Genomic DNA, 57,671 nt, shown 5'->3' with positions numbered 1-57,671 from the left:
GCGCAGCAGGGCAACGCCCCGGACGTGATGCTCGTGGACAACCCGGTCGTCTCCACGCTGGTGGAGGCGGGGATCCTCAACAAGACCAGTGACCTCGGCCTGGACACGTCCGCGATCCAGAAGAACGTCATCGGCGCGGGCACCATCGACGGCTCCCCCTATGGGGTTCCGATCGGCGCCAACACGCTCGCTCTCTACTACAACAAGAAGGTCCTGTCCGCCGCGCACGTCGACCCCGCCTCCATCAAGGACTGGGCGTCCCTTACGGCGGCCCTGGAGAAGGTGAAGGCGGCCGGCAAGAAGGGCATCACCTTCTCCGCGATCAACACGGAGGAGGGCAGCTTCCAGTTCCTGCCGTGGTTCTGGGGCGCCGGCGGCGACCTCACCAAGCTGAACTCGCCCAAGGGTGTCGCCGCCCTGTCGCTGTGGAAGCAGTGGGTCGACGAGGGCTACGCGCCCAAGGACGTCCTGCAGAACACCCAGACCACCAGCTGGCAGGAGTTCGCCACGGGCGACTACGCGTTCGGTGAGAACGGCACCTGGCAGCTCGGCAACGCGGCGAAGGCCGGTTTCCCGTACGGGGTCATCAGCATCCCGGGGCAGAACGGCGGTTCGGCACCCGTTCCGACCGGCGGCGAGTTCGTCACCGTCCCGGTTCAGAAGGACAGCTCCCGCTACGACGTCAGCAAGAAGATCGTCACGTGTCTGACCAGCTCCGCCAATCTGCTGTCGACCGACAACACCCTGATGTACGTCGCCCCCACCCAGGAGGTCCAGGCCCAGCAGGTGAAGGCGAACCCCCAGCTGAAGCCGTGGGTGGACGCGGTGGCCGCGGCGCGCGGCCGCACGAGCGGCGGTCTGGGCACCAAGTACCCGACGATCTCCCAGCCGATGTGGACCGCCGTGCAGTCCGCCCTGTCCGGCAGCAAGAGCCCCAAGGACGCCCTCGACACCGCGCAGACGGCCGCCGCCAAGGGCAAGAGCTGACACCCGGCACCGCCGCCCCGGACCCGCCACCCGCATCCAGGAGTTCGCATGACCATCGCCCGCGTCGACCGCCGCTCCCAGCGGTCCCCGGCCAGGTCCGGGGCGACCGGCGCCACCCACGGGAAGGACTCGTCGGCACTGCGGCGCCGTCAGCGCCGCAGGAGCAGGCTCACCGCGCTGGCCTTCCTCGCTCCGCTGGTCGTCTACCTCGCGGCTTTCTACCTCTACCCGCTCTACCGCAACCTGGACCTGAGCCTGCGCGACTACACGGTCCGGTCGTTCGTGGCGGGCGACGCGCCCTTCTCCGGGCTGGACAACTTCAGAACCGTCCTCGGTGATCCGACGTTCGGCCCGGCCATGCGCCACACCATGATCTTCACCTTCGTGTCGATCGCCTTCCAGTACGTCGCCGGACTCGCCCTCGCGGTCTTCTTCAACCGGCACTTCCGGCTGGCGGGCACGCTCAGGGCCCTGTTCCTGATCCCGTGGCTGCTGCCGCTGATCGTGTCGGCGTCGACCTGGTCGTGGATGTTCAACAGCGAGTCCGGCGTCATCAACTACGCCCTGCACCTGGTCGGCGTGTCACCGGTCGACTGGCTCAACTCCCCCGACTGGGCGCTGACGTCGGTCGTCATCGCCAACATCTGGATCGGCATCCCGTTCAACCTGGTCATCCTCTACAGCGGTCTGCAGAACATCCCGGCCGAGCTGTACGAGGCCGCGGCCCTGGACGGGGCGAGCGCCTGGCAGCAGTTCCGGCGCGTCACCTTCCCCCTGCTGCGTCCGGTGTCGGCGATCACGCTGCTGCTGGGTCTCGTCTACACCCTGAAGGTGTTCGACCTGATCTGGATCATGACCAAGGGTGGTCCCGGCGACGCCTCGTCCACCCTGGCGACCTGGTCCTACCAACTCGGCTTCGGCACGCTGCTGCCGAAGTTCGGCCCCGGGGCCGCCGTCGGCAACATCCTCATCCTCATCGCCCTGGTCTTCGGGCTGCTGTACATCCGCGTCCAGAGGAGGCAGGAAGCATGACCGTCCACCGCGGCTCCGCCCGGCGCTCGCGCCTCCACACCGTCATCGGCGTCCTGCTCACCGCCGTGATGCTGTTCCCGGTGTACTGGATGCTGAACGTGTCCCTCACCCCGCAGCAGGACATGCGCAAGAGCCCGCCCGACCTCCTTCCACTGCACCCCACCTTCGAGGGCTACCGGGCCGTTCTGAACGACCAGATGCCGTACCTCGGCACCAGCCTGCTGATCGGCCTGGGCACGGTCGTCCTCACCCTGGTCCTCGCCGCCCCGGCCGGCTTCGCGCTGGCCAGGCTTCGGCCCTGGGGCGGCGGCTTCCTCGGTCTCGCCCTGCTGGTGGCACAGATGATCCCGGGCATCGTCATGGCGATGGGCTTCTACGGGATCTTCCTCGACCTCGGGCTGCTCAACTCCTGGTGGGGGCTCATCATCGCGGACTCCACCATCGCGGTGCCCTTCGGCGTCATGATCTTCACGGCGTTCATGTCGGGCATCCCCGGTGAGCTCATCGCCGCGGCCCGCATCGACGGCGCCGGCACCTGGCGCACCTTCCTGTCCGTCGTGCTCCCGGTGAGCCGCAACGCCGTGGTCACCGTCTCGCTCTTCAGCTTCCTGTGGGCCTGGTCCGACTTCGTCTTCGCCAACACCCTCGACGGCGGCGGCGATCTGCGCCCGATCACCCTCGGCATCTACCACTACATCGGCAACAACAACCAGGAATGGAACGCGATCATGGCCACCGCCGTCGTCGCGTCGATCCCCGCAGCCGTCCTGCTGGTCCTCGCACAGCGCTACGTGGCCGCGGGTGTGACCGCGGGCGCGGTGAAGGACTGAGTCCGTACAGGACGGACCAGGACGGACATCCCCCCGATTCCCTCTCCTCAGGAGACAGAATTTCATGAGCCGCACTCGCAGACGCGTCGGCCTGACCGCCGCCGTCGGCACAGCCGTCCTCGCCGCCGGCCTCGCCACCGCCGCCCCCGTCCAGGCGTCCCCGACGTCCTCGACCACCCTGGTGGTGAACGCCAACCAGACCCTTCGCCCGGTCACCCACGTCGCCACCGGCAGCCTTTACGGCCTCGCCGACGACACCACCCCCGCCGACAGCCTGGTCACCCCGCTGAAGCCGAACACGTTCGTGCAGATGGCGCCGGGCGGATCCCAGCTCCCCAACGGTGAGCCGAAGCCCGCCGGGGACGCGCTGGTCGTGGCGGCCAAGGCCGCCCGGGCCGGCGCCAAGGTCGTCGTCCGCATGCCGGACTGGTACCCCAACTTCCCGTACAAGTGGGTGAGTTGGAGCGACTGGCTGTCGGCCGTGGACAAGCAGGTCGCCTCCGTGCAGGCGTCGGGTGCCACCGACATCGCCGCGTACGAGTTGTGGAACGAGCCCGACTGGACCTGGGACACCACCAACGCGGGGGCGTTCGACGCAGGCTGGGCCCGCACGTACAAGGAGGTCCGCAGCAAGGACACCAAAACCCCCATCCAAGGCCCGAGTTACTCGGCGTGGAACCAGAGCTGGATGAGCCAGTTCCTCACCGACGCCAAGGCGTCCGGAACCGTGCCCGACATCATCTCCTGGCACGAGTTGCAGGGGTCGAGCAACATCGCCGCACACGTGTCGGCGTACCGCGCCCTGGAGTCCAGCCTCGGCATCAGCCCGCGCCCGATAGCCATCGAGGAGTACGGCACCACGAGCGAGGTCGGCGTGCCCGGGCCGCTGATCGGGTACGTCGCCAAGTTCGAACGGGCAGGTGTGCACGACGCCGAGCTCGCCTTCTGGAACCACTACGGCACCCTCGGCGACACCCTCACCGACACCGGTGGCTCCCCCAACGGCGCGTACTGGGCGTACAAGTGGTACGGAGACATGTCCGGCAACATGCTCGTGACCACACCCCCGGCCCAGACGGGCATCGACGGCATCGCCTCCCTCAACGGCTCCGGCAATCAGATCAGCGTCGTCGCCGGCGGCTGCACAGGCTCCTGTGCGGTGACGATCAACGGCCTGAACTCCCTGTCGGCCTTCGGCAGCACGGTCCACGTGAAGCTGGAGTACACGCCGTCGAAGGGCCGCACGACGGCGGTGTCCGGCCCGATCACCATCTCCGACACCGACTACACGGTCTCGAACGGCTCGATCACGGTGCCGGTGACGATGAACGCGTCCGACGGCTACCACATCGTCGTCACCCCCACCGGCACCTCCACCTCGCTGGCCGGGCGCTACCAGATCACCAACAGGAACAGCGGCCTGGCCCTGGACACCCAGAGCGCGGGCACCGCACAGGGCACGTCCGTGGTCCAGGCGACCTCCACCACCGGCACCGACCAGAACTGGACCCTGGTATCCGCGGGCCGGGGCCTCTACAAGATCGTCCAGCAGTCCAGCGGTCTGCTGCTCGGCATCCAGAGCATGAGCACCAGTAACGGCGGCACGGCCCTGATCTGGGGCGACAACGGCACGGACGACCACCTCTGGCAGCTCATCCCGTCCGGCGACGGCTACTACAAGATCGCCAACTACAACAGCGGTCTCCTGCTCGGCGTGAACAACATGAGCACGTCCTCCGGCGCGCAGGTACTGCAGTGGTCCGACAACGGCACCGCCGACCACCTGTGGAAGCTGACCTCGCGCTGAGGTCCGGGCAGTCGCTGCTCACCGTGCCGGACGGCATGGTGAGCAGCGGCGCGTGCGGCCTCACCCCTCGTTCGCATCCGGGTGGTTCGGGCGCCGGTGCGGCGGCTGGTCCGGTGCGGGGCGGGGCTTGAGCGGCGGGATGTCCAGGGTCTGCGGCTTGTCCGCGTCGACCGTGAGCGGCTCGCCGTGGTGGTGGATGGTCAGCGGGTCGCCGTTCTGCAGCGTGTAGGTGGCCGCGCCGCGGCCGATCTCCACCCGCAGTCGGCGGCCCCGCAGTTGCAGCGTGAAGGCGAGGCGGCCGAACCTCTCCGGCAGGCGCGGGGCGAACGCGATCCGCTGCCCGTGGTGGCGCATGCCGCCGAAGCCCGCGACGAGCCCCATCCAGGTGCCGGCGAGGGAGGCGATGTGCAGGCCGTCGCGTGTGTTGTGCTCAAGGTCGTGCAGGTCCATCAGCGCGGCCTCGTGCAGATAGTCGTAGGCGAGCCGCATATGGCCCGTCTCGGCCGCCATGACCGCCTGGCAGCAGGCGGACAGCGACGAGTCGCGGACGGTGAGGGGTTCGTAGTAGGCGAAGTTGCGCGCCTTGTGCTCCGCGTCGAAGAAGGAACTGCACGTGTACATCGCCAGCACCAGGTCGGCCTGCTTGATGACCTGCTTGCGGTACAGGTCGAAGTACGGGAAGTGCAGCATCAGCGGATACTGGTCGGCGCCGGTGGAGGCGAAGTCCCAGCGCTGGTAGCGGGTGAACCCGGCGTGCTGCTCGTGGACCCCGAGCTCCTGGTTGTACGGGATGTGCATGGCCTCGGCGGCGTCCCGCCAGGTCGCTGCCTCCTCGTCGTCGACGCCCAGTTCCCCGGCGCGGCGCGGGTGGCGCTCGACCACGTCGGCGGCGGCCAGCAGATTCGCGCGGGCCATCAGGTTGGTGTACGTGTTGTCGTCGGCGATGGCGCTGTACTCGTCGGGGCCGGTCACCCCGTCGAGGTGGAAGGTGCCGTGGTGGTCGTGGTGGCCGAGCGACCGCCACAGCCGGGCCGTCTCCACAAGGAGTTCGAGTCCGGTGTCGCGTTCGAAGCGTTCGTCGCCGGTGGCGGCGACGTAACGGACGACGGCGTCGGCGATGTCCGCGTTGACGTGGAACGCGGCGGTACCGGCCGGCCAGTACGCCGAACCCTCGGAGCCGTCGATCGTCCGCCACGGGAACGCCGCGCCCCGCAGGCCCAGTTGGACGGCACGTTCGCGGGCGGCGGGCAGGGTGTTCTGCCGCCAGCGCAGCGCTTCGGCGACGGCTCCGGGTGAGGTGTAGGTGAGCGGGGGCAGCACGAACATCTCGGTGTCCCAGAACGCGTGCCCGTCGTAACCGGAACCGGTCAGTCCCTTGGCGGGGATCGCGCGCTGCTCGGCGCGGGCCCCGGCCTGAAGGACGTGGAAGAGGGCGAAGCGGACCGCCTGCTGGATCTGCTCGTCCCCGTCGATCTCGACGTCGGAGCGCGCCCAGAACTCGTCCAGGTAATCCCGCTGTTCGGCGACGAGCCCCGACCAGCCGACGCCGGCGGCGGCGGCGAGCGCCGCGTCCACCTGGTCGCTGATCGCGGGCAGGGACCGGGTGCCGGACCAGCCGTAGGAGACGAACTTCTCCACCCGCAGCGTCTGACCCGGGGCGAGTGCGGAGGCGATGGTGAGGCGGGCGAGGTCGTCGGTCGCCTCGCTCTCGGTCGTGGTGGGGTCGGGGCCGGTGACGACGTGGTCGGCGGCGGCGCCGACCCTCAGGCCGCTGCGCCGAGTGCGGTGCACCAGCCGCAGCCGGGTGCTCTTCGCGAAGTTCTCCTCGGCCTCCAGCGGCGACTCGAGCACGATCGCGGCGCGCGGGTCGCGGTCACGGCCGGGCAGTTGCTCGTTGGCGACCAGCTCGGACTGGACGACGATCCGGGCGGGTTTGCCGACCGGTTCCACCTCGTAGGCGACGGCGGCTATCGCGCGCTGGGTGAACGAGACCAGGCGGGTGGAGCGTACGCGGACCGTGGAGCCGGCCGGTGAGGTCCACTCGCAGGTCCGGGTGAGCAGTCCGGTGCGCAGGTCGAGGACGCGTTCGTGGGAGCGCAGCCGGCCGTAGCGCAGGTCGAAGGGCTCGTCGTCCACGAGCAGCCGGATGATCTTGCCGTTGGTGACGTTGATGACGGTCTGCCCGGACTCGGGATAGCCGTAGCCCGCCTCGGCGTAGGGCAGCGGGTGGGTCTCGTGGACGCCGTTGAGATAGCTGCCCGGCAGTCCGTGCGGTTCGCCCTCGTCCAGGTTGCCGCGCCAGCCGACATGCCCGTTGGACAGCGCGAACACCGATTCGCTCTGGGGCAGGACGTCCAGGTTCAAGCCGCGTTCGCGCAGGGTCCAGGGCTCGACGGTGTACGAGTTGTGCGTGATCACGACCACTCCCCAAGGTTCACCAGGTCCGGTACGACGACGTCGGCGCCGTGGGCACGCAGCGCGTCCGCCTGGCCGACGCGGTCCAGGCCGACGACGTATCCGAAGTGGCCGGAGCGTCCGGCGTCCATGCCCGCGAGCGCGTCCTCGAAGACGGCGGCGGCCTTGGGCTCCACGCCGAGGTCGTGTGCGGCGGCGAGGAAGGTGTCCGGTTGCGGTTTGCCCGGCAGGTGCCGTTCGGCGGCCACGACCCCGTCGATGCGTACGTCGAAGAGGTGCTCGGCGTTGATCGACCGCAGCACGTCACGGCAGTTGGCACTGGAGGAGACCACGGCCGTGCGCAGGCCCTCGGCCCGTGCGGCGCCGATGTAACGGATGGTGCCGTCGTACGCCTCGACCCCGCGGGTGCGGATCAGCTCCAGCAACAGCTCGTTCTTGCGGTTGCCGAGGCCGTGCACGGTCTGCCGGTCGGGCGGGTCGTCGGGGGCGCCCTCCGGTAGCCGGATGCCGCGGGAGGCCAGGAAGGTGCGGACGCCGTCGGCGCGGGGGCGTCCGTCGACGTACTCGTCATAGTCGCTGTCGTCGAAGGGGCGGAAGTCGGCCCCGTCCCGCGCACGCAGGAAGTCGTCGAACGTCTGTTTCCACGCGGCCGCGTGGACGACGGCGGTCTTGGTGATGACCCCGTCGAGATCGAAGAGGCAGGCCTGGATACCGTCCGGAAGACCGAGCTTCGTCATAGGAGCCACCTTCCCTCATGAACGCCGGACAGAGGGTGGCGAGTGCCACATTGCGCCCCGTCGACACTCCGTCGGCGGGCGTGGAGCGGGGGCGCCGTCACCGGACTCGGCGTCAGGTCCGGGTGCACCGCCCACCGGTGCGGGGGCGGCCGAGCGCGTGCGGGTACTCCAGGGCGTCCACGACCGGTACGCGCCTTCCCGGCGGTCCTTCACGTACACCGGTGACTCGACGGTGGTCGGTCCCCGCGACCGGTAGGTCGGTCCCCGTGACCGGTACACCGGTCTCGCGATCCTGCGCGACCTCTGGTGCAATGACGGGACGATGAACTTCGACGACCTCCTGAAGCGGGCCGCGGCCCTGACCCGCCCCGGCCACCGAGCTGTCCTCGGCATCTCCGGCAGCCCGGGGGCCGGCAAGTCCACGCTCGCCGAGCACCTGGTCCGTGAGCTGAACGGGGACGGGCCGCCGTGGGTGGCGCACGTCCCCATGGACGGGTTCCACCTGGCCGATGCGGAACTCGACCGGCTGGGCCGCCGCGACCGCAAGGGCGCGCCCGACACGTTCGACGCGGCCGGGTACGCGGCGCTGCTGCGGCGACTGCACGAGGAGCGCGAGGGCGAGATCGTGTACGCGCCGGGCTTCGAGCGCGTGCTGGAGCAGCCGATCGCGGGGGCGATTCCCGTGCCGCCGTCGGCGCGGCTGGTCGTGACCGAGGGCAACTACCTGTTGCTGGGTACGGGGGCGTGGGCACGCGTACGGGCGTACCTGGACGAGGTGTGGTTCTGCGAGATCGACGAGCAGGAGCGCATCCGGCGGCTGGTGGCCCGCCACGAGGAGTTCGGCAAGGAGCACGACGCGGCGGTGGCCTGGGTGCTGGGCACCGACCAGCACAACGCGGATCTGATCGCGGCGACCCGGGACCGAGCCGACCTGGTCGTGCCGGGGACGGCCCTGCCGGCACCGTACGGGGCGCCCCGGCAGGGTCGGGAGCCGTCGACCCGTCCGTGACACAAGCGTGAGCGGCCGGCCCTCCGGGTGGGTCAGCCGTGCCGGGCCGGTCCGCGCGCGGACCGGCCCGGAGGTCGTACGACAGGTCAAGGTCGGCGAGCACGCAGTGAGACGCTCAGTGTGTGCGGGGCGAATCCACCTACGTAGACATGTTCCCCGTTCATCGCATCGGTTCCGCCCAGCAAGGTGTAGTCCTGACCCGGGTCGTACCGCAGGAAGTCGGTCTGGTCCGGCCCTGCGAGCGGCTCCCCGGCGTGGACACCGACCTCGACGTGGATCTCGTCCTCGCCCACCCGGTACGTCATCGCCCCGGAGCCGAGACACCAGCGTCCTTCACCCAGCGGTTCGGCGCCGTGCACGACGCCTCCCGGCCGGAAGGTCAGTTCGAGCGCCCACGGCACCCGCGGGCCGGCCATGTCGAACCGGATGTCGGCACCGTCGTCCCGGAGTTCCACATCTACGCGGGTCGTCAGCGTGACCTCGTCCCGCGGCCGCTGCGCGAACGACATCGCGGCCGAGAAGCGTCCCTCATCCGCCATCTCGTAGGCGCCGTCCGCCCGTCGCTCGGTCGGCGGGAGCGGCTGGTAGTAGGCGGCCGTGAGGGTTTCGGTGAGCCGGTACCGGCCGTCCCCGAGAGATGTCATGTCCATGGCGCGGAAGGGGCCCAGGTCGAAGAAGCCCCGCGACAGCCGCACGGCTTCGAGGACCGCGTCGCCCGCGAAGAGCCGCAGGAAGGTCGGATCGCAGGCGAGGCCCGAGCGGATGTGCCGGTGCTCGGGCACGTCCGAGCCGCCGTAGACGACGGTGTGCGCGGTGGCGGAGGCTCGTGAGGCAAGGCGCGCCGTGGTGATGTACCGGTCGCGGGGAAGCGTTACCGGCGCCGGTGCCGGCAGCTCGCGGCACAGGTCGGGGGTCAGGATGGTCTCGGCGAGCAGATTGGGGTCGTCGACGCCGCAGGTTGCCGCCAGCCGCGCCGCCCGGCTGAAGTCGCCCCGGCCGGTACGGATCGCGAGCAGCCGGTAGTGCGGCAGGTAGGGCGCCAGGGGGAACGTATGGCTCTGGTCCTGCCGCCGCGAGTGGACGGTTTCCACCGTGCCGTCCGGCCTGATGAGGTCCAGGGTCGCTGTGAGGTTGCGCTCGACGGCATCCAGCAGGTCGTTGCGGCCGAGGACGTCGGCCAACAGCAGCAACGACGGGTTGGACACGTGGGCGGCGTAGTTGGCGCTCCGTTCTGAGTACAGGCCCTCCGCATCGATGTCGACGCCCTCGGCGAGCCATGCGTCGATTCGGTCGAGCAGCCGGCCGTCGGGGAACGACCGGTGCAGCCGGGCCAGTGCCGCGCATAGTTCCCATCGGTGGTTCGGGGTGTGTACCCCGCCTGTCCGGAGGCTCTCGGAAGCCGCGCCGGCGATCTCGGCGAGAGCGGCGGCGACCTCGCGCAGTTCCGAGCCCGCGCCCGTGGCAAGGATGTGCGCGTCGCACACGTCGTTGATGGTGAATGCGGAGTCCGGCGGTGACTGCACGTTGTCTCCGCCGGCGAAGAGGCCGGAGGAAGTCTGCAGGGCCCGGAGAGCGGCGAGGTGGGTCATCATGGCGGCGATGGCCCGCCCGCTGCCGTGCAGCGTGGAGTCCGGTGAACGGTACGCCGCGAGCAGTGTCTTCACCCGGTGCGCCAGACCGCGGTGGGAGACTCCGGCAGGTTCTTCGTCCGGGCGGGCCGCCAGCGGGACGGCCAGCCGGTCGGCGGCGCGGGCCACCTCGCGGACGAACTCGCGGTCGAGTGTCATCTGCACGGTCAGTCCTTCAGTCCGGCATTGATGTCGGCGCTCATGACGTAGCGCTGGAAGACCAGGAAGATGGCGATCAGAGGGATCATGGAGATGACCGATGCGCCGAGCAGGACCGACCAGTTGATGTTCTGCGCGCCGACGATGCTCTGGATGCCGATCTGCACGGTGAACTTGTTGGGGTCGTTGAGCATCAGCAGCGGCCAGATGTAGTCGTTCCACCGCCACTGGAAGGACAGGATGGCGAGGGTCAGCATGATGGGCCGCGAGAGCGGCACCATGATCCGCGCGAAGATCGCCAGTTCGCGAGCGCCGTCGATGCGTGCGGCTTCCACGAGTTCGTCGGGCACCGTCAGGAAGAACTGGCGGAACATGAAGCATCCGGTCGCGGTGAGCACGGCCGGGAGGATGATGCCGGCGAACGAGTTGTAGAGGCCGAGGTTGCGGACCACCAGGAACTCCGGGGCGAGCATGACCTCGGACGGCAGCATCGTGGTGGCCAGGATGCAGACGAAGAAGACCTTGAGCCATTTGTTGTCGTACTTGGCCAGCGCGTACCCGGTGCAGCAGCTGACACCCACCGTGAGGATCGTGGTGATCACGCACACGATGGCCGTGTTGATGAAGTACTGGGAGAAGTTGGCACTGCGCCACGCCGTCAGGTAACCCGACAGGGTGGGGTGGTGCGGGACCAGCGTCAGCGGATAGGAGAACAGGTCGCTGGCCGGCTTGAGGGAGCTGAGGATGAACCACAGCACCGGCAGCCCGTACAGGCACGCCAGGATCCACAGCAGTGTCGTCGCGGGCACCGCCCGCCGGAACCCACCGCCGGCCGCGTTCTGGGGGCGCTTCCTGGAAACGGCCTGTTTGGCGTCGGCGTCGAGCGGGCGTGGCATGTCTGTGGTTGTCATCGGTTCTCCACCCGCCGGTTGACGATCAGCTGGATGATCGCGACGGCCATCAGGATGAGCATGAGCACGAATGACGCGGCGCTCGCGTAGCCGATCTGGCCCCGTTTGAAGCCGGTCTCATAGATGTACTGGACGAGCAGGTTGTTCGACGATCCGGGTCCGCCGTTGTTGAGGGCGACGAACACCGGGTATTCCTTCATCGCGTTGATCGTGTTGAGCAGGATGACGATGAACGAGGTGGGCGCGATGCTCGGCAGTGTGATGCTGATGAACTGGCGCCACGGGCCGGCGCCGTCGAGCGAGGCCGCCTCGTAGTACGACACCGGTACGTTCTTGATCGCTGCGATGAACAGCAGCATCGTGAAACCCGTCCACATCCAGGATGCCGCCATCACCACCACCAGCAGCGACAGGTCCGCGTTCGACTGCCACGGAACGGCTCCTCCGCCGAGCTTCTCGATGACGTAGTTGACCAGTCCGAAGTTCTCACCGAACAGCCACCGCCACAGGACGCCCACGACGATGGGCGACAGCAGCCACGGGATGAAGAAGATGACGCGGGCGACCGACGCGCCCTTGGCGTGCTTGCTCACCACCAGGTTGGCGGCGAGCAGCGAGAGCGCGAAGTTCAGCGGGACGAAGAGGACGGTGTACAGCAGCGTCCGGCTCAGCGCGTCGTAGAACGTGGAGTCCCCGAACAGGTTGCGGTAGTTGTCCAGTCCGACCCACTGGAACACCCCCACGCCCGTGTAGTTCGTGAAGGAGTAGACGAGACCGATCACCGCCGGCCAGACGAAGAACAACGCGAAGAGCACGACGTTGGCCGCGATGAGGACGAGCGGCGCAAGGGTGTACTTACTGCGTCTCCTGGGCGGGCTCGCGGACACGTCCGAGGCGCTTATGGTCATCTTCCTGACTCCGTGCTGGTGGAATGGATTGCTGTGGGCTCACGCATGAGCCCGGCATCACACGGGCGTCAGGGCCGGGCGGCGGTGTCTCGACTCCGCCGCCCGGCCCCGCGGCCTACGATCCGCCGCCGACCTGCTGGTTGTAGCCGGCCACGATGTTCTCCAGGGCCTTGTCGGACGACTGCTGGCCGTTGATCGCCTTGCCGAGCTCCGTCTTGGTCGGGTCCTCGGTGAGGCTCTTGCCCTTCAGCACCCACTGCGTCTGCGCGTTGTTGAAGTAGCCGGAGATCGGGGCGTAGAGCGGGATCTCCTCGTTGTACAGCTTGAACGCCGCCTGCGCCGCCTCGGAGGTGAAGGGGTACTTCGGGTTCAGGCCGTTCTCGACCGGCAGGAACCCGGAGGCCTCGCACAGCTCACGGTAGTGGTCCGGCTCGTAGACCCAGGACAGGAACTTCTGCGCGGCGGTGGCCGCGGCACCGTTGTTGTTGAAGCCGACCATCATGCCGCCGCTGTTGACGTCGCTGGCCTGCACCGGCTGGGCGGGAGTCGGGACGCTGGCCCAGTCGAACTTCTTGATGCTGTCGGCGAAGGCGGCGACCTGCCACACGCCGGACCAGTAGGCGACCACGTCACCGCTCTGGAACATGGCGGACGGGTCGGCGCCGCTGGTCCACACCGACTTCGGCATGGTCTTGTTGTCGTTCCATCCGACGAAGGTGTTCACGGCCTTCTTGGTCGCGTCGTCCACCGAGAACTTGCCGGAGGAGTCCGCGTGGACGTACTTGCCGCCCATCTCGTACACCATGGCGCGGAGCCGGGACGGCGACTGGTCGAAGGTCAGGGAGTACTTGGCGCCGGTCTTCTCGCGGACCTTGTTCGCCGCGGCGATGAAGTCGGTCCAGGTCCAGGTCTTCTGGGGCGAGGTCGGGAAGGAGACGCCGGCCTTCTTGAACAGCGTCTTGTTGATGTACAGGCCGGACGCGGTGATGTCCGAAGGGATGGACAGCACCTTTCCGGACGAGTCCGTTGCGAGGAAGTTGGCGTTGATGTTGTAGCTCTTGTTGTCGGCAATGGACTTGAGGTCGATCAGCTTGCTCGACCAGATCGGGTCCAGCGCCGGCACGGCCGCCACGTCGGGCAGGGAGTTCGCCTGCGCGGCGTTGTGCAGCTTCGTCGTGTAGCCGTCGTAGGGGATGTTGACGAGCTTGACGTCGACGCCGGCTTCCTTCTTGTACTGCGCCACCAGCTTCTTCCAACCCGCGTCCTGCCCCGGAACCGTGGAGATCCAGAACGTCAGCGACTTGGAGTTCCCGCCCGAGCCGGACCCGGACCCGCAGGCGGAGAGCAGTAGGGCACCGGCCGTGGCCACGGCAGCGAGGGGAATCACGCGGCGTATGCCGCCGCGGCCGAGTCTGCGGGAGCGCCGCACACCCACACTGGTCATCTTGGATCCCTTTCCGTCGTAGCGGACGGAGCACGGCGCCGGCCGCTAGTAGCAGGTCCCCGTTTCCTATCACTGTGATTGAATACCCACAAGGGTTCGCGACATCTCTTTTGCGCACCTGAAGCCCTTGTTTGCGCCCCTGAGGCCCTTGGCACACAGCAGAGGGCTGGTACTCTCCAGGTCAGCCAGGCAACGATCGGACGAGACTTATCCTCAGTCCGATGGCTATTGGGGAGGGTTGTGAAACGACGGGCGCCGCGCACCGCGACAACTCGGCACGTCACCGAGATCAACCGGACCGCGATCCTAGACGTACTCCGCGAGCACGGACCACTGTCTCGACGTGACATCCAGGAGCGCACCGGGCTCGGCTCGGCCACCATCGAACGCCTGTGCTCGGCGCTCATAGAGGAAGGCTCGGTCGAACTCGCGGGACAGGTGCGCTCCTCGGTCGGCCGGCCCTCGACGCTGCTGCGATTCGCGTCGTCGGCCCGCGCGATCGTCGCTGTCGACGTCACCGAGTACACGGCACGGGGACGCGTGGTCAACCTGGGCGGAACCACGCTGTACGAGGAGAGCCACACCTTCGATCTCGACGGCCGGGACGCAGGCGCCGCCCGCATCAACGGGCTGCTGCACCTCGTCGACCGGCTGACCTCCCCGGAGACGGGGGTGACATCGCCGATCGTCGCCGTCGGCATCACGGTTCCCGGCATCGTGCACTCAGGAGTGGTGTCGAAAGCGGTCGAACTCGACTGGCAGGAGGTGCCGCTCGCCGACATCGTCTCGGCGCGGTGCGGTCTGCCGATCCACATCGAGAACGACGCCAATGCGACGGCCTACGGCGAGTGGACCGGCGGAGCCCTCGCGAACGCGCAGAGTGCCGTCGCGCTCGTGCTGGGCGCCAGACTGAGCGCCGGGATAATCAACGAGGGGCATCTCTACCGCGGGCACCGGTCGGCCGCGGGTGAGATCGGCTTCCTGCTGACCTCCAGCGCATCGTTCGCCCGCTACTTCACGGAACAGGGCGACGTCGAGTCGACCCTGGCGGCGCAGGTCCTTCCGTTCGCCGCCCGCGAGGGCCTGCACGGCAAGCGCATCGGTCCCGCGTTCCGCGCGATGATGGCCTGCTGCCGGGATGGCGACGGCGGGGCCGCGCGGGCCCGCGACGAGTTCTTCGACTCGATCGCCCTCGCCCTCGTCGCCACCTCGGTCGTGCTCTCGCCCCAGGTCATCGTGCTCGCCGGCGCGTTCGCACAGTACAGCGAGGAGTCCGCGGAGCAGCTGACCAAGCGCCTCGTCGGCCGGATCCCCTGGGTGCCGCGGATAGCGGTGAGCGAGCTCGGCTTCGACGCGGCGATCACCGGCGTGAGCGCGCTGACGATCGAACACGCCCGTTCCGCGACGTACCTCGCATGATGCCGCCGGCCTGGGGCGCCCGGACGTCACCGGGCGGGCGCGCCGACGGCAGCGGGACAGCCCTACTTCCTACCACCAGCCGAACCAGGATGGAGCGTGAGTGATGGACGAAATGATACGAATTGCGGTGGTAGGTACCGGCGACGTCGCCATGGACCACGCGGCCGCGCTCACGTCCTCCGGTCCGGTCGCCGCGAAGATCGTGGCTGCGGCGGACACCGACCGGACCCGGCTGGACGCCTTCCTGGCCAAGCACGGGGCACCGGCCGGCTACGACGACATCGACGAGTTGCTCGCCCGGTCCCGCCCCGACCTGGTGTATCTGTGCACACCCCCCGGACTCCACCGCGACCAGGCACTGGCCTGCCTGCGCTCCGGGGCCAGCGTGCTCGTGGAGAAGCCACCCGCGCTGTCGTTGCGGGAACTGGACGAGATCGCCGCCGCCGTGGGCGAACCCCCGTGGTTCGCGACCGTGTTCCAGCACCGTTTCGGCCGGGGCCAGGCCCGGCTCAAGGCCTTGGTGGACTCGGGACTGCTGGGCCGCCCGCTGCTGGCGGTCTGCCACACCACCTGGTTTCGCGACCAGGCGTACTTCGACGTGCCCTGGCGCGGCCGGTGGGACACCGAGGGCGGCGGACCCACGATGGGGCTCGGCATCCACCAGATGGACATGATGCTGGACCTGCTCGGCGACTGGACCGAGGTGCGGGCCGTCACCAGGACGCAGGCGCGCCGTACGGAGACCGAGGACGTCTCGCTGGCGCATGTGACGTTCGCCAACGGCGCCGTGGCCTCCGTGGTGAACAGCGCGCTCTCGCCGCGGCAGGAGTCGTACCTGCGTTACGACTTCGAGCACGCCACCGTGGAGGTGACGCACCTGTACGGGTACCGGGACGAGGACTGGCGTGTGACGCCGGCGCCCGGGCGTGACGACGTGCTCGCCGCGTGGCAGGCCGGCCTGTCCGGCGCCGGGGACGTGGCGGCCGCGCAGAACTCCCGTAGCGGGCATTGGGCCCAGTTCGCGAAGGTGCTGTCCTCCCTGCGCGACGGCACCCCACCGCCCGTGCCGCTCGAAGAGTCCCGGCGAACTCTCGCACTGGTGGCCGGTATCTACGCGTCCGCCGCGACCGACCGCCCGGTGAAACCCTCGGACGTCTCTCCCGGTGCGCCCTTCTACGACAGCATGGCCGGCAGCCGTGCCGGCTCTGGCTGACGGATCGATCTCGTTCACGTACAGGACACGTCCCGGTCGGCGAACTCTCGCCGACGGGACACGACTCGGCCGTAGATCTTCGCTCGTACGCATCGGTTGACTCGGGTGCCTTCACGAGCCGTCACGAGTCGCACGCGATCGCACGCCACTTCCCACCCCGGCCGCACGGCCGAAGAACTGAAGAGAGGCTCACGCATGCCGTCACCCGCCGGGCACCACACCACCTCGTCCGTCAACCGCCGAGGCTTCCTCAAGACCTCGCTGGGTGCCTCGGCGGGGATCCTGGCCGCGCCCACCTTCGCCGGCTGGCTCGCCGCGGCGGACGCCAAGGCCGCCACGAGCCCCGCCGCGTTCGTCGACGACTACAGGACGAACGTGCTCGCCAACCTCACCCCCGAGACCAACGCGGTCGTCCGCGTTCTCGGCGGCATGAGCACGGTGTGGAAGACGGGCGGCGCCTGGAACACCGGCACTCCCCTGATGCCCGAGGTGCTGCGGGCCAACATGCGCTACTGCGCCCGGATCACCTCCGCTCGCACCGACGCGCAGGCGAAGGAGGCGTTCCTCTTCGACCGGCAGCACCAGAGCTACGCGATGATCGCCGGCCTGGGCCCGCTGGCCGACCTCTACAAGGCGGGCGCCAAGGCGGTCACGTCGATCACGAGCGCGCCGGACGGCACGCCGCCGACCAAGATCGACGACGCCGTGCCCGCCGACGCCCCTGCAGGCTCCGCGCTCGGCGCCGGCTCCCACGACTCCGCGCTCGGCAAGGTGGCCGAGCTGGTCGACACCCTGCGCGGCCCCTACGCGTCCGGCAACCCGGCCAAGTACGCCTACCAGTACCCGCGTCCATGGCGCATGAACGAGGACAGTGAGGTCGTCGACACCGGGAGGACCGACGCGCTCGGCTACCCGGTCTACGAGTCCGACGTCGTCGTCGCCCCTCAGCTGCTGCGCCAGCGCAGCACGTCCCCGACCGACGACGGCGGGTTCCCGAGCGGCCACACCAACGCCTTCCACCTGGCGGGGCTGGCCTACGCGTACGCGGTCCCGGAGCGCTTCCAGGAGCTGGTGACCCGCGCCCTGGAACTGAGCCACACCCGGATCGTGGCAGGCATGCACTCCACCGTCGACGTGATCGGCGGGCGCATCATGGCCACCGCCCTGGCCGCCGCCACGCTCGCCGACCCCGCCAACGCCGGCCTCAAGGCCGCGGCACGCGCCCAGGCCCTCGCCTACTTCCAGGAGAAGACCGGCGCGACGGCCGACACGCTCTACGCCTACGCGCACTCGGCGGGCACGGACAGCGACCCGTACGCCGACCGGGGCACCAACGTCCGTGTGGTCGGGCCCCGGTTGACCTATGTGCTGACCCGCCACGGACGCCACAGCGACCTGACCGTGCCCAAGGGCGCCGAGGTGCTGCTGGAGACGCGGCTGCCGTACCTGGACGCGGCGCAGCGGCGCGAGGTGCTGCGGACGACCGCGCTGCCCTCCGGCTATGTGCTGCTGGACGGCTTCGAGCAGTGGGGGCGGCTCGACCTGTTCGCGGCGGCGGACGGTTACGGCTCCTTCGACACGGACGTGCGTGTGACGATGAACGCGGCCGACGGCGGGTTCGGCGCGCACGACAGCTGGCGCAACGACATCGACGGACAGGGCGGCCTGACCAAGCGCGGCACCGGGACCCTGGCCCTGACCGGGGACAACCGGTACACGGGCGGCACCGTGGTCGAGGACGGCACCCTGGTCGCCGCCTCGCGGAGCGCGCTGGGTCACGGTGATGTGCGGGTGACGGGCGGAACGCTGGAGGTGGCCGGCGCCGCACGGGTACGCGGCTCCTACACGCAGGCGGCCGGTGCGGCCCTGGACGTCACGCTGCGGGCGGGACACAAGGCGGCGCTGACGGTCGAGCGGCGCGTGGTGCTCGACCGCGACAGCGTGCTGACGCTGCGCCTGGACGAGGACCGGCCTCCGGCGGCGGGCGCCACCGTCCCGGTGATCGCGACAGGGTCGCTGCGCGGGCAGTTCGGGCGCGTCACCGTGGCGTCGGACGCCTACCGGGCGGTCCCCGTGTACGCGGCGGACGGGCTGGCTGTACGGCTGCTGAAGCGGTAGCCGGTGGCCGGTCACTGAACGGTGACGGGCGTGTCGCGCCAGGGGAATGCGCGACACGCCCGTACCGCTGGGCGGGCACGGGAGCGTACGGATCGAGGGTGAGCGGCCGCCGTACGCGGACCCGTGCCCGCTGCCGCACCTCGCTAGAGCGTGGTGCGGGACTCGAGGTCGCGGCGGGTGTCGTTGCCGTAGACGCCGGTCTCGTCGCCGCGGATGCCGTACCAGAGCTGGAAGCGGGCCACGGCGGCGGCAAGCGTGGCGTCGTAGCGGCCGTCGGTGGACCCGTGCTCGTAGACGTCGGGGATGCGCAGCAGGCGTTGTTGCAGCTCCGTCACCTGCGGGCCGCTGTCGCCCTCGCGCAGTGTCCCGGGGCCGTCGGGGTCGGTGCCGGTCCGCTGGACGGGGGCGCTGGTGGCGGGTGACCGGGGCGGCGGAGCCGCGGCGTGCTGCTCGGTGCCGTCGCCCTGCGGGCCGGGCAGGAGGAGGGCGGCGCCGAAGCCGATGAGGGCGGCCGCGGTCACCCCGACCGTGATCGCCGCGCGGCGCAGGGTGAGTCCGTCGTCGACGGGCCGCTCGCGCCGGTCCCGGGTGGACGGTACGGGAGGCAGTTCCTCCGTCGCGTCCTCGGCGGTCGCCGGCGCCACGTGGACGACGATCGGCTCGTAGACGGGTTGCGGCGGGCGTCTCTCCCCTTCTTGCAGCTCTTTGACCAGTTCGGCCAGGGCCTCGGTGCGGCGGCGGCGCACGACGTAGGTGGGTTCCAGCACCCGGCGCCGCAGCCGCTGACCCTGCCCGGTCGGTGTCGACACACTGCTCTCCTTCCGTGCCCGCGGTCTCCCGCCGTCCCCGGGAAGAGATACGTGCGGGCATGCCGACCGGTTCACCGGGACTCCACAGTCACCGCGGCGACGGGGTTCACCCGACGTCCGGGGAGGCACGATGCCCTGAGGGGCCATTGCCGCACAGGAATCGGCAAGCACCGCCTTCACCATTGACGCTCGCTCACCTCGCCTCTACCTTCTGACCAATTCACCGAACCGCGTTCGAAATCCCGTCGCCCGCAACGCTTTGGAGAGCGCATGAGCGTCCACCCCCGCCCCGGTTCACGGCCGTCACGCCGGCTGATCCTCGGTATGGCCGCGACCGTGCCACTGGCCCTGTCCGCCGACCTGACCACCGGCGCCCGGACCGCGCGCGCCGCGGACTCGGCCCATGTGATGGGCTACTTCACCGAGTCGCCGAACGGCACCGGCACCGACTACGGCCTGCACCTGGCGGTCAGCACGGACTCCCGCCACTGGATGCCGCTCAATCAGAACGACCCCGTGGTCACGCCCACCGCGGGCGCCGGCGGCCTGCGCGACCCGTTCATCCTGCGCAAACAGGACGGCACCTTCGTCGTCCTCGCCACCGACCTCAAGGGCACCGACTGGAGCTACGTCAGCCAGTACATCCACGTCTGGGACTCCGCCGACCTGCGCACCTTCACCGGCTACCGCAGGCTGAAGCTGCACGACATGAACACCCACAGCTGGGCGCCCGAGGCGTTCTGGGACGCGGGGCGCGGCCGGTACGCGATCATCTACTCCGCCGTCAACGGCAGCGGCCACAACGTGATCATGGTCAACTACACCGCCGACTTCCTGACGGTGTCGTCCCCGCAGGTCTTCTTCGACCCGGGCTACGACGTCATCGACGGTGACATGGCGGTAGGGGTCGGCGGCGTGAACTACCTCTACTTCAAGGACAGTTCCAAGCAGGCTCTGGTGGGCGCGCGGTCCCCATCGCTGGATCCCGGCAGCTTCACCGCCTTCAGCACCCCGGTCGCGCACGGCGGCACCGAGGCACCGATCCTGGTGAAGTCGCAGACGTCCAGCGCCTGGTACCTGTGGGGCGACACCTACACGCCCAACGGCGTCTTCTACGCCTGGCAGAGCACCGACCTGGCCTCCGGCACCTGGACGGCCCTGAACCAGCGCGACTACACCCAGCCGGTCAACTCCAAGCACGGCACGATCCAGCCGATCACCACGACCGAGTACACGAACCTCGTGGCCAAGTGGGGCGCTCCGGCCTGGCGCCGGCTGAAGTCGTACAACTACCCGGCGCGTTACGTCCGGCACTCCGACTACGTCGGCCGTATCGACGAGTACCCCTTCGACCCGTACACGGACGCGCAGTGGAAGCTCGTGCCCGGTCTCGCGGACAGTTCGGGAGTGTCCTTCCAATCGGTCAACTACCCGACCCGATATCTGCGGCACTACGACTACCAGCTGCGGCTGGACGTGAACGACGGCACGTCGACGTTCGCACAGGACGCCACTTTCTACTCCACCGCGGGGCTCGCCGACTCCTCGTGGACGTCCTTCCGCTCGTACAACTACCCGACCCGCTACATCCGGCACTCCGACTACGTGCTGCGCATCGACCCGATCTCGACGGCCGCCGACCGGGCCGACGCCACGTTCTCCGTCGGTTATTAGGGCCTGAAGGGGCCGTCGGCCGTGAAGGCCAGCTTGGCGAAGCGTTCGCCGATGCGGCGGTGTGTGGCGGCGTCCGGGTGGAGTTCGTCGGGCAGTGGCAGTTCGGCGGCGTCCGCCTCGCCGTAGAGGTCGCGGCCGTCGAGATGGTGCAGGTGCGGGTCGTCGGCCGCCCGCTGCCGTACGATCCGGGCCAGCTCGTCACGGATGACGGCGAGGGTCAGCTTGCCCTGCGCCACCTCCGCCGGATCCCCGGCGGCCCGGAAGCTCAGTCGCCCTGCGGCGAGGGCGGTGAAGTCCGGGACGCTGGGGCCGGGGGTGTCCTCGTGGATGGGGCACAGCAGGGGCGAGACGACCAGCAGCGGTGTGGTGGGGTGGCCTTCGCGGATGGTGTCGAGGAAGCCGTGCACGGCGGAGGTGAAGGCACGCAGACGCATCAGATCGGTGTTGACAACATTGATGCCGATCTTGATGCTGATCAGGTCGGCGGGGGTGTCGCGCAGGGTGCGGGCGGTGAACGGGTCGAGCAGGGCGCTGCCGCCCAGACCCAGGTTGATCAGTTCCACGCCGGCGAGGGCGGCGGCGAGCGCGGGCCAGGTGGTGGTGGGGCTCGCGGCGTCGGAGCCGTGACTGATCGAACTGCCGTGGTGCAGCCACACCTTGCGGCCCCGGTCCGGTACGGGCTCCACAGGCGCGTCGGTGCGCAGGGCGACGAGCTCGGTGGTCTCGTTGTGCGGGAGCCAGATCTCCACCTCCTTGAGCCGGTCGGGCAGGTCGGTGAAGCGGAGGGTGCCGGCCTGTCCGGGCCGGTGTTCGGCGGCTCCGGTGGCCATGTCGATCGTGAGGGTGTGGCCGCCCGGCACACTGGCCCGGCCCGCCAGGTGGCCGTCGACGAGCAGGTCGTAGACGCCGTCCGGGCGGGGCGGGGCGCCCGCGTAGACGCGCTTGGTCGGCAGCGCGTCCAGTTCCACGGCGGTGGCCCGGGTGCGGAAGGCCAGCCGGACACCGGAGGGCTGGGACTCGGCCAGGGCGAGTTGCGGGTCGGCGCACTGGGCGCGGGCCCGGGCGGGCAGCCGGTGCGGCAGGACGCCGTGCGCGGTGCGCTCCAGGTCGAGGGCGCCGCGCAGGAGGTCCGCGGTGACGGGTGTGGTGATCCAGTGGGTGCTCATCGCTTCAACCTGTTGATCAAGATGTTCAAGTGCCCGCGTTCGCGGGCCAGTTGCGCAGCAGGGCATCGAGGCGGTCCAGGATCCATGTCCAGGACTCCTGCGAGTCGGGAGCACTGTGACTGAAGCCTCCGGCCGCCTCCAGGCTGACGTAGCCGTGGAAGACGCTGCCCAGCAGCCGGACCGCGTGCGTCTGGTCCGGTTCCGTCAGGTCGTAGCCGCGCAGGATCGCACGCGTCATCTGCGCGTGCCTGCCCCCGGCGCTGGCGGCCGCCGTCTCCGGGTCGAGCCGGAACCGCGCCGCCGCGTAGCGGCCCGGGTGCTCGCGGGCGTAGTCGCGGTAGACGTTCGCGAAGGCCGTCAGGGCGTCCCTGCCGGCCCGCCCGGCCAGCGCCTCGGCGGCCCGGTCGGCGAGTTCCTCAAGGGCCAGCAGGGCGATCCGGGTCTTGAGGTCGTGGGAGCTCTTCAGGTGCGAGTACAGGCTTGCGACCTTGACATCGAACCGCCTGGCGAGCGCGGAAACGGTGACCTGGTCGAAGCCGACCTCGTCGGCCAGTTCCGCCCCTGCCCGGACCAGGCGTTCGGTGGTCAGCCCTGCGCGCGCCATCGCCTGCCCCTTCGTACGTGAACCTGAAGGGATTATGCACTTTCCTAAATCTATTAGGCAAGTGCCGTATGCGCATGGCCGGCGCTCGGCAGCATCAGTCGCGCACCGTGCAGGGCCGCTTGGCGTCGAACGTCCAGTCCTCGATGAGGTACCGCATTCCGGCGGCGTCGTCGCGGTCCGACAGGGCCTTGCTCAGGTAGAGCTCGTGGGCGGCGAGGAGCCGGTCGCGGTCGAGCCGGACGCCGAGGCCGGGGGTGTCCGGTACGGCGACCTCCCCGCCGGTGATCCGCGGCGGCTCGACGGTCAGACGCTCCAGTCCCTCCCGCCAGATCCAGTGGGTGTCCAGGTCTCCATCCCGATCACGTTGATGGTGATGGCGCCCAGCACGCGCTTGTAGTCGCCGACGCGGGCACCGACCACGAGCGGCTCGGCCTCGCGCAGGCTCCGTGTGATCCGCTCAGCGCCGGGCACCTCACCAAGCCCGGTGCGCCCCTGGGAGTCCTCGACGACGACCGCGTTGCGGGTGAAGTAAGGGCCGTACGCGCCGGAGAGGTTGAGCGCCATGGAGGCCCGGCCGGCTACCGAGAACTGGACGTCGTCCGCCTGGTCGCCCTCGACCGCACCAACGCGGAGATGTGCCTCTCTTCCCCCCCCCGTCAAGGCCCACCTCTCCAGCATCCAGCTCAAGCTCTCGGCACGGAAGCGGGTGGAGACGGCGGCCTGGCCCTGACAGACCGGGAACGCGGTGACGCCTTCCCGGGGTCTCCTCCGGCCCTCGAGCCGGCGCGGGCCGCCCCAGCCGTCTGGGCGGCCCGGGCGGTCGGGGCGTCGCGGGGCTGGAGCACATGCCAGTCGAGAGTCACCCCGTTGGTGTCGGACGGCTTCGCGTCCCCGGTGAAGAGGTAGAGGGGTGAGCCGTTGTACGTGACCTGGTCGCCGCCGTCGGGGCGGGAGACCGTGCCGAGCGTTCCCGCGATGCCGGGCGGCAGTCGCAGTTCGGTGCCGAGCCGGGTGAGCAGCGGCTTGCGGGTGGCCGTACAGGACGCGACACAGACGACGGTGCCGTCGTGCTCGAGGTCGTAGCGGTAGAGCGTGCGTCCCTCCGAGTCCGTGAGGATGCGTCCCAGTGTGTCGGTGTCGCCGACCATGACGGTCAGCGGCGGCGGCGCCGGTGCTGCGGTGTGCTGCTGTGGGGCTGGGGCCGCGGCGGTGCAACACGCGGCGGCGAGCGCCACCAGAAGGGGGGTGATGCGTCTGCGCATGGTGATCTCCTAGCCCGCCGATACCTCAGTAGGCGATCTTGACGCCGCCGAGGACCGTGTGATTGTCCGTCGCTCCACCGGTGGCTCCGCTGAACCCGACCCGCACGTTCTGCGGCAGGGTCACCGGGGTGTCGATGATCTGCTTGCCGTCCAGGCTGACGAGCAGATGCCCGGCGGTCGTCACGGTCACGTCGACCGTGTGGGTGCCGCTCCGCAGGGAGGGGATGGCGGTCGAGGTGGCTGCGTACTGCAGTCGGTCGCCGTTGCCGCCGGTGGCCACTCCGACGAAGTTGGACGAGGGGTCGCCTGCGTTGGCATAGGTGTCCAGGGTTACGGCGACACCCGGCAGTCCCGCGTAACCGAGGCCGCCGCCGTCCGCGCCGAGGGACGTGGGGGTCGTCTTGGCGGGGTCGAGCAGGAGGAAGGCCAAGCCGTCGGCGCCGCTGCCGCCGCCGATCGAGGCGGTGAAGTGGGCCCGCAGTCGCGCCGCCGGTACGGGGGTGGCCTGGAGGGCGGATCCCTTGGCGTTCGAGACGGCCTTGGTGAGGACCAGGTCGGTGCCGGACAGCTGGGCCGAGCCGTTGAACGACCAGCCGTTGGGCCCGGGCGGCGGCACCGCGTACGCGGCGGCGGTGATGCCCACGTTCCTCACCGTGTGGATGTCGGTCTGCCCGCCGGTGCCGCCGGTGAAGGCCAGCAGGGCCGTGGGGCTGAGCGAGGGCACCGCGGTCTTCAGCAGCGTGGTGCCGTCCATGGTGACCGTGAGGGTGGTCCCGGTGACGGACACGGAGACGGCGTGGGTGCCGGAGCGCAGGTTGGGGACGGCGGTGGTGGTCGCCGCGTAGGTGAGTTTGTCACCGGTTCCCGCGGTGGCGATGCCGACGAAGTTCGACGACGGGTCGCCCGAGTTGCTGTACGTGTCGAAGGTGACCGCCACGCCGGGTTGTCCCGACCAGCCCAGGCCCCCGCCCTTGGCGCCGAGTGCGCTCGGGGTGGTCCTGGCCGGGTCCAGCAGACTGAAGGTCAGGCCGTCGGCGCCGCTGCCGCCGCCGATGACAGTGGTGAACGTCGCCTTGAGGCCGTCGGTCACCACGGGGACGGGGAAGACCGCCGAGCCCGCCTGCTCGCCGGTTGCCTGTGTGAGCTGGAGGTCGCCGCCGGACAACTGCGCGGATCCGTTGAGCTTCCAGCCGCCGGCTCCGGGCGCCGGAACGTTGATCCCGTTGCCGGCCGGGGTTCCGCTACCGGTGAGCGTCTCGTTCTGCGGGCCCCGGCCGTCGTCCGAGGTGAGCTGGTAGGTGCCGGTGACCGAGCCGATGGACGTCGGGGAGAAGGTGACGGCCTGGTGCACCACGTCCTCCGGGCCGATGACCTGGCCTTCGCTCACCGGGTTGCTGACGTGGAACGGAGCTGCGGGCGGTGCCGCCTTGGTGATGGTCAGCGGGACGTTACCGGTGTTCTTGATGTCGAAGGTCCTGGTGACGGACTGTCCGACGGGGACCTGGCCGAAATCGGTGGAGGTGGGCGTCACCGTCAGCCGTGCCTGGCCGACCACCGCCGTACCGGTGAGGGTGACCTTCGCGGTGCCGTTCTGCCCGGTGACCGACAGCGTCCCGGTGTTGTCACCGGCGGCGGTCGGTGCGTACTTCACCTGGACGGTGACCGACTGCTGAGGCTGGACGACGGTGCCGTTCGCGGGCAGGCCGGTGGCACTGAAGGGGGCGTTCGGCGGGCTCGTGCCCGTGATCGTCTCGGGCTGGGTCCCGGTGTTGGTGAAGGTCACCCCCAGGGTCTTGGACGTTCCGGTGGCTACGGTGTCGAAGTTGAGTGTGGCCGGGGTGGGCGTGAGGCCTGATTGGGTGCCGTATCCGGTCAGGCCGATGCCGATCGTGCCCAGATTGGTGGTGAAGTTCAGGACCGAACTGTCCGCTCCGGTCGACGTCGGTGAGAACGTGACCGGGACCGAGTAGGTGTCGCCCGCGTGCAGCGTGCGCGGCAGACCGGTGGGCGCGGCGGAGAACCTGCTGCCCGAGGGCGTGGACACCGCGGTGATGGTCACGTCGCGGGTCGCGGTGACGGTCGCCGTGGCCTTGGCGGTGCTGCCCACGGGCACCTTTCCGAAGTCCACCGGGTTGCCCGTCAGCGCGGCGCTGGACGGACGGCCGAAGGCGAGCACGTGGCCGTCGCGGGTGCCGACGTAGACGCGTCCGCCGTCGGTGGCGGGCACGGAGAACTTCGATGCGGTGCCGATCGGGGCGGACCAGCGCAGTTTCATTGTTCCGTTCACCGGCACGGCGTCGTACGCGCGCAGCTGGGCGTTCGCTCCGTTGGAACCGTCCGTGTAGACCGCCCACACGAGCGCGGAGCCTGCGGTCGTCCCGGTGGAGGTCACCACCGGCGAGCCCGAGGTGTAGCCGAACGTGCCGCTGCTCGCACCCGCGCTGGACAGGGCGGGCAGGCCCGAGCCAGTGACACCGTAGGCGAAGGCCCGCAACGGCCCGCGGCTGCCGATCGTGTACACATAGCCGCCCTCGCCCCCGTACACGCCCGGGTGTCCCCAGACGCCCTCGTACGGACCGAAGTTGCCGAGCACCGCGTCGCTGCCGCCCGGCCCCTGGCTACGGCCGCCGAGGTTGTCCCGGTCGAGGAGGAAGAGCCGGCCGTCCTTGCCGATCTGGACCAGGAGATGAGGATGCTGGCCGGTGCCGAAGGGCGAACCGGGCAGCGCCACGGGGCCGCCGGAGCCGAGATCGGTGTCGTTCTGGTCCAGTTGCGGAGCGTTGCTCGGACTGAAGAAGTCCTGGGCCGACATCGTGCCGTCGCTGTTGACGCCCAGTCGGACCACCGACTCGGCGAGTTGGCCCGGAGGCTTGGAGCCGGGGCCGGGCGCCGGGGAGACTCCGTTGCCGGTGGAGAGGAGGATCCTGCCCGGCCCGTCCGAGACCAGGCCCCCGCCGCTCATCCAGATGCCGGCCTTGCCGTTGGCGTTGGCGTCCTCGGTGGCCCACAAGGTGGTCGAGCGGGTCGAGGTGTTGACGCCGAGCACATAGCCGACGTAGGGGCCGATGTCGCAGTGCGAGGCGAACGCCGCGTACACCGATCCGCCCATCAGGAGCAGGCCGGGGCGCTGGCCTGCGGTGAACGCGTTGAAGGGGTGGCTGGGGTCGTTGACCGGAGCGCCCTGCACCTTCACCGGCCAGCCGCCGCGTTCGACGCCGCTGGCCGCGTCGAGGGCATGGATGTACCAGTTGGGGTGCTGGGTGTCAGGGCCGTCATTGACCTTCGCGGTGAGGTAGACGGTCTTGGTGGCCGCGTCGTACACGGGGGTCGACGTCACGCCGAGATTGGGTTGGAGGTCACCGCAGCCGATGGCCGAAGCCGGCCACGGCGCACCGAGGTTGACCGTCCAGTTGATCTTTCCGGTGGCCGAGTCCAGTCCGTAGACCTTGTTGTTCTCGGTGGCAGCCACGACCGTCTTTCCGACCACCAGCGGCTGGGCGTAGACCTGGCCGTCCACGGCGGTGGAGAACTGCTGGCCGAAGTCCGAGCTGGACACCTGGGAGGGCGCCAGGCCGGGCTCATTCGGGTCCCAGCCGGTACGGAGATTGTCAACCGAGACCGTCGTCTGGTCGGCGTGGGCCTCCGTGGCCGCAATCAGCGGCAACGCTCCGGCTGCACCGGGCAGCAGACAGGCCGTCAGCATGGTCGCCAGAAAACCCGGCAGCCGACGGCCCTTCGATCGGAGGCCACTTACTCGTCTGCCCGTGCGGGACATCTCTCCACCTCGGTACGCGATGCGCGAGGGCGGAGACCGGCTGTCCCGCCGGGCCTCATGATCGACGGTGACGATCACCTTCCGCTCGATCCCGGTCCGCAGGACCGTCGTTGTCCACCCGGTCGGGCCATGTGGGTCTACTGTCGTACAGGCAGGGCCGCTTGGCGTCGAACGTCCAGTCCTCGATGAGGTACCGCATTCCGGCGGCGTCGTCGCGGTCCGACAGGGCCTTGCTCAGGTAGAGCTCGTGGGCGGCGAGGAGCCGGTCGCGGTCGAGCCGGACGCCGAGGCCGGGGGTGTCCGGTACGGCGACCTCCCCGCCGGTGATCCGCGGCGGCTCGACGGTCAGACGCTCCAGTCCCTCCTGCCAGATCCAGTGGGTGTCCAGCGCGTTGTACTCACCGGGGGCGGCGGCTCCGCAGTGGGCCATCATGGCCAGGGAGATGTCGAAGTGGTTGTTGGAGTGGCAGCCCCAGGTCAGCCCCAGGTCGTGGCACAACTGGGCGACACGGACCGACCCCTGCATGGTCCAGAAGTGCGGGTCCGCGAGCGGAATGGAGACGGACTGCAGCGCCAGCGCGTGGGTGAGCTGACGCCAGTCGGTGGCGATCATGTTGGTCGCGGTGGGCAGCCCGGTGGCCCGGCGGAACTCGGCGAGGATCTCCCGCCCGGAGTAGCCGCCCTCGGCTCCGCAGGGGTCCTCGGCGTAGGCGAGGGTGCCGACGAGGGGCCGGCACAGTTCGACGGCTTCGCGCAGCGACCAGCAGCCGTTCGGGTCGAGCGTGATGCGGGCGTCCGGGAAGCGCTCCTTCAGGGCGCGCACCGCCGCGACCTCCTCAGGGCCCGGCAGCACACCGCCCTTGAGCTTGAAGTCGCGGAAGCCGTAGAGCTCGTGCGTGGCCTCGGCCTGCCGGACGATCGCCTCGGGGGTGAGGGCCTCCTCGTGGCGGATGCGGTACCAGTCGGACCTCGCGCCGGGTTCACGGACGTAGTCCAGGTCGGTCCGGTCGGCGTCGCCGACGTAGAAGAGGTAGCCGAGGAAGCGGACGGAGTCGCGCTGTTTGCCGTCGCCCAGCAGAGCCGCGACAGGCACCTCGAGATGCTGCCCGAGCAGGTCGAGGAGCGCCGACTCGACTGCGGTGACCGCGTGCACGGTGGTGCGGAGGTCGAAGGTCTGCTCGCCGCGTCCGCCCGCGTCCCGGTCCCCGAACCGCTCGCCCATGGAGCGCAGGACCCGCTTGTAGTCGCCGACGCGTGCGCCGACGACGAGCGGCTCCGCCTCGCGCAGGGTCCGTGTGATCCGCTCCCCGCCGGGCACCTCACCGAGCCCGGTGCGCCCCTCGGAGTCCTCGATGACGACCACGTTGCGGGTGAACCAGGGGCCGTGCGCGCCGGAGAGGTTGAGCGCCATGGAGTCCCGGCCGGCGACCGGGTACACGGAGTAGGAGGTGACGGTGGGCTGGCCCATGACAGGACTCCTCGGTCAGGTACGGAGGTGGTGCGGCGGGAGGGGGACGCGGGTCACACGCCGATGGCGTCCAGGATCGACTCCATGGCGAGGACCCCGCCGAGACCCAGGATCGCGAGGACCGTCGTGTAGGTGGTGCGTGCCTTGATCGCGTCGAGGACGGAGAGGTTGAAGTACTCCTTGAACATCCAGAAGCCCGGGTCGTTCACATGGGAGAACGCGATCGAACCACAGGAGACGGCGAGGACCATCATCTCCGGGTGCACGCCGCTGCCCGCCAGCAGTGGGAGGGCCACGCCCGACGCGGTGACGACGGCGACGGTCGCCGAGCCGAGGGCCACGCGGAGGATGGCCGCGATGAGCCAGGCGAGGATGATCGGCGACAGGGACCAGCCGTCGGTGGCGTGCTTGATGTAGTCGGAGATCCCGCCGTCGACGAGGACCTGCTTGAACGCCCCGCCCGCACCGATCACCAGCAGGATCATCGCCATCGCCTGGGCGGCCGACCGGCACGAGGCGCCGACCTCCTCCAGACTGCGGCCGATCCGCGGTCCGAACGCCCAGATCGCGACGCACAGGGTGAGCAGCAGGGCGATGGGCGCCGAGCCGATGAAGGCGACGAAGTGCAGGACGGGGCCGGAGGCGGAGGTGGCCAGGTCGGTCACCGCCGCGCCGGCGATCAGCACCACGGGCAGGAGGGCGACCGACAGGGACCAGCCCATGCCGGGCATCTCCTCCTCGGTGAAGACACGGTCGCTGACCAGGCCGGTGGGTATGGACGGGTTCATGCTCCGGACGAACGGAAGACGTGGCCACACCAGGGCGATCAGGGCGCCGACCGGGACGGCGATGAACAGGCCGTAGAACAGGGTCAGTCCGACCGAGGCGTGGAAGGTCGCGGCGACGGCGGTGGGGCCGGGGTGCGGCGGCAGGAAGCTGTGCATGGTGGACAGGGCGATCGACATCGGCAGGCCGACCCACAGCAGGTTGGCCCTCGTGACCCGTACCAGCGTGAACGCGATGGGCACGATGATGACGAACGCGACCTCGTAGAACATCGTGACGCCGATCAGCATGGCGGTCAGCACCATGGCGACCTGGACCCAGCGGGGGCCGCAGACGTCGAGCAGCCTTCCGGCGATCCGCTGGGCGGCGCCGGAGTCCCCCATCACCCGTCCGACCATGGCGCCGAGCCCGATGGTGAGCATGGTGTCGCCGATCTGCCCGCCGATGCCGTCGGAGAGGACGTCGGGGATCTTCTCCAGCGGGATGCCCTGGACGAGGGCGACGCCCACGGCCACCAGCAACAGGGCGGCGAAGCCGTTGAGTCTGAGCTTCGTCATCAAGAAGAGCAGGATCAGCACGCTGATCGCTACGACAACAAGTGGCATGGGTCAGTTCCCCTTGAACCGCGATCGCCTACCTGAACGATGTCCTCATATAGGGACGCCGTCTACACATGAGGATGGAGGCTAGGGTTGTGGACGCCGCAGGTCAATGGGTAGGCGCAGATGGAATCTGATGAGGCGATGGAATCCGACTCACCGTCCGCCTGCCTGGCGCCAGAGGGAGAAGGCCAGGCCGAGGCCCGCCAGGGCGATGGAGATCCGCAGCGGGGTCTCGGGCAGGCGCCGTACGATCACCGGGCCCATCCGGCTGCCGACGAGGCAGCCGAGCCCGAGCGCGGTCGCGGCCGTCCAGTCGACCGGGGCCAGGAAGGCGTAGGCGACGGCCGCGGCGACGTTGGCGGCACCCGTGGCGATGTTCTTCACGGCGTTGGTGACGGGCAGGGGCTCACTCGCGGACAGCGACAGCACGGCCAGCATCAGGACACCCGCCGCAGCGCCGAAGTAGCCGCCGTACAGCCCCACCACGAGCACCGCGCACGCCGACGGCAGTTTGGCGCGGACGCCGCCGCCCCTCGACGGATGTCTCGCCACCAGCCGGCGCAACGGCTCGCGGGCCAGGATGAGTACGGACCCCAGGGCGATCAACCACGGCACGACACGCTCGAACGCCGAGGACGAGGTGCCCAGAAGCAGGGCCGCGCCGGCCGAGCCTCCCGCAGCCGCGAGCAGGGCGAGCCGCACGAGACGTCGGCGCTGGCCATGGAGTTCCTCCCTTGAGGCGACCGCGGTGCCCACCGTGTTGGAGAACAGCGCCACGGTGTTGGTCACGTTGGCGGCGACCGGCGGGAGCCCGGCGGCCAGCAGCGCGGGATAACTGAACAGCGAGGCCAGACCGGCGATCGAACCGGCGAGCCCGGAGGCGACTCCCGCTCCCGCGAGCAGCACAACGGCGCCGACGTCCACACGGTCCCCCTCTCGATGTCGACGCGGCCCATACTCCCGTCACCCCGTCTTATATCCAAGACGGTGTCTACATAGGGAGACAGCTTGGCGTGGCGGGAGACAGCAGCAACTGTCCGGCGTCCACTACGAGGACCAGAACGTCTTCGGCGACACGGCGTGGAGCACGCGGGGGTCGTTCTACGCCTGAGCAGGCGTCACCCGGATGCCGACCGTGCCCTTCTCGCCGCGCCGCAGCCGGCTGCCGAGAAGGGTGAGGCGGCCGACGAGGCCGTACTTGCGTGCGATCAGTTGCCGGTAGCGGGCGGTGGCGGCCGCGTCGCAGATCTCGGCGGTGGCGGGGATCTGCTCGCCGGTCGGCTTGCCGCGCACGTCGCAGGGGCCGACGAGGACGTCGGAGCGGGCCCGGATGCGCTTCACCTTCCAGGAGTCCGCGGCGGTCCACACACCGAGCGCGTCGCCGTCCCGCACCACCCAGACCGGGGTGGCGACCGGGGTGCCGTTCCGGCGGTAGCTGGTGACCAACAGGTACTTGCCCGTTCCGAGCTGATCCAGGAGCGCGTGCATGAGCGCAGTGTAGGAGCCGCACGCAGGAGGACGCCGGTACGGCCGTACCGGCGTCCTCTCCCGCGGAAAGTGCCGTCAGGACAACGTGCCGTCGTAGTCGGGCAGCTTGAACGTGCGCTCGGCGTGGCCGCCGACCAGGTCGGAGGCGTTGTTGCCGACATTGGCGATGATCGTGTAGCCCTGCGCCTCGATCTCCGCGCGCTTGCTCGTCTTGTACGCGCTCACCTCGTCGAACAGGTCCGGCAGATCCCGCACGGAGAGGCCGTCGACCGGGTAGCCCACCGTCTTGAGGTTCCACTTGGTCTCGGCCTCGATGATTCCGGGGCGCGCGGTGACGAAGAAGACGGACACTCCTCGGGACTTGGCGTACTTCGCGAGCTCCAGGGACGGCTGCACCGCCGCGGTGGGCAGCTGGTACCAGGGGTGGAAGTACGTCTCGAGGGTGGTGTTGTCGATGTCGAAGACGATCGCGAGCTTCTGCCCGGCCGCGGTCGCGGTGCGCTGCCGGACGTACGGCAGCGCCTGGTCGATGACCGCCTTCACATCCGCCTGCCAGGTGGCGTAGTCGACACCGGCGGCCTGCGCCGCCGCCACGCTCACGGTGGTTGCCGCGGGAGCCGCGGAGGCGCTTCCCGCGGCGGTCACCGTGCCTCCGATGCCCAGCGCCACGACCGCCGACACCGCGCCGATACGGCGCACCGCACCACGTCTTGTCATGCTCGTCCCTTCCCTCGCGTCCACATCGCGTCCGTGCGGCGGTGGCGCCTCCGCACCGGCCTCGTTCGTCATGCTCACGTCCAATAATGGACACCAGGCGACGCAAGAGTTACTGACGCGTAGACAGTTACTTCGGAGTAGCCGGGGATTGGCTGGACTTCACCGGCGGCGTGGGACGGTTCGCCGTGCGCCGGGTGCGGGATGATCCTCATGCGGTACGAGGGCAGGGGGCGAGACGGTGAGCCGGCATCGTGAGAGTACGGTCCGCGCGCCGACCGCGGGACGACTGCTGGAGGTGGCCTGCGACGAGTCGGGATCGGACGGAGAGAACCTCACCAGCGGGAACACCGACGTGTTCGCGCACGCCAGTGTGCATCTGCCTCTCCCCTCGGCTGCCGCGCACGTCCAGGAGATCCGGGACCGCATCCGCTCGCCGGCGGAGGAGTACAAGGCCGCCCATCTGCTGCGGGAGAAGCACCGCGCGGTGCTGGAATGGTTTCTCGGCGCCTCGGGGCCGCTGCACGGGCACGCCCATGTGCTGCTCGTGGAGAAGTCGTTCTTCGTGGTCGACCGTGTGGTGGACCTGCTGCTCGGCGATCCCGCACCCGCCCTCGCCCTCTTCCGCACCGGGCGTGAGCGCTTCGGGGACGAGCCGTGGCGGCGCTTTCTGGAGGCGTCCAACGATCTGATGCGGGCCAGGGGCAACGGGCAGCCGGAGGCTCCCGTCGACTCCTTCTTCCTCCTCGTCGAGGACCTGCTCCGGGCCCGTCCGCGGGGCGACGCGGGCGAGACCCTCGCGCTGCTGGCCGGGGCTCGGGAGAGGGCGCGGGCGTACCGGGCGCGGATCGCCGACGGGCCCGCGCTCGTTCCGGCGCTCAACCCCCTGTTGCCGGCCCTCGTGCGCACCGCGGCGTACTGGGGAGCGGGCGGGCACCAGGTGGCGCTCGTGCACGACGAGCAGAACGTGCTCACCGCGCAGCGCATCGCCTGGCTCAAGGAGGCCACGGGACTCTTCGGGTTCCGGCTCGTCGACTCCCGGCTCGATGCGCGGGTGCAGCTCGCCGACTTCCTCGCGGGGATCGCCCGAAAGATCGCCTCCGACGAGCTGAACGGGCGCGGCGACCCGGGGCTGACCGCGCTGCTGCGCCCGTACGTCGACGGTGACTCGCTGTGGGGGGACGAGCGCAGCGGTGTCTCGCTGCGGCACTCCTAGGGTCTTTCGTCCGCTCGCGCCTGCCCGGCGACGCCCGGCCGACGGCGTGACTTCCGCGGCGCGTCGGTGAACACCCGGGCGCGTGCGCACGTATGGAGTGAGGGCGCGCGACGACCGGAGTGCCCCGCGGTGGTGACGCCGTGCTGTTCGGGTTCGGGAGCCATGGATGAGGCATGCACGACGACGGATCGTCCGGCGGGGGGCTCGCATCGCGGCCGTCGGCGGACTGCTCCTGGGCGGTCTGATGGTCACCCAGGCACTGGCGAGCGAACCGTCCGGCGCGCAGACCCCCTTCAGCACGGGCACGTCCGCCATGACCGCTTCACGGACGGGCTCCCAACTGGTGTCCCGGCTCGGCACCTCCCGGACGGCGGGCAGCTGGGTCGCCTCCGACGGGAAGCCCGTGGTCGCGGTGACGGACAGGGCCGCGGCGGACGCGGTCACGGCGGCCGGGGCCCGGGCCAAGATGGTGCGGCACAGCATGGAGCAGCTGAAGTCGGCCACGAAGACGCTGAGTTCCGCCCCCAGGGTGGCGGGCACCGCCTGGTCCGTTGACTACCGGACCAACCAGGTCGTGGTGCAGGCCGACCGCACGGTCTCCGTGTCCGACTGGTCCCGTATGACGAAACTCGCCCACGGCATCGGGGACTTCGTCCGGATGGAGCGCAGCCAGGGACGGTTCACGACCCGGGTGGCCGGCGCCCAGCCGATCTTCTCGACCAGCGGCCGCTGTTCCGCGGGCTTCAACGTGACCAACGGGCGGACCCAGTTCATCCTGACCGCCGGGCACTGCGGCCCGGGCGGCACGCTCTGGTTCTCCGACAACACGGGCCGGACGCAACTGGGCCGGACCGTCACCTCGGAGTTCCCCGGGGACGGCGACTTCTCTCTCATCCGGTACGAGAACGGGCAGGCGACGCCCGGGGAGAACGTCGTGGCCATCGGGGGCGGGCGCGGGGTGCGCATCACGGCGGCCGGGGACCCGGTGGTGGGTGAGAAGGTGTTCCGCAGCGGCAGCACCAGCGGTCTGCACGACGGCGAGGTCACCGCGCTCAACGCGACGGTGAACTACCCGGAGGGCTCGGTCACCGGTCTCATCCAGACCACGGTGTGCGCCGAACCGGGCGACAGCGGCGGCCCGTTGTTCTCGGAAGGCATCGCGCTCGGCGTGACCTCGGGCGGCAGCGGGGACTGCCAGGCGGGCGGTACGACGTTCTTCCAGCCGGTGACGAAGGCGATGACCGCTCTCGGGGTCCAGCTGACGGGGCAGGGCCAGGCACCGGGCGGTGCGAGCGCCGGGGCCTCCGCCGCTCCGGCGCCGTCCCTCTCGGCGTCTCAGGGTGCGGCGATCGCGCCCGGGTCGGCGGCGCCGGGCGCGGTCCAGGAGGTCGGTGCCGGAGGGGCGGCGGGCGGAATCGTGTCGCGGCTCACCGACCCGCGGAACGTCGGGCCCGGTCTGCTGGTCATCGCGGGCAGCCTGGTCGCGCTGGTGGCCACGCGCTACATCCGGTCGGAACAGGAACGGAACGCCTATCGCCGGGCGTACGCGGGGACCTGGGGCTGAGCGGCCGAGTCGCTGTCCGCTCCAGGGTGCTGCGGGTGCCGGAGGAAACCGGGCCTGCCGCGCATATGCCGAGCCGCCGCCGCCGGCGGTGGTCGCAACGCGGGAGGTGGCCGGGCGGGCGGTCAGGCCGCCTTCGTCGGGCGCGGCGAGGAGGCCGCCGCCCATTCCAGGACGAGCCGCTGGTACTCCCGCCGCTCCTCGAGGCTGAGGATCCCGCCGCTGCGGAACCACAGTGCCCGGATCTCCTCGTTGACCTCGTCGGCGGAACGCTCCGCTACGGGTTCAGGAGTGGTGGACATGTCGTGAAGCATACGGGCCCCGGCGTGAAGGTGATGTGAGCAATCAGGCACCTCCCGGCATTCCGGACCGTGAAGCTGATCACGTCCGGCCCGGCCGGGCACGTCATCCGTCCACGACACCCAGCACGAGCACCTGGATCGCCAGCACCGCCGCTCCGCGCGCCCAGTCGTGGAAGTCGGAGACCTTGGTCTCCAGAACGACCGGAGCGGCCAGCGGGTGCCGCTGGGCGCGGATGGCCTCCTCCACCGTCTTCCCGGCCACGTCCATCAACCCCACCCCCTCCCCCGCCAGCAGGATCTTCTGCGGCATCGCGAAGTTGGAGATCTGGGCGACCAGCGTGCCGAGGGCCCGCGCGGCCTCGTCGACGACGCGGGAGCACATCGGCTCGCCTGCGGCGGCGAGCCCGAGGATCTCCTCGTACGTCTTGTCGCTGCCGGTGGCGGCCCGGATCTGGTAGCGGATGCTGGGGATGGTCAGCAGCGAGACCGCGCTGCCGCGCTCGCCGGTCGGGGTGAGCGGCCCGTTGGGGTTGATGATCCAGTGCCGCCCGAAGCCGCGGTCCTCCTCGGCGTGGGGCACCCGCTTGCCGCCCAGGACGAGGCCGTAGCCGATGCCGGCGCCGATGGTGAGGACGACGAAGCGCTCCAGACCGCGCCCCGCCCCGAACCAGGTCTCGGCCTCGACGAACGCGGCGACGTCGTTCTCGATGACCACCGGAAGCCCGGTGCGCTCCTCCACCAGCCGGGCCAGCGGCACCTCGCGCCAGTGCAGGTAGGCGGACTCGCCGACCACGGCGCGGTCCTGGACGAGTCCGCCGACGCCGATGCCGATGCCCGCCGCCGTCGGGAACTCGGCGGTGAGCGCGCTGGTCATCTCCGCCAGCAGCGCGGCCACATGGACGGGGTCGTGGCTGGTGAGCGGGCGCTCCAGGCGGGCCACGATGTCACTTCTGAGCGTGGTGACCACGCCGTGGACCATCTCTTCGGTGATCTTGAATCCGAGGAACGTCCGGGACTCGGCGACGACGTCGAGGGGCTGCGAGGGGCGCCCCTGGCGGCTCTCGGCCGGACCGCCCCCGTCGGCGACCTCGATCAGCAGACCCGACTCGATGAGCGGCTTGGTGAGCCGGGTGAGGCTGCCGGCCGAGAGGTCGAGCCGTCGCGCGAGGTCGGCGCGCGAGAGCGGCCCGTGGACGAGCACCTCGATCGCCACGGCACGCTCGCCGGGACTCAGCGGCAGCCAGCTGGCGGCACGTGCGGTCATGCGACCAGACTCCCACAAGATTTCTTTTGCGGTGGAATTAATTACAGGCACTCTACGCCACTAACGCCATCCCAAAAGATCGGCGCACGAGTCTTGACGCGACGATTGTTTCGCATCAAAAGTAAGTGCCACCGAGGACGAGCCGACCGAAGGAGGGTCACCGATGACCGTCGCCTCCAGCTGGGCCATCCCCACGATCGCGCTGATCAACGTGTGGCGGCACGTCGGCTACACGGCGCTGCTGCTGTTCGCGGGCCTCCAGGCGATCCCGTGAAGGACGGCGGTACCTTCGAGAAGACCGTCGCCCACCTCACCATCGACCGGAACGGCAAGCGCGGCGACGAGCCTGGCTTCGACAAGCACCACGTCAAGGTGTACGGGCTCGCCAGTGGAGGCGCCGGCGACGGCGACGGCCAGACGACATGGAGCCCCTTCACCGGCTCCGCCGGCTGGCACTACACCGACAGGGAGCGGTGGAGCACCAAGTACCGGTACGACAGCGAGACCTTCCAGTCGGTCGTCAAGTGGTACTTCGGCCTGGCGGAGAATGGCTACCTCGCGCCGCAGACGGACTACAGCGAGAGCGCCAACCCGGCCAACGCGCAACTGGCGTCCGGCAAGGCTGCGATGGCCTTCGACGGCGCCTGGATGATCTCGACGTACTACGGCTGCAAGAACCTGAAGATCGGCACCGCCTTCACCCCCGTCGGCCCCACCGGCAGGCGGGCCACCATGATGAACGGCCTCGCCGACTCCGTCACCAAGAACGCCCACAACAAGCAGGGCGCCCTGAAGCGGGTGAAGTACCTGTCCTCCGACGCCTGCCAGAAAACGGTGGGCAGCTACGGCATCGTCTTCCCCGCCACACCCGACGGGACCCGGGCCGCCGTCGCGGCCTACAAGAAGAAGGGCATCGACGTCACGGCGTTCACCGAGCCGGTCGCCGACAAGCGGGACTTCACCACCTTCACCTACCCGATCACCAACTACGCGGCGGACGTGTACGCGCTCATGCACCCCGCCATGCAGGACATCTACGACGGCGCCGCGGTGAGCGGCCTCGACAAGACCAACAGCCAGATCGACCTGATCCTCTCCCAGTGAAGGGCACCCATTTCATGACGTTCTCGCTCGGCATCGTCGGCGCCGGCCAGTTCTCCGGCCAGTTCGCCACGCTGTTCCAGGCCCACCCCGGCGTCAGCGACGTCTACGTCACCGACCTGCTGCCCGAACGGGCCGAGCAGCTCGCCGCCGCCCAGGGCCTCGCCGGCACCTTCCCCTCCTACGAGGCGATGCTGGAGTCCAAGGCGGTCGACGCGGTCGCCATCTTCACCCAGCGCTGGACGCACGGCCCCCTGGTCGTCCAGGGACTGAACGCCGGCAAGCACGTGTACTCCGCCGTCCCCATGGCGATCACCACGGAGGAGATAGCGGCGATCATCGACGCGGTCAAGGCGACCGGGCTGACCTACATGATGGGTGAGACCAGTCAGTACAACCCGGCGACCGTGCACGCCCGCAACCAGATCGCCGAGGGCGCCTTCGGGCGGCTGTTCTACGCCGAGGGCGACTACGTGCACGACATGGACCTCGGCTTCTACGAGGCCTACCAGTACAGCGGCGGCGAGCGCTGGAAGGCGACCGCCAGCTATCCCCCGCTGCTCTACCCGACCCACTCGGTGGGCGGTGTGCTCGGCGCCTGGCAGACGCATGCGGTGAGCGTGTCCGCGATCGGGGTGCGCGACGAGCGCGGGGACGGGGTCTTCGACAAGGAGATCAGCCAGTTCGACAACGACTTCTCCAACGCCACCGCGCTGTTCGAGGTGGCGGGCGGCGGCTCGTTCCGTACGAACGAGTTCCGTCGGGTCGGCTACCCCTCGCACATCCGGGAGTCGCGTTTCAGGTTCTTCGGCACCGAGGCGAGCATGGAGCAGCTCGCCACGGTGGCCCTGTGGCAGGACAAGAAGGGGGTCGACGACATCACCGAGCTCCTTGAGCCCAAGCCGACCATGTCCCCTGACGACCCCTCGCTCCAGCACATCGCGCCCGAGCTGCGGGCCGCCTTCACCTCCGGTTCGGCGCCGGTGCACGACCGCTCACGGCTGCCGCGGGAGTTCGACAACCTGCACAACGGCCACGAGGGCAGCCACCACTTCCTGGTGGACGACTTCGTGACGGCCGTCAACTCCCGCACCCTGCCGTCCGTGAACGCCTGGGTCGCGGCCCGCTACACGCTGCCCGGGATCATCGCGCACCAGTCGGCGCTGAAGGGCGGGGTCCGCCTGGAGATCCCGGACTTCGGGGACGCTCCGGCGGTGTGACGTACCGCTGCGGCCGAGCCGGGTGCCTGTCTCAGGTGCCCGGCTTGCGGCCGTAGACGAACACGTCGTCGCCGACCTTCAGCAGTGACCAGTACTTCTTGGCGTCGGCCGTGGTCATGTTGACGCAGCCGTGGGAGCCCGGCGGGTTCCACATGCTCAGGTTGACCGAGTGGAAGGCCTGCCCGCCGTCGAAGAACTGGCTGTAGGGCATGGGGACGTTGTAGATGGTCGAGACGTGGTGCAGGTTCCGCCAGTAGATCTTCTTCAGGCCGGTGCGGGTCGCATAGCCCTTGCGCCCTGTGCGCACGGGCACCGGTCCGTAGACGAGGCGGCTGCCGTCCTGGATCCAGCTGAGCTGGAGCGTCAGGTTGACGCAGGCGATGCGGCCCTTGTTGACCGGGCACTTGCCGTCCTTGTTGGGGTTCCTGCCGACGGCCTTCTGCTTGTTCATCAGGTCCATCACGCCCCAGGTGACGGGCCCGGCGTAGCCGATGGCGGGTGTGATGCCGTGCTTGTTCTGGAAGGCCTGGACGGCCTTGCAGTCGGCGGCCGACTGCCTGCCGTCGACCGGGCGGCCGAGGAACTTCTCCACCTGCTTCTGGTACGGACCGGTCTGCGTGGTGCAGCTCGCCGCCTCGGCGGGCGCGCTGGTGAGCGCGAGCGTGAGCGGCGCCACCAACCCCGTGATTCCGAGCGCGACGGCCCCCCGCCTGCGTATGTCCCCCATGCCGGGCCTTCCCTTCCACGTGTTCTGCGGTCTTTGCACGCTAGACCGGCGTGAGGGTCGCTCGGTTGTGGTGCGGCTCACACTGTGACGAAACAGTGAAGTATCAGGTACAGGCAGCGATGGCACCGCAGGACCGTCCCGGGCTTCGGGCACGGGTGAGGTGGCCGGGGCGTCGAGCGGTCTCGACGGCACAGCGGGCCAGGCGGCGCTTTGGCCGGGACCGGAGCGTGCGGCGGCCTGAGGCCGGGGACCAGCCGGCCGGTCAGTGGTCGGTCGCCGGGATGCGGACCACGATGCGGGCTCCGGGGGCGTTGTCCTCGATGCCGATGCGGCCGTGGTGGACGACGACGAGGTCGCGGACGATCGCGAGACCGAGGCCGCTTCCGCCGGTGCCCCGGGCGCGGGCCCCGTCCAGGCGGGTGAAGCGGTCGAAGACACGTCGGCGGTCGGCCACCGGGATGCCGGGGCCGTCGTCGGCGACCACCAGGTGCGCGGCGCGGTCGCGGACGCCCAGGCTGACCTCGATCCGTCGGTCGGCGTACCGGATGGCGTTGTCGAGCAGATTGCGCACGACCCGGGCCAGGGCGTCCCCGTCGCCGTACACCCGGGCCGCACTGACGGCGCCCTGGTCGAAGACCACGGAGGCGTGCCGGCGGGCGTGGCGGACCTCGCGGAAGACGATCTCGTCCAGGTCCACGGGGCGCATGCACAGCCGGGGCGGGGCGTCCAGGCGGGCCAGCCGTACCAGGTCGTCGACGAGCCGGGACAGCCGCTCGCTCTCCTCGACGAGGGCAGGTCCGCGGGTGGCCCGGTCGGCCGAGCCGGGATGCCGGACGGCCACCTCCAGTTGGGTGTGCAGACTGCTCAGCGGGGAGCGCAACTCGTGCGCGGCGTCCGCGATGAACTGCCGTTGCCGCCGGGTGGCGACGTCCAGCCGGGCCAGCAGGTCGTTGAGGGTCCGCGCGAGCCTGCCCAGGACGTCCTCGGCGGCGGGTCGAGGCGGCCGCCCAGGTCGCAGGCGGTGATCTCGGCCGTCTGGGCGCGCAGGGCCTGCACGGGGCGCAGCGCCCGGCCGGTGAACAGCCAGCAGACACCGGTGAGCAGGGCGACGGCCGGCGGCACGGTGATGGCGAGGCCCACGGTGAGCTGGGCGAGGTTCTGGTCGACGGCCGCGGTGGGCACCGCGACGTACACGGTGAGCGGGTCGTCGTGCCCGGCCTCGAGGGCGACCGCGCGCCAGGTTCCGTCTTCGCTCAGGGGCAGTCCACGCACCGTGTGGGCCGTGCCGGAGGAGGACGGGCGGAAGGTGAACAGCGCGGGCCGGCCCTCCGGGCTGGCGGAGCTGGAGCGCACCGCGCGCCGGGCGTCGACGACCTGGACGGCGGTGTCGCCGCTGCCGGAGGCCGGCAGGACACGGGCGAGGCTGTCGGTGTCGACGCCGGCGGCGATGACCTGCGCCCGCTCGAGCGCGGTCTGGTCGAGGCCCGTGAGGAGGCTCGTGCGCAGCCAGACCACGAGCAGACGGGCCGCGCCGACCAGGGCCCCCGAAATTATCAGGGCGGCCGCGGCGGTCATCCTCAGGCGCAGGGAGCGCCGGGCACACCACGCGGAGACGGGGAGGCGCCCGGTCAGATCCCGGTGGCGTGCAGCCGGTAGCCGGCCCCGCGGACCGTCTCGATGGTCCGGCGGCCGAAGGGGGTGTCGATCTTGCGCCGCAGATAGCCGATGTAGACCTCGACGATGTTGGTGTCGCCGTCGAAGTTGTCGTCCCAGACGTGGTCGAGGATGTCCGTCTTGCTGATCACTTCGTCGGGGTGCCGGAGCAGGAACTCCAGCAGCGTGAACTCGCGTGCGGTCAGGGTGATCTCCCGGCCCGCACGGCGGCAGTGGCGGCGCGCGGGGTCCAGGGCCAGGTCGCCGGCCGCGAGCACGGCGGGCCGGGCGGGCGCCCCGCGCCGCAGCAGGGCCCGCAGCCGGGCGACCAGCACGACGTACGAGAACGGTTTGCTCAGGTAGTCGTCGGCTCCGAGGTCGAGGGCGTCCGCCTCGTCGTACTCGCCGTCCTTCGCGCTCAGGACGAGGACGGGGGTCCACACACTGGCGGCCCGCAGCCGCTTCAGCACTTCGTATCCGGAGATGCCGGGCAGCATGAGGTCGAGCAGGATCACGTCGTACGGCTCGTGGACGGCCCGCCACAGGCCGTCGACGCCGTCGTGTACGACACGGGTGACGAAGCCCTCCTCGGCGAGCCCGTGAGCGATCGCCGCGGCGAGTCCCCGTCCGTCCTCGATCACCAGCACTCGCATGGCCGACCTCTCCTCCACCCTACGAAGGCGTGGGCGTGCTCGCGCGTCGAGCTGCTCTCAGCCTCTTCTCAGGGGGCCCGTCGCAAGCTGGAACAAACCAGGACAAAAGAGGGCCTCCGTGCCTGTGAGCAAGGAGAGACACGATGACGAACGTCCGACGCAGGGTCGCACTGGTCGCCGGCACGATGCTGCTGGCCGGCGCGGCAAGCAGTGGAGTCGCGATGGCGAGCGCGCCGCCGGTGGTACACCCCTCCGTCCAGACGAACTACTGCGACGACGATGACGACTGGGGCTACTGGGGCAGCTACGGTGGCAACGGCGACCATGGGGACCACGGCGACCACGGATACGACGGCGGCCGCGGTGACCACGCCGTTTACGTCGGCCACGGCGACGATGACGACGATGACGGGTGCTACGGAGGGTACTGACAGCACCTGATCCATCCGTCGTGTGCCGGTTCGCGCCCCTGGGCGCGGACCGGCTCCGACGTCCCGGACCGGGCTCAGCGCTCCAGGAAGTCGAAGAGCTCCTCCCACCGGCGGGTGATCACGTCGGGGGCGAAACGCCGCACGTTCTCCCGCGCCCGCGTCCCCAGCGTGTCGCGCAGCTTCTCGTCGGACATCAACCGCACGAGGTGGCGGGCCAGTTCGGAAGTGCTGCCGTGCCGGGCCAGCAGCCCGTCCTCGCCGTCGCGGACGATCTCCCGCACGCCGGGTGAGCAGTCGAACGCCACACACGGCACCCCGCACGCCATGGCCTCCAGCAGGACGAGCGGAAAGCCCTCCCGGCGGGAGGACTGCACGCACACCGAGGATCGGCGCAGCGCCTCGGTCACGTCGTCGGTCTGCCCCGCCCACTCCACCGAGTCGTCCAGGTTCAGTTCCGCGCACTGCTGCCGGAGCTCGGTCTCCTTCTCGCCTGCTCCGTGGATGCGCAGGATCCAGCCGGGCTGCCTGGGCGCGGCCTGAGCCCACACGTCCAGCAGCAGGTCGACACCCTTGTCGTGGCTGAGCCGGCCGATGCAGGCCACCGCCTTCTCCGTGCGCGGTGAGGGGGTGCCCGGTGTCAGCGGCAGCGGGTTCGGCATGAAGCCGACGTTGTTCAGGCCCTCGCCCACCCAAAGGTCGGCGTCCTCCTGGGTGAGGACCAGCAACCGGTCCACGTTCCTGTAGTACGTCAGCACCCGCTCGAAGCGCGAGGACGCGCGGGAGGCCTCGAAGGACTCGTGGCTTATGCCGATCACCGGGTGCCCGGCGGTGTCCGCGCGCGCCACCCACTCCATCGCCCAGACCTGGGTCACGATGATGACGGCGCCGGGGCGGGCGGCGCGGAAGATGCGGGAAAGCCGTTCGGCGGCGGCGCGCCTGTCCGCCTCCTGCTCGCGGACCGCCGGGTCGAACCGGCCCAGCAGTGGGCGCGGCCGGTGATGGGCCGGGGGACGCCGCTCGTACAGGGTGAGGGTCTCGAAGGGCGGGTTCTCGCCGAGGTTCATCGGCATCTGGGGCGGGGAGACACCGATGATCGTCACGCGGTGTCCGCGCTCCGCGAGCAGCCGGGCCATCTGGGTCTGCCAGCGGCCCACGCCGCCCAGTTCGTTGACCTCGTTGGCGACGAAGAAGATCTGACGGCCCGTCATTGGCTCTCTCCCGCCGGTGCGAAGAAGCGTTCCACGATGCGGACCGCGGCGTCCCCGCGGTCGTACTCGCCGAACTTGTCCACGAACTCCTTCAGCCGTGCCTCGTACCGGGTGCTCAGGGCGCGCAGGTCCGACAGCGCCGAGAACAGCGCGTCCTCGGTGCGCACGACCGGGCCCGGGGCCTCCTCGAACAAGTCGAAGTAGGTTCCGCGCGCGTCCTGGGAGTACTCCTCCCAGTCGTGGGCGAGGAAGACGAGCGGCCGGAGGAGCAACGCATAGTCGAACATCACCGACGAGTAGTCGGTGATCAGCGCGTCGGAAAGAAGCAGGAGCGGAGTGATGTCCGGCTCCCGCGCCACGTCGATCACCCGGCCGGCCACCGAGGGCGGCAGGGTGACCCGGTTCAGATAGTGAGGGCGGACCAGGAGCGTGTACCGGTCCCCGAAGCGGTCGGCGAAGCGTTCGACGTCGAAGGGCAGTCGGAAGTCGCGTACGCCTCCGTCGGGGCGCGCCCGGAACGTGGGCGCGTACAGCACCACACGACTGTCGGGACGGATGCCGAGGCGCTCGGCGAGCCTGCGCACCGCCGGGTCGGCCGTCTGCGGGTGCCGCGCCGCCCGGACGAGTGCGTCGTTGCGCGGGTAACCGGTGCGCAGCAGTTTCCATTCGGGGATGCGGTAGGCGCGGGCGAGGGTGCGCACATCGTGCTCGCTGCGCACCAGGAAGTGGTCGAAGCGGTCCAGTGCCTGTTGGAAGGCGCGCTGTTCGTGTTCGGACATCACCCGGCAGGAGGGCTCGTCGAAGCCCATCCGCTTCAGGGCCGAGCCGTGCCAGGTCTGGATGTACGTGGTCTCCGGGCGTTTGCGGAGCATGAGTGGGAAGCCCTGGTTGTCGATCCAGAACTCGGCCTGGGCGAGCGCCCTGATGTACCGCCATGACCACCGGCGGACGAGTTCGGCGTCCTCGGGGAACCCCTCGGGCCGCTCCCCCGCGTACGACCAGACGGCGGTGACGGGCACCCGGCGGCGCCGCAGTTCCTCGTGGATGGCTCGCGGGCTGTCGCTGTAATGCATGCCGAGGTGGCTCTCGAAGACGACGGTGCCCTTGCGGACCGGCAGGAGCCGGAGCATGTGGTGGTAGGCCCGCACCTTGCGCGAGTGCGAGGACAGGTCCCTGCGCACGGCCCGCAGGGCGCGGTAGGTGCCCTTGACGGTCCGGGCCGCGGGGCCGTGCAGATTGCGGTCCACGAGCGCGCGGCCGCGCCGGGCGGCCGGGCCGTGCTGGGTGAGCCGGAAGGCCAGATGGCCCTTGGCGGAGACGTGCGGTTCGAGCCGGTCGGCGACGAACCGGCCGAGCCGGGGGCGTACGGGCACGGACGCGGAGTTCTCCAGGTCGATGTCGCCGGCGGTGATCCGGGTCGTGGTGCGCCTGCCGTCCGCAGTCAGGTGCAGCCGGACGTCCCACACCTCGTCGACGACGCCGACCGGCCGGAAGCGGCCGGTCAGCGGTACGGCGGCGCGCCAGGTGAGGGTGTCGCCGGCATGACGCACCGTCCCCACCGGGAACCGGAAGGTCCGCAGGCTGCGGCGGCGGGCCCGGAACTCCAACTCGGCGGTGAGGCGGGCGTCCGGGGGGACGGTGTGCAGGGGGTTGACCACGGCGCCCTCCAGGACCACCAGATCACCGCGCACGGCGTATCCGGTGAGCACGTTGCGCAGGAACATCTCGTCCAGCTCTCTGCCGTGGTGGCCGAGGGCGGTGACGTCCATGACGTCGCGTGCCTCGGGGTCGTCGAGGTACCGGTCGCACCAGTAGATGCGCCCGTCCCGCTCGACGAGCGGCGTGGAGATCTTGGAACGGTTGATCAGCGTGTCGACGGCCGGCATCAGGTTCTCCCAGTCCTCCCGCATCAGCAGGTGGGCGCAGATGGCGTGCACCCGGTCCAGTTCGGCGTACGCCGCCTCGGGGAAGTCCTGGATGTAACCGCGGGCCAGTCCGGCGAACCGGTGGCGGTAGCCGTCGTCGAGGAACGGCAGGTCGCCGAGGTAGAGCGCGAGGTCGTGCTTGAGGAACTTGGTGTCCTTGCGCAATTTGAGTTCGTCCAGGCCGCGTCGCTTCAGCACCTCGTCGATGCGGCGGTGGATCTCCAGCCGGTCGGCGAAGTTGTTGATCTCGTGGCGCCGGTTGCTGATCGACTTGGCCGTGGTCTTCTGGACGACGTGCCAGAAGTAGACGGTGTGGGGGATCAGGGTGATGCGTCCGGCGGCGAGATAGGCCTGAGCGGAGAAGAGCAGGTCCTCGTAGTGGATGCCGCGCGGGAAGGCGAGACCGTTCTCCAGGAGGAATGCGCGCCGGTAGCACTTGTTCGTCGACAGGGTGTCGAAGACGAAGAGGTCCGGCAGTTCGGCGATGGACTCGACGGTGCGCGTGGACCGGTACAGCCAGGGGTACCACGGGATGCGCTTGTCGTGTCTGCTGTCGGTGTGCACCCGGACGCACCGTCCCGAGACCAGGTCGGCGCCGGTACGGTCGGCCGCTTCCAGCAGGTTGCGGCATGCGTTGGCTTCGAGGGTGTCGTCGCTGTCCAGGAACATCACATAGCGGCCGCGGGCCACGGCCAGACCCTGGTTGCGCGGCTCGCCGCAGCCGCCGCTGTTCTCGGCCAGCCGGATCGCACGCACACGGCTTGGGTCGGCGGCGGCGAGGGAGCACGCCACGTCGTAGGACCCGTCGGTGGAACAGTCGTCCACGATGACGACTTCCACGTTGCGCAGCGTCTGGTCGAGCGCGGAACGTACGGCTGTCGTCAGGCGCGGGGCGTCGTCGTAGACGATGACGACGACGCTGATGTCCGGTTCCGCCCCGCCCGACCCAGGCGTATCCATCGGCACGGCACCTCTCGTCTCGGATCGACGACTCTCCGGACGGCCGCCGCCCCGTCACCGCAGCGGTTCGGCGATGTCCGCGAAGGCGTGCCGCGGACGGGGGTGCCCGGGGTCCGGCCCCGGCCGCAGTGGCCCTGCCGTCTGCAGGTCCACTGCGGCCGGGGCGGCACCCTGCCGCTCCTCCCCGCCACGGGACGGGCCGGCAGGGCTCTGGTCCGTGATCTGCTCCGCATCAGCGGGCCGGATAGTCCGGTATCCACTGGGTCTTCTCGACCGCCTCGCGCACCTCCGCCTCGGTCGCCTTGGGGGCCACCCCGTCCTCCACGGCGGCGAGCGCGGCGGCCACCGCGATCTCCCGGGCGGCCTCCCGCATGCCGCCGAGCGGCGGCAGCAGCGGGGCGGGGCCCGGAACTCCGGCGGCCGCCTCGGCGGCCCGCCGGGCGACGGCGCGTGCCGCGGCGACCAGCATCCGGTCGGTGACCCGGGTGGCCCCGCCGCCGCCACCGCGAGCCCCATCGCGGGGAAGATGTACACGTTGTTGGCCTGCGCCACCGGAATCCGGTGACCGTCCACCTCCAGCGGCGGGAACGGCGACCCGGTGGCGATCAGCGCCCTGCCGTCCGTCCAGCGGGCAAGGTCCGCTGGATCGGCCTCGGCGTGCGAGGTCGGGTTGGACAGCGGGAAGATCACCGGCCGTTCGCAGGTGGACGCCATCCGCCGCACGATCTCCTCGGTGAACGCGCCGTGCGCCGTCGACAGCCCGATCAGGGCGGTCGGCTCGATCCGGCGCACCACCTCGGCGAGCCCGGTGCCACCCCAGTCGGCCACCTCGTCGTCCGCGCGCGCGTACACCCGCTGCTCGTCGGTCAGATCGTCGCGCGAGTCCACCAGCAGTCCGTCGACGTCGACGAACCAGAAGCGGTCCGCCGCGTCCTCCTCGGAAAGTCCCTCGTCCACGAGGGCGGAGCGGATCATGTCGGCGACGCCCACGGCGGCGGAGCCCGCTCCCAGGACGACCAGCCGCTGCTCGGTCAGCGGCGTGCCGGCCACCTGGCAGGCCGTGGACAGGGCGCCGAGCACCACCGCCGCGGTGCCCTGGATGTCGTCGTTGAAAGTGAGCAGCCGGTCACGGTAGCGGGTGAGGATCGGCCGGGCGTGAACGGTCGCGAAGTCCTCCCACTGCAACAGCGTGCCCGGCAGCTCCGCCTCCACCGCCGAGACGAACGCCTCGATCATCTCGTCGTACTGCGCCCCGGTGAGCCGGTGCTCCCGCCGGCCCAGATACCGGGGATCAGACAGGAGCTGCTCGTTGTCGGTGCCGACGTCGAGCAGGATCGGCAGGGTGCGCGCCGGGTGGATGCCGCCGATCGCGGTGTAGAGGCTCAGCTTGCCGATCGGGATGCCCATGCCCCCGACGCCCTGGTCGCCCAGGCCGAGAATGCGCTGGCCGTCGGTGACGACGATGACGTCGACGGCGCCCTTGTGCGGTCGGTTGCGCAGGATCTCCCGGAACCGGTCGCGGTCCTCCCAGGACAGGAACAGGCCGCGGGGCCGCCGGTAGATCTCGCTGAAACGGCGGCACGCCTCCCCGACGGTCGGGGTGTAGACGATCGGCAGCAGTTCCTCGAGGTGTTCGGTGATCAGGCGGTAGAACACCACCTCGTTGGTGTCCTGCAGCTGCCGCAGGTAGATGTGCCGGTTGAGCGGCTTGTCGTAGCCGAGGAACGCCCGGTGGGCGCGGGCGACCTGCTCGTCGAGGGACTCCACGGCGGGCGGCAGCAGTCCGTCCAGGCCGAGTTCCGCGCGTTCCTCGCGGGTGAAGGCCGTGCCCTTGTTGAGCAACGGGTCGGCGAGCAGGGCGGTGCCGCGGGAGGTCGTCTGTCCGGTGAGGTGTGTCATCGTGCGGTCCAACCTGAAGGGATCGAACATTCTCTTCCCCGTGCCCCGCTTCCGTACCGTCCACCCGGCCGACAGGACGTATTCCTTCACTCCTTTACCGCAGCATCGCAGGGAGGAGTCGGATAGGTTCGCGGGCATGGCGATCATCCACAAGACCACGATGACCCCCACCAAGCTTGAACTGCTCACCGCCTGGCTCCCCACCCGGCCCTGGTACGTCGGCACGGGCCGCGCGCCGGAGCTGTCCAGGACCGGCGGGTTCCGGCTGGACGACCCGGAGGGCGAGGTCGGGATCGAGTTCCTGGTGGCCACCGACGCGTCGGGACCGGCGCCGGTCTCGTACCACGTACCGCTGAGTTACCGGGGCGCGCCCCTCGAAGGATCCGGACAGGCCCTCCTCGGCACCTCCGAGCACGGTGTGCTGGGACGGCGATGGATCTACGACGGTACGCACGACCCGGTGCTCGTCGCCCAGTTGCTGGCGCTGCTCCAGGGCCGCGCCGAACCCCAGGCACAGAGCCGGTCCGACACCCCCGACCCGTCCGTCGGCGTCCGGGTCGCGGGTACGCCGGTGGCGACCGGAGGCGTCACGACGTCCGTGACCGACGGATCCCACGACACCCTGGTCGCTGTGCACGCGACCGGCTCCGCGGCCCCCGCGTCGCTGAACCTGCGCGTGACGCGCGTCCTGGAACCCGGGGCGACCGCACCGGCCGACACCACGGGCCACGTCACCGCGGGCTGGCGCTCGCCGGACGGCGGTGAACACCGCGGGGTGTTCGCCGCCCTTCACCACACCGGGTCCTGACCCGCTGCGCCGGCTCTCGTCCGGCCCACGACGTCCGGCCCGTCCGCAGCCGTCGGACGGGCCGGACGCCTGTCACCCCTTTCCGCAATGCTCCGGTCACCGGCGCGTCATCTCCACGCCGGGCGCCCTTCCGAAAGGAACGGGCTCTTACCGACGTCCTGTACGTCTCATGCAACACGGCCACGGAATGCCTACTTCTTCATAGTCGGATCATCCGGTCGCACGTGCCGCGCAATGGGCCGACGCGACGGTGAGAAGACAGCGGCAGTCCGGGAAGGCCACCTATGCTCAGCGCTCATTCGGAGCAGACCGCAGCGCACGACGAGACACCGGCGACAGGTACGGCGCCCGCGACCGCCGCGGCAGGCGCGCAGGGCGAAGGGGCGCCTCCCCGGAGCCGGCGGCCGCCGCGGCCGCGCTACGAACTCCCGGTGCTGGGGGCCATAGCGGCTCTCGCGGCGGTTCTCTGCACGTGGGGCATCGACCACAGCGTCTACCACACGTTCTACGCCGCCGCCGTGCGCAGCATGACCGACAACCCGGTGGCGTTCTTCTTCGGTTCCTTCGACCCGGGCAACTCCATCACGCTCGACAAGGAGCCCGGCTTCCTGTGGCCGCAGGCGCTGTCGGCCATGGTCTTCGGCTTCCACCCCTGGGCACTGGTGCTGCCCCAGGCGATCGAAGGTGTGGCCTGCGTCCTCCTCCTGCACCTGCTGGTGCGTCGCTGGGCCGGGGTCCCGGCGGGGCTGCTGGCCGCGGCGTTCCTGTCGCTCACCCCGGTGGCCGTGGGGCTGGGCCGGTCGATCGTGGAGGACGCGCCGTTCGTCCTGCTGCTGCTCCTGGCAGCCGAGGCCACCTGGCGGGCCGTCGCGCGGGCCCGGCTGCGCACCCTGCTGACCGCCGGCGTCTGGGTCGGGGTGGCGTTCCAGTGCAAGATGCTGGAGGCCTGGGCGGTGCTCCCGGCCCTGGCCGTCACCTACCTGGTGGCCGCCCCCACCACCCTGCGGCGCAGGATCGGCCATGTCGCGGTGACCGGCGCGGTCGCCGTGGCGGTGTCGGCCTCCTGGGTGGTCGTGGCGACCGCCGTCCCCGCTCAGTCGCGTCCCTACATGGACGGCACCACGAACAACTCGGCCGTAGGCATGGTCGTGGGCTACAACTTCCTGACCCGTTTCACCTCGCTGGGCCTGGACGCGGCGAACACGGGCAGTGTCGTCACCGGCGAGACGGGCCCCATGCACGCGGCCACCGACAGCGGCTCGGGCGTGGGCGGTTCAGCGAGGGAGGCCGACGGCACCGGTCACACCGCAGGGCGAGCCCACCGCAAGGGTCCTGGCATGGGCAACAGCGTGCTGAAGATGTTCAGCCCGGGTCTCGCCACCCAGACTGGCTGGCTGTACCCGCTGGCCGGGTGCGGCCTTGTGTGGGGGCTCGCCGCCGCGCGGCGCCGCCGTGTAGCCCGCACCGATCCGGCGCTGGTCGGACATCTGTTGTGGGGGGTGTGGCTGGCCACCTTCTTCGCCGCGTTCAGCTTCGGCAGCGTCACCGGCCACACGTACTACATGGGTGTGGTCGCCGTGGCCCTCGCGGCGCTGAGCGGTGCCGGGCTGGTGCGGGCCTGGGGGGCGTACCGGGCCGGCGGCCGCCAGGCCTGGGTCCTTCCGGCGGTGACCGCCGCGAACGTCCTGTGGGCCGCGGCCCTGACGCTGTACTACCGCCACTTCTTCGGATGGCTGGCTCCCGCCGCCGTCGGCCTGTGCGTCCTGTCCCTCGTACTCACCGGCGCAGGCCGCGCTGTGACGGCCCGCCGGCCGCGGACATCCGTGGCCGGCCTGGCGGTCGGTCTCGCCGCCGTGCTGCTGATACCGGCCGCGTGGTCGGCCTCGGCGCTGTCCCCGCGCTACAACCAGCCCGGCGGCATGGGCAGGGTCGGGCCCGCCAGCCGCCCGGGGAGCGGCGGACCGTATCGGCTCACGCCGCAGCGCGCACGGCTCCTGGCCTATCTGACGGCACACCGGGAGGGGGCGAAGTACCTCGCGGCCATGCCGGACTGGGCGGATGCCGCGCCGTACGTCATCGCGGCCGACGCGTCCGTGCTGCCCATGGGCGGCTTCACCGGACAGGTCCCCTTCCCCTCCCCCGCCGGACTCGTCCGGCTGGTCGACTCCGGCGAACTGCACTACGTCGCCCTCCGGCGCACGCATACGGGAGGGTGGCAGCGGAAGGCCGGTGAGCAGGAGGGAGAGGCCCGGTACGACGGGACCGCGCAGCACACCGGCACCGCCGCATCGCCCCCCACGACCGCGATCACGCGCTGGGTCACCACGCACTGCACCGCGGTGCCGCCGACGGCGTACGGCGGCACGGGCTCCGTCCAGCTCCGGCTCTACCGGTGCGGACAACGCCCATGAGAGACCGGTCAGTTCGCGGTCGTCGTGGCTGACGCGGGCGTGCCGAGGAACTCCGCCCAGCCGCCGAGCGGCGACTGTCCGGGGGCGAGGGTGCGCAGCTTCCTGAGCACGGCCCTGTCCTGGGCCTCCAGCCATGCCACCAGCTGGCGGAACGACACGAACCGAACGTCGTCGTACTGGGACATCCGTCCGATGGCCTCCTCGACGGCGTCCATGTAGATGCCGCCGTTCCAGCGTTCGAAGTGGTTGCCGATGAAGAGGGGCGCCCGGTTGCTGTCGTAGGCACGCCGGAAACCGGCCAGGTAGGTGTCCCGGGCCTGGGCGCGCCAGGCGCCGTACCGGGAGCGGTCGCCCAGGGGGTTTCCGCCGGACTGGTTGTACATCATGTTGTAGTCCATCGACAGGACCTGGAAGGAGTGGCCGGAGAACGGTATGGACTGCAGGGGGAAGTCCCAGATCCGGCCGTCCTGCACCTTGCCGGGCCAGATCTGCAGGCCCCCGGGTGAGCTGGCGTCGTACTTCCAGCCGAGCGCCGCCGCGGTGGGCAGCAGGCGTGCCTGTCCTTCCAGGCACGGCGTGCGGCCGCCGATGAGTTCCTTGCGGTAGTCGAAGGGCAGCGGGTCCAGGTCGGTGAAGCCGGTGTTGGTCTTCCATTCGGTGACGAAGCGGACGGCCTGGTCGATCTCGCTCCGCCACTCGGCCGGCGACCAGTCGCGCACCCCGCCTGCGCCGCAGAAGTGCCCGTTGAAGTGGGTGCCGATCTCGTGGCCCTCCAGCCAGGCGGCGCGCACCTGCTGGAGCGTGGCGTGGATGTGCCGGTCGGCGAGGTAGCCGATCGCGGAGGCGCCGACCGGGTGCTGCGGCGGACGGTAGAGGTGCTTCTTGGACTCCGGCAGCGTGTAGATGCCGCTGAGGAAGAAGGTCATCGACGCGCCGTGGTCGACGGCGACCTTGCGGAAGCGGGAGAAGAGCTTGTTGCTCAGCTCGCCCGCGCCGTCCCAGGAGAAGACCACGAACTGCGGCGGCCGCTGACCGGGCTTCAGCCTCTCAGCGCTGGGCTGCTTCGGCTGGGCGCCGGTGTCGGCGGTGGAGCCGTCGCCGATGACCTTCAGCGGTCGGGTTTCAGGGGTGCCCCTGCCGTCCGAGGGGCCCTCGCCGGTCACGGACCAGCCGCCGGGCGAGCAGGCGGACAGTGCGCCCAGCGCGCCCGCCGTCGCCCCAGCGGTCAGCAGACGCCTGCGTGAGATGCCGTTCATGTTCGTCCCCGTCTCCTCGTCGTGCGGCTCCGGACGGAGCCGTCGTGCCGTGTGGGTCGACGGGTTCGATGGGCGGGGGCGGCGGAAAAGATCGGGGCGCAGGGGAGGTGTTGCCGTCCTGTGACAACGGCAGCGGTTCCATGACGAACCCCGCTGCCTCGGAGCGGACAGCGGGGTGGGGGGCGGCAGGACGGGTCAGGCGCCGGTGCCGGGCTGGAAGACCGTCAGGAAGACCGAGGAGGAGTTGCCCGACACGGGCACCGCGCCGCCCGACCACGTCACCTTCAGGGAAGCCTTCTCGTCGGGCGGGGTGATCAGGAGGGCCGCGGGTGTGCCCGTGCGGGCGCCGCTGACCTCCGGGTTGGAGAAGGTCAGTCCGGCCCAGGCGCTCCTGCCCGGCGCCAGCGTGACCTTCGTGGGGCTGCCCGAACTGCGCTTGGGGTCCGGGCCCAGTTGCTTGCCGGAGGCGTCCACGAAGGCGGCGCCCGGGTAGCCGTCGATGGTGCAGGTGCGCCCGGAGCGGTTGGTCAGGACCAGGGGGAAGTTCTCCTGCCCGGCTCCCGGGTTGTTCGCCCCGACGGAGGCGCGCAGTTCGGACGTGTGACACCGGCTGCCGCTCGTGGTGCCGTCCCCGGTGGCCGCCTCGGAGGACCCGCTGTGGGCGTCGCCCGGTGTGGCGGGCCCGGCGGAGGGGCCGCCCGTGCTGGTCGCGGTGCCGTCTCCGGTCGACTGGTCGCCGGAGGCGGGCCGGGCCGTGCCGGGCAGCTTCTGCGGAGCACCGGCGGTGCCGTGGTCGCTTCCGCAAGCGGTGAGCAGGGTGAGGGCGGCGACCGCGCCCAGCGCGGACACCACGCGTCGCGCCGTCAGGAAGGGGGCCGTGCCGTCGAGGTCCGGGCCCGCTGTGCCGCGCCGGAAGGTCGCCATGTCCGTTACTCCTTGAAACTCGGGCCGCCCGCGCCGGGCGCGTGCGTTCTCGACGGTGCCGAGATGCTCCGTCCTTCTGTCCGATGCCCGCTCGGCCGGAAAAGTTCGCGGCGTGCGGCTGTGGCGCGATGCGTTCGGGTGATGTACGGGACGGCGCGTTCCCCGATGGGCGGGGCCGGACGTTGTGCAGGGTGGCCGGCAGTCGTCCCCCCTCGATGGTCAGCCCGTGACACGCACCGAGTCGAGGATCCGGTCGGTCCGGTCGCCGCCGCCGTCCTGGCGCAGCTGGACGTAGACCTGGGGTCCGTCGGCACCGCCGGCCGGAGCGAGGGCGGCCTCCGTCACGGAGCCCTTGCCGCCGTCGCAGTCGTCCCAGGTGCGTATGCGGCCCTGCCAGAGCGTGCCGCGGTAGTCACGGCTGCCCCGGTAGTGGCAGCCGGTGTGGTCGAGTGCGCGCACCTTGGCGGAGAGGTCCCCGTGCTCGCTCAGCCCGATGAACGCCCCGTTCACAGAGGTGCTCAGGTCCTGCCAGCGTGAGAGGTCGTCGGCGACGGCGAGGGCGGGCTCCTGCCCGGCCGGCAGGCCCAGTTCCTTGGGGTTCCAGCCGGCGTCGCGCAGCTGGCGGCCCCAGGCCGCGGGCACGGCGGCGTGCAGGCGCCCGGTGGCGTCCTGCACGGTCACGTTCGCCGCAGCGGGGTGCCGCAGCAGCAGGGTGGTGGTGGCTCCGGCGGCGCCCGCGACGGCCACCGCGGCCAGGGCGAGCACCGCGCCGCCGCGACGGCGGCGGAGCCACCGCGGGCCGGCCCGGACGACGCTCCGGCGAGCCGGCCGAGTTCGTCGGCGAGCCGGTCGAGTTCGACGGCCAAGGCTTCCGCGGTCGGCCAGCGCCGGTCACGCTCGGGCTCCATGGCTCGCATCAGCGCCCGCTGAACCTCGGGCGGCAGGTCGGGACGGAGCCGGTCGGGGCGCTGGACCTTGCCGGGCGGGGCGGGGACCGTACCGGTGAGGAGGTGATAGCCGAGGGCGCCGAGGCTGTAGACGTCGGCGCGTGCGTCGATGCCGGAGCCGGGTTCGCTCTGTTCGGGCGGGGCGTATCCGGCGGAGCCCGCGGCCATGGTGAGCCCGGACGCCTGTGCCAGGCTCTTGGCCAGGCCGAGGTCCGCCAGCAGCAGCCGGGTGGAGCCGTCGGGCCCGGTCCGCAGCAGCACGTTGGACGGTTTGACGTCCCGGTGCACGATGCCGGCGTCGTGCAGGGCGGCCGCGGCGCGGGCGGTGAGCGCGGTCAGGCGCAGCGCCTCGGCCACGGGGAGCGGACCGGTCGCGATCCGGTCGGCGAGGGTGCCCGAGTCGGCGTACTCCATGACGAAGTACGGCCTGCCGTCGGGGAGTTCGCCGATGTCGTAGACCTGGACGACCCGGCTGGAGCCGGCCCGGCGCAGCAGGCGGGCCTCGGAGAGGAAGCGCTCCCGGATGTCCAGCCGGTCGGCCCAGTTCTCGCTGAGCACTTTGACCGCGACGGGCGCTTCGAGAACGTCGTCGTGGGCGAGCCAGACGACGCCGAAGGCGCCGCCGCCCAGGCGGCGTTCGAGGCGGTAGCGGTCGATCCGCTCCAGGGGCTGCATACGACTATCATGCCTGTTCGGAGATCGACTTCGAGGGGAGCTCCCTGTGGGGGATGCCGCCGACACCGAGGAGCTCGCCCGGCGTGCGGCCGCGGGTGACGGGGCGGCTCTGGACGCACTGCTCCAGCGGATCCAGCCGGAGGTGGTGCGGCGCTGCGGGCGGTTCCTGCCGTGCCGGGAGGACGCCGAAGAAGCGGCGCAGGACGTGCTGTTGCAGGTTGCCCGGCGGATCACCACGTTCCAGGGCCGCAGCCGCTTCAGCACCTGGCTGTACACGGTGGTCGCCAACTGCGCCCGGCAGAAGTACCGGGAGCTGAAGCGGCGGGCCGCAGAGCAGCCGGCAGCCATCGACGCGGCACAGCACGTGGATCCGCGCACCACCAGCGTGATCGCCGGGTCCCGCGTGGACCTGCTGGAGGCCCTGGAGCGGCTGGAGCGCGAACACCCGCACCTGGTGGCGCCGCTGGTGTACCGGGACATCTGCCAGTTGGAGTACGCGGAGGTCGCCGAACGCGTCGGTGTCCCGCTGGGCACGCTGAAGTCCCGTCTGCACGAGGCGCGCCGACAGGTGAGGCCGTGGCTGGCCGGCTCCGCGTAGAGCCCGCCGCGAGCCGCCGCCCGAGAACAGGGGGCGGCACGCGCGCCGCGTACCGCCCCTTCCGTCCGGCCGGATGTCAGTGGCCGCTGATCGCGTGCGGCGTGTACGACTCCTGGAGTGCCTGGATCTCCTTGTCGGTGAGCTCGACGTCGACCGCCGCGACGGCGTCGTCGATGTGCTGGGGCTTGGTGACGCCGACGATGGGTGCGGCGACGGCGTCCTGGTGCAGCAGCCAGGCGAGGGCGACCCGGGCGCGCGGGATGCCCCGTTCGGAGGCGACCGAGGCCACCGCCTCGACGATCTCCCGGTCGCCCTCCTGGTAGAGCTTCTTGCCGAACTCGTCGGTGCGGCTGCGCTCGCTGGTCTCGTCCCAGTCACGGGCGAGACGCCCGCGGGCCAGCGGGCTCCAGGGCAGGGTGCCGACGCCCTGGTCCGCGCACAGCGGCAGCATCTCGCGCTCCTCCTCGCGGTAGAGGAGGTTGTAGTGGTTCTGCATGGAGACGAAGCGTGTCCAGCCGTTCAGCCGGGCCGTGTACTGCGCCTTGGAGAACTGCCAGGCGTACATCGAACTGGCACCGATGTAGCGGGCCTTGCCCGCCTTGACCACGTCGTGCAGGGCCTCCATCGTCTCCTCCACCGGGGTCGTCGGGTCGAAGCGGTGGATCTGGTAGAGGTCGACGTAGTCGGTGCCGAGGCGGCGCAGGCTGTGGTCGATCTCCGTCATGATCGCCTTGCGGGACAGGCCGCCGCCGTTGGGTCCTGGCCGCATCCGGCCGTGCACCTTGGTCGCCAGGACGATCTCGTCACGCCGGGCGTACTCGGCGAGCGCCCGGCCGACGATCTCCTCGCTGGTGCCGTCCGAGTAGACGTTCGCGGTGTCGAAGAAGGTGATGCCGGCGTCGAGTGCCCGGCGGATCAACGGCCTGGAGGCCTCCTCATCGAGGGTCCAGGTATGGGTGCCGCGGTC

Annotated in this window: 45 protein-coding genes and 5 pseudogenes (2 of these 50 cut by a window edge); 18 read left to right on the top strand and 32 right to left on the bottom strand. The window is 70.5% G+C overall.

All coding sequences use genetic code 11. The features are described from left to right. From N8I84_RS37750 to N8I84_RS37735, 4 genes are all read left to right on the top strand, one after another. Nucleotides 1–987: the 3' portion of a sugar ABC transporter substrate-binding protein gene (locus tag N8I84_RS37750; protein ID WP_263234012.1), read on the top strand. Its footprint begins 267 nt before the window's first position; the window shows 987 of its 1,254 coding nt (coding positions 268–1,254); the start codon falls outside the window, past its left edge; it ends in the stop codon at nt 985–987. A gap of 48 nt (nt 988–1,035) precedes the next feature. Continuing rightward, complete coding sequence (locus tag N8I84_RS37745; protein ID WP_263234011.1) at nt 1,036–2,019, top strand: carbohydrate ABC transporter permease; 984 nt, start codon at nt 1,036–1,038, stop codon at nt 2,017–2,019. Next, on the top strand, nt 2,016–2,849 hold the full coding sequence (locus tag N8I84_RS37740; RefSeq protein ID WP_263234010.1) for a carbohydrate ABC transporter permease: 834 nt from the start codon (nt 2,016–2,018) through the stop codon (nt 2,847–2,849). The genes N8I84_RS37745 and N8I84_RS37740 overlap by 4 nt, the downstream gene beginning before the upstream one ends. Before the next feature lie 64 nt (nt 2,850–2,913). Continuing rightward, on the top strand, nt 2,914–4,656 hold the full coding sequence (locus tag N8I84_RS37735) for an RICIN domain-containing protein (RefSeq protein ID WP_263234009.1): 1,743 nt from the start codon (nt 2,914–2,916) through the stop codon (nt 4,654–4,656). 60 nt (nt 4,657–4,716) lie between these two features. Here the strand turns inward: N8I84_RS37735 and N8I84_RS37730 are convergent, their stop codons facing one another. Both N8I84_RS37730 and N8I84_RS37725 read right to left on the bottom strand, forming a co-directional pair. Further along, the gene (locus N8I84_RS37730; RefSeq protein ID WP_263234008.1) at nt 4,717–7,074 is read right to left on the bottom strand and encodes a glycoside hydrolase family 65 protein; all 2,358 of its coding nucleotides are present in this window, start codon (nt 7,072–7,074) and stop codon (nt 4,717–4,719) included. Continuing rightward, on the bottom strand, nt 7,071–7,808 hold the full coding sequence (locus tag N8I84_RS37725) for a beta-phosphoglucomutase family hydrolase (RefSeq protein WP_263234007.1): 738 nt from the start codon (nt 7,806–7,808) through the stop codon (nt 7,071–7,073). Before N8I84_RS37725 ends, N8I84_RS37730 begins: the two co-directional genes overlap by 4 nt. Nucleotides 7,809–8,130: 322 nt before the next feature. Between N8I84_RS37725 and N8I84_RS37720 the strand changes: the two genes are divergently transcribed. Beyond that, complete coding sequence (locus tag N8I84_RS37720) at nt 8,131–8,817, top strand: nucleoside/nucleotide kinase family protein (RefSeq protein WP_263234006.1); 687 nt, start codon at nt 8,131–8,133, stop codon at nt 8,815–8,817. An 86-nt stretch (nt 8,818–8,903) separates the two neighbouring features. Here the strand turns inward: N8I84_RS37720 and N8I84_RS37715 are convergent, their stop codons facing one another. From N8I84_RS37715 to N8I84_RS37700, 4 genes are all read right to left on the bottom strand, one after another. After that, nucleotides 8,904–10,604 carry a hypothetical protein gene (locus tag N8I84_RS37715; RefSeq protein WP_390899078.1) on the bottom strand — a complete coding sequence of 567 codons (1,701 nt, stop codon included), beginning with the start codon at nt 10,602–10,604 and terminating at the stop codon, nt 8,904–8,906. An 8-nt stretch (nt 10,605–10,612) separates the two neighbouring features. After that, entirely contained in the window at nt 10,613–11,515 is a 903-nt protein-coding gene (locus tag N8I84_RS37710; RefSeq protein ID WP_263234004.1) for a carbohydrate ABC transporter permease, read from the bottom strand. Beyond that, the gene (locus N8I84_RS37705) at nt 11,512–12,423 is read right to left on the bottom strand and encodes a carbohydrate ABC transporter permease (protein WP_263234003.1); all 912 of its coding nucleotides are present in this window, start codon (nt 12,421–12,423) and stop codon (nt 11,512–11,514) included. The genes N8I84_RS37710 and N8I84_RS37705 overlap by 4 nt, the downstream gene beginning before the upstream one ends. A gap of 115 nt (nt 12,424–12,538) precedes the next feature. Beyond that, nucleotides 12,539–13,867, bottom strand: coding sequence for an ABC transporter substrate-binding protein (locus N8I84_RS37700; protein ID WP_263234002.1), 1,329 nt, complete (start codon nt 13,865–13,867; stop codon nt 12,539–12,541). Nucleotides 13,868–14,107: 240 nt separating this feature from the next. On the opposite strand from N8I84_RS37700, the gene N8I84_RS37695 reads away from it, so the two are divergent. From N8I84_RS37695 to N8I84_RS37685, 3 genes are all read left to right on the top strand, one after another. Beyond that, a complete protein-coding gene (locus tag N8I84_RS37695) occupies nt 14,108–15,286 on the top strand; it encodes an ROK family transcriptional regulator (protein ID WP_263234001.1) in 1,179 nt (392 codons plus the stop codon). A gap of 103 nt (nt 15,287–15,389) precedes the next feature. Beyond that, the gene (locus tag N8I84_RS37690) at nt 15,390–16,499 is read left to right on the top strand and encodes a Gfo/Idh/MocA family protein (RefSeq protein ID WP_263234000.1); all 1,110 of its coding nucleotides are present in this window, start codon (nt 15,390–15,392) and stop codon (nt 16,497–16,499) included. Nucleotides 16,500–16,694: 195 nt separating this feature from the next. Continuing rightward, the gene (locus N8I84_RS37685) at nt 16,695–18,617 is read left to right on the top strand and encodes a phosphatase PAP2 family protein (RefSeq protein ID WP_263233998.1); all 1,923 of its coding nucleotides are present in this window, start codon (nt 16,695–16,697) and stop codon (nt 18,615–18,617) included. Nucleotides 18,618–18,760: 143 nt separating this feature from the next. On the opposite strand, the gene N8I84_RS37680 is transcribed toward N8I84_RS37685, so the two are convergent. Next, nucleotides 18,761–19,426, bottom strand: a complete 666-nt coding sequence (locus N8I84_RS37680; RefSeq protein ID WP_263233997.1) for a peptidoglycan-binding domain-containing protein — start codon at nt 19,424–19,426, stop codon at nt 18,761–18,763. 270 nt (nt 19,427–19,696) lie between these two features. Here N8I84_RS37680 and N8I84_RS37675 point away from each other — a divergent pair, with 270 nt between their 5' ends. Further along, nucleotides 19,697–21,100, top strand: coding sequence for a glycoside hydrolase family 43 protein (locus N8I84_RS37675; protein ID WP_263233996.1), 1,404 nt, complete (start codon nt 19,697–19,699; stop codon nt 21,098–21,100). On the opposite strand, the gene N8I84_RS37670 is transcribed toward N8I84_RS37675, so the two are convergent. From N8I84_RS37670 to N8I84_RS37625, 11 genes and pseudogenes are all read right to left on the bottom strand, one after another. Continuing rightward, entirely contained in the window at nt 21,097–22,266 is a 1,170-nt protein-coding gene (locus N8I84_RS37670; RefSeq protein WP_263233994.1) for a GDSL-type esterase/lipase family protein, read from the bottom strand. The genes N8I84_RS37675 and N8I84_RS37670 overlap by 4 nt on opposite strands. A 25-nt stretch (nt 22,267–22,291) precedes the next feature. After that, nucleotides 22,292–22,870, bottom strand: coding sequence for a TetR/AcrR family transcriptional regulator (locus tag N8I84_RS37665; RefSeq protein ID WP_263233993.1), 579 nt, complete (start codon nt 22,868–22,870; stop codon nt 22,292–22,294). Between the two features lie 94 nt (nt 22,871–22,964). Next, nucleotides 22,965–23,216, bottom strand: a pseudogene (gene gudD / locus N8I84_RS43265) (glucarate dehydratase); the annotation flags it as partial. Continuing rightward, the gene (locus N8I84_RS37660; protein ID WP_263233991.1) at nt 23,174–23,530 is read right to left on the bottom strand and encodes a hypothetical protein; all 357 of its coding nucleotides are present in this window, start codon (nt 23,528–23,530) and stop codon (nt 23,174–23,176) included. The pseudogene gudD and the gene N8I84_RS37660, both read right to left, overlap by 43 nt. Before the next feature lie 23 nt (nt 23,531–23,553). Then, complete coding sequence (locus N8I84_RS37655; protein ID WP_263233990.1) at nt 23,554–24,132, bottom strand: COG4315 family predicted lipoprotein; 579 nt, start codon at nt 24,130–24,132, stop codon at nt 23,554–23,556. Between the two features lie 25 nt (nt 24,133–24,157). After that, nucleotides 24,158–27,835: a choice-of-anchor D domain-containing protein gene (locus N8I84_RS37650; protein ID WP_263233988.1), complete on the bottom strand. Its 3,678-nt coding sequence runs from the start codon at nt 27,833–27,835 to the stop codon at nt 24,158–24,160. A 220-nt stretch (nt 27,836–28,055) separates the two neighbouring features. Beyond that, nucleotides 28,056–29,375, bottom strand: a pseudogene (locus N8I84_RS37645) (enolase C-terminal domain-like protein); the annotation flags it as partial. 53 nt (nt 29,376–29,428) lie between these two features. Then, nucleotides 29,429–30,766 (bottom strand): gluconate:H+ symporter, encoded by a 1,338-nt coding sequence (locus tag N8I84_RS37640; protein WP_263233985.1) that lies wholly within the window; start codon nt 30,764–30,766, stop codon nt 29,429–29,431. Between the two features lie 150 nt (nt 30,767–30,916). Then, on the bottom strand, nt 30,917–31,687 hold the full coding sequence (locus N8I84_RS37635; protein ID WP_263233984.1) for a sulfite exporter TauE/SafE family protein: 771 nt from the start codon (nt 31,685–31,687) through the stop codon (nt 30,917–30,919). 177 nt (nt 31,688–31,864) lie between these two features. Further along, entirely contained in the window at nt 31,865–32,251 is a 387-nt protein-coding gene (locus N8I84_RS37630) for a PPOX class F420-dependent oxidoreductase (RefSeq protein ID WP_263233983.1), read from the bottom strand. A 75-nt stretch (nt 32,252–32,326) separates the two neighbouring features. Further along, the gene (locus N8I84_RS37625) at nt 32,327–32,968 is read right to left on the bottom strand and encodes an HAD family acid phosphatase (protein WP_263233982.1); all 642 of its coding nucleotides are present in this window, start codon (nt 32,966–32,968) and stop codon (nt 32,327–32,329) included. Between the two features lie 238 nt (nt 32,969–33,206). On the opposite strand from N8I84_RS37625, the gene N8I84_RS37620 reads away from it, so the two are divergent. Together N8I84_RS37620 and N8I84_RS37615 are read left to right on the top strand one after the other, a co-directional pair. After that, entirely contained in the window at nt 33,207–34,181 is a 975-nt protein-coding gene (locus N8I84_RS37620) for a DUF3800 domain-containing protein (protein ID WP_263233980.1), read from the top strand. Nucleotides 34,182–34,347: 166 nt separating this feature from the next. After that, nucleotides 34,348–35,745 carry a S1 family peptidase gene (locus N8I84_RS37615; protein WP_263233978.1) on the top strand — a complete coding sequence of 466 codons (1,398 nt, stop codon included), beginning with the start codon at nt 34,348–34,350 and terminating at the stop codon, nt 35,743–35,745. A gap of 122 nt (nt 35,746–35,867) precedes the next feature. Here N8I84_RS37615 and N8I84_RS37610 read toward each other — a convergent pair whose 3' ends face one another. Together N8I84_RS37610 and N8I84_RS37605 are read right to left on the bottom strand one after the other, a co-directional pair. Continuing rightward, nucleotides 35,868–36,056: a hypothetical protein gene (locus N8I84_RS37610; RefSeq protein ID WP_263233977.1), complete on the bottom strand. Its 189-nt coding sequence runs from the start codon at nt 36,054–36,056 to the stop codon at nt 35,868–35,870. 91 nt (nt 36,057–36,147) lie between these two features. Continuing rightward, nucleotides 36,148–37,308 carry an ROK family transcriptional regulator gene (locus N8I84_RS37605; protein ID WP_263233975.1) on the bottom strand — a complete coding sequence of 387 codons (1,161 nt, stop codon included), beginning with the start codon at nt 37,306–37,308 and terminating at the stop codon, nt 36,148–36,150. A gap of 178 nt (nt 37,309–37,486) precedes the next feature. Between N8I84_RS37605 and N8I84_RS37600 the strand changes: the two are divergent. From N8I84_RS37600 to N8I84_RS37590, 3 genes and pseudogenes are all read left to right on the top strand, one after another. After that, nucleotides 37,487–37,579: pseudogene (locus N8I84_RS37600) on the top strand (sugar ABC transporter permease); the annotation flags it as partial. A gap of 2 nt (nt 37,580–37,581) precedes the next feature. Then, nucleotides 37,582–38,412: pseudogene (locus N8I84_RS37595) on the top strand (extracellular solute-binding protein); the annotation flags it as partial. Between the two features lie 14 nt (nt 38,413–38,426). Then, complete coding sequence (locus N8I84_RS37590) at nt 38,427–39,629, top strand: Gfo/Idh/MocA family protein (RefSeq protein WP_263235015.1); 1,203 nt, start codon at nt 38,427–38,429, stop codon at nt 39,627–39,629. A 31-nt stretch (nt 39,630–39,660) separates the two neighbouring features. Here the strand turns inward: N8I84_RS37590 and N8I84_RS37585 are convergent, their stop codons facing one another. From N8I84_RS37585 to N8I84_RS37570, 4 genes are all read right to left on the bottom strand, one after another. After that, nucleotides 39,661–40,356: a L,D-transpeptidase family protein gene (locus N8I84_RS37585; RefSeq protein ID WP_263233974.1), complete on the bottom strand. Its 696-nt coding sequence runs from the start codon at nt 40,354–40,356 to the stop codon at nt 39,661–39,663. Between the two features lie 262 nt (nt 40,357–40,618). After that, nucleotides 40,619–41,236: a sensor histidine kinase gene (locus N8I84_RS37580; RefSeq protein WP_263233973.1), complete on the bottom strand. Its 618-nt coding sequence runs from the start codon at nt 41,234–41,236 to the stop codon at nt 40,619–40,621. Next, nucleotides 41,221–41,931, bottom strand: a complete 711-nt coding sequence (locus N8I84_RS37575) for a hypothetical protein (protein ID WP_263233972.1) — start codon at nt 41,929–41,931, stop codon at nt 41,221–41,223. Before N8I84_RS37575 ends, N8I84_RS37580 begins: the two co-directional genes overlap by 16 nt. Nucleotides 41,932–41,984: 53 nt before the next feature. Next, the gene (locus tag N8I84_RS37570) at nt 41,985–42,662 is read right to left on the bottom strand and encodes a response regulator transcription factor (protein ID WP_263233971.1); all 678 of its coding nucleotides are present in this window, start codon (nt 42,660–42,662) and stop codon (nt 41,985–41,987) included. A gap of 143 nt (nt 42,663–42,805) precedes the next feature. On the opposite strand from N8I84_RS37570, the gene N8I84_RS37565 reads away from it, so the two are divergent. After that, nucleotides 42,806–43,093 carry a hypothetical protein gene (locus N8I84_RS37565; protein ID WP_263233970.1) on the top strand — a complete coding sequence of 96 codons (288 nt, stop codon included), beginning with the start codon at nt 42,806–42,808 and terminating at the stop codon, nt 43,091–43,093. A 74-nt stretch (nt 43,094–43,167) separates the two neighbouring features. Here the strand turns inward: N8I84_RS37565 and N8I84_RS37560 are convergent, their stop codons facing one another. From N8I84_RS37560 to N8I84_RS37550, 3 genes and pseudogenes are all read right to left on the bottom strand, one after another. After that, a complete protein-coding gene (locus N8I84_RS37560) occupies nt 43,168–44,301 on the bottom strand; it encodes a glycosyltransferase family 4 protein (protein WP_263233969.1) in 1,134 nt (377 codons plus the stop codon). Continuing rightward, nucleotides 44,298–47,186: a bifunctional glycosyltransferase/CDP-glycerol:glycerophosphate glycerophosphotransferase gene (locus tag N8I84_RS37555; RefSeq protein ID WP_263233968.1), complete on the bottom strand. Its 2,889-nt coding sequence runs from the start codon at nt 47,184–47,186 to the stop codon at nt 44,298–44,300. The genes N8I84_RS37560 and N8I84_RS37555 overlap by 4 nt, the downstream gene beginning before the upstream one ends. 232 nt (nt 47,187–47,418) lie before the next feature. Then, nucleotides 47,419–49,085 (bottom strand): annotated as a pseudogene (locus N8I84_RS37550) (NAD-dependent malic enzyme). Nucleotides 49,086–49,221: 136 nt separating this feature from the next. Between N8I84_RS37550 and N8I84_RS37545 the strand changes: the two are divergent. Next, nucleotides 49,222–49,893, top strand: a complete 672-nt coding sequence (locus tag N8I84_RS37545; protein WP_263233967.1) for a maltokinase N-terminal cap-like domain-containing protein — start codon at nt 49,222–49,224, stop codon at nt 49,891–49,893. Nucleotides 49,894–50,324: 431 nt separating this feature from the next. After that, entirely contained in the window at nt 50,325–52,304 is a 1,980-nt protein-coding gene (locus tag N8I84_RS37540; protein ID WP_263233966.1) for a glycosyltransferase family 39 protein, read from the top strand. 8 nt (nt 52,305–52,312) lie between these two features. On the opposite strand, the gene N8I84_RS37535 is transcribed toward N8I84_RS37540, so the two are convergent. From N8I84_RS37535 to N8I84_RS37520, 4 genes are all read right to left on the bottom strand, one after another. Then, on the bottom strand, nt 52,313–53,560 hold the full coding sequence (locus N8I84_RS37535; protein WP_263233965.1) for a polysaccharide deacetylase family protein: 1,248 nt from the start codon (nt 53,558–53,560) through the stop codon (nt 52,313–52,315). A 195-nt stretch (nt 53,561–53,755) separates the two neighbouring features. Then, nucleotides 53,756–54,484 carry a DUF4232 domain-containing protein gene (locus N8I84_RS37530; protein WP_263233964.1) on the bottom strand — a complete coding sequence of 243 codons (729 nt, stop codon included), beginning with the start codon at nt 54,482–54,484 and terminating at the stop codon, nt 53,756–53,758. 219 nt (nt 54,485–54,703) lie between these two features. Beyond that, nucleotides 54,704–55,231, bottom strand: coding sequence for a hypothetical protein (locus tag N8I84_RS37525; protein WP_263233963.1), 528 nt, complete (start codon nt 55,229–55,231; stop codon nt 54,704–54,706). After that, nucleotides 55,162–56,106 (bottom strand): serine/threonine-protein kinase, encoded by a 945-nt coding sequence (locus N8I84_RS37520; protein WP_263233962.1) that lies wholly within the window; start codon nt 56,104–56,106, stop codon nt 55,162–55,164. The genes N8I84_RS37525 and N8I84_RS37520 overlap by 70 nt, the downstream gene beginning before the upstream one ends. Nucleotides 56,107–56,152: 46 nt before the next feature. On the opposite strand from N8I84_RS37520, the gene N8I84_RS37515 reads away from it, so the two are divergent. Further along, the gene (locus N8I84_RS37515; protein WP_263233961.1) at nt 56,153–56,704 is read left to right on the top strand and encodes an RNA polymerase sigma factor; all 552 of its coding nucleotides are present in this window, start codon (nt 56,153–56,155) and stop codon (nt 56,702–56,704) included. Between the two features lie 76 nt (nt 56,705–56,780). Here the strand turns inward: N8I84_RS37515 and N8I84_RS37510 are convergent, their stop codons facing one another. Continuing rightward, nucleotides 56,781–57,671, bottom strand: the 3' portion of a protein-coding gene (locus N8I84_RS37510) for an aldo/keto reductase (RefSeq protein WP_263233960.1). 78 nt of this gene lie beyond the right edge of the window; the window shows 891 of its 969 coding nt (coding positions 79–969); its start codon lies beyond the right edge, outside the window; the stop codon is at nt 56,781–56,783.

The sequence above is a fragment of the Streptomyces cynarae genome, assembly GCF_025642135.1.
GTDB lineage: Bacteria > Actinomycetota > Actinomycetes > Streptomycetales > Streptomycetaceae > Streptomyces > Streptomyces cynarae.
The sequence above is the reverse complement of the archived record's forward strand: the minus strand, read 5'-3'. Positions and strand labels throughout refer to the sequence as shown.

Bases quoted from the DNA above. Each gene is read 5' to 3' on its own strand.
- N8I84_RS37745 (WP_263234011.1), top strand. From the start codon at position 1,036: ATGACCATCGCCCGCGTCGACCGCCGCTCCCAGCGGTCCCCGGCCAGG.
- N8I84_RS37740 (WP_263234010.1), top strand. From the start codon at position 2,016: ATGACCGTCCACCGCGGCTCCGCCCGGCGCTCGCGCCTCCACACCGTC.
- N8I84_RS37735 (WP_263234009.1), top strand. From the start codon at position 2,914: ATGAGCCGCACTCGCAGACGCGTCGGCCTGACCGCCGCCGTCGGCACA.
- N8I84_RS37725 (WP_263234007.1), bottom strand. From the start codon at position 7,808: ATGACGAAGCTCGGTCTTCCGGACGGTATCCAGGCCTGCCTCTTCGAT.
- N8I84_RS37720 (WP_263234006.1), top strand. From the start codon at position 8,131: ATGAACTTCGACGACCTCCTGAAGCGGGCCGCGGCCCTGACCCGCCCC.
- N8I84_RS37715 (WP_390899078.1), bottom strand. From the start codon at position 10,604: ATGACACTCGACCGCGAGTTCGTCCGCGAGGTGGCCCGCGCCGCCGAC.
- N8I84_RS37710 (WP_263234004.1), bottom strand. From the start codon at position 11,515: ATGACAACCACAGACATGCCACGCCCGCTCGACGCCGACGCCAAACAG.
- N8I84_RS37705 (WP_263234003.1), bottom strand. From the start codon at position 12,423: ATGACCATAAGCGCCTCGGACGTGTCCGCGAGCCCGCCCAGGAGACGC.
- N8I84_RS37700 (WP_263234002.1), bottom strand. From the start codon at position 13,867: ATGACCAGTGTGGGTGTGCGGCGCTCCCGCAGACTCGGCCGCGGCGGC.
- N8I84_RS37690 (WP_263234000.1), top strand. From the start codon at position 15,390: ATGGACGAAATGATACGAATTGCGGTGGTAGGTACCGGCGACGTCGCC.
- N8I84_RS37685 (WP_263233998.1), top strand. From the start codon at position 16,695: ATGCCGTCACCCGCCGGGCACCACACCACCTCGTCCGTCAACCGCCGA.
- N8I84_RS37675 (WP_263233996.1), top strand. From the start codon at position 19,697: ATGAGCGTCCACCCCCGCCCCGGTTCACGGCCGTCACGCCGGCTGATC.
- N8I84_RS37670 (WP_263233994.1), bottom strand. From the start codon at position 22,266: ATGAGCACCCACTGGATCACCACACCCGTCACCGCGGACCTCCTGCGC.
- N8I84_RS37665 (WP_263233993.1), bottom strand. From the start codon at position 22,870: ATGGCGCGCGCAGGGCTGACCACCGAACGCCTGGTCCGGGCAGGGGCG.
- N8I84_RS37655 (WP_263233990.1), bottom strand. From the start codon at position 24,132: ATGCGCAGACGCATCACCCCCCTTCTGGTGGCGCTCGCCGCCGCGTGT.
- N8I84_RS37650 (WP_263233988.1), bottom strand. From the start codon at position 27,835: ATGCTGACGGCCTGTCTGCTGCCCGGTGCAGCCGGAGCGTTGCCGCTG.
- N8I84_RS37640 (WP_263233985.1), bottom strand. From the start codon at position 30,766: ATGCCACTTGTTGTCGTAGCGATCAGCGTGCTGATCCTGCTCTTCTTG.
- N8I84_RS37630 (WP_263233983.1), bottom strand. From the start codon at position 32,251: ATGCACGCGCTCCTGGATCAGCTCGGAACGGGCAAGTACCTGTTGGTC.
- N8I84_RS37625 (WP_263233982.1), bottom strand. From the start codon at position 32,968: ATGACAAGACGTGGTGCGGTGCGCCGTATCGGCGCGGTGTCGGCGGTC.
- N8I84_RS37615 (WP_263233978.1), top strand. From the start codon at position 34,348: ATGAGGCATGCACGACGACGGATCGTCCGGCGGGGGGCTCGCATCGCG.
- N8I84_RS37610 (WP_263233977.1), bottom strand. From the start codon at position 36,056: ATGCTTCACGACATGTCCACCACTCCTGAACCCGTAGCGGAGCGTTCC.
- N8I84_RS37605 (WP_263233975.1), bottom strand. From the start codon at position 37,308: ATGACCGCACGTGCCGCCAGCTGGCTGCCGCTGAGTCCCGGCGAGCGT.
- N8I84_RS37590 (WP_263235015.1), top strand. From the start codon at position 38,427: ATGACGTTCTCGCTCGGCATCGTCGGCGCCGGCCAGTTCTCCGGCCAG.
- N8I84_RS37585 (WP_263233974.1), bottom strand. From the start codon at position 40,356: ATGGGGGACATACGCAGGCGGGGGGCCGTCGCGCTCGGAATCACGGGG.
- N8I84_RS37575 (WP_263233972.1), bottom strand. From the start codon at position 41,931: ATGACCGCCGCGGCCGCCCTGATAATTTCGGGGGCCCTGGTCGGCGCG.
- N8I84_RS37570 (WP_263233971.1), bottom strand. From the start codon at position 42,662: ATGCGAGTGCTGGTGATCGAGGACGGACGGGGACTCGCCGCGGCGATC.
- N8I84_RS37565 (WP_263233970.1), top strand. From the start codon at position 42,806: ATGACGAACGTCCGACGCAGGGTCGCACTGGTCGCCGGCACGATGCTG.
- N8I84_RS37560 (WP_263233969.1), bottom strand. From the start codon at position 44,301: ATGACGGGCCGTCAGATCTTCTTCGTCGCCAACGAGGTCAACGAACTG.
- N8I84_RS37555 (WP_263233968.1), bottom strand. From the start codon at position 47,186: ATGGATACGCCTGGGTCGGGCGGGGCGGAACCGGACATCAGCGTCGTC.
- N8I84_RS37545 (WP_263233967.1), top strand. From the start codon at position 49,222: ATGGCGATCATCCACAAGACCACGATGACCCCCACCAAGCTTGAACTG.
- N8I84_RS37535 (WP_263233965.1), bottom strand. From the start codon at position 53,560: ATGAACGGCATCTCACGCAGGCGTCTGCTGACCGCTGGGGCGACGGCG.
- N8I84_RS37530 (WP_263233964.1), bottom strand. From the start codon at position 54,484: ATGGCGACCTTCCGGCGCGGCACAGCGGGCCCGGACCTCGACGGCACG.
- N8I84_RS37520 (WP_263233962.1), bottom strand. From the start codon at position 56,106: ATGCAGCCCCTGGAGCGGATCGACCGCTACCGCCTCGAACGCCGCCTG.